Annotated in this window: 36 protein-coding genes and 2 tRNA genes (1 of these 38 cut by a window edge); 19 read left to right on the forward strand and 19 right to left on the reverse strand. The window is 57.6% G+C overall.

The features are described 5' to 3' along the window. Positions 1–331 carry the 5' end (the start) of a type I glyceraldehyde-3-phosphate dehydrogenase gene (gap, locus tag QM649_RS05970; RefSeq protein ID WP_415198108.1) on the reverse strand. It extends 674 nt beyond the left edge of the window, so the window shows 331 of its 1,005 coding nt (coding positions 1–331); it begins with the start codon at positions 329–331; its stop codon lies beyond the left edge, outside the window. 257 nt (positions 332–588) lie between these two features. Here gap and QM649_RS05975 point away from each other — a divergent pair, with 257 nt between their 5' ends. Beyond that, complete coding sequence (locus QM649_RS05975; RefSeq protein ID WP_415198109.1) at positions 589–1,434, forward strand: AAA family ATPase; 846 nt, start codon at positions 589–591, stop codon at positions 1,432–1,434. A gap of 51 nt (positions 1,435–1,485) precedes the next feature. On the opposite strand, the gene QM649_RS05980 is transcribed toward QM649_RS05975, so the two are convergent. Beyond that, the gene (locus tag QM649_RS05980; protein WP_415198110.1) at positions 1,486–2,601 is read right to left on the reverse strand and encodes a hypothetical protein; all 1,116 of its coding nucleotides are present in this window, start codon (positions 2,599–2,601) and stop codon (positions 1,486–1,488) included. A gap of 104 nt (positions 2,602–2,705) precedes the next feature. Continuing rightward, positions 2,706–4,091, reverse strand: a complete 1,386-nt coding sequence (locus tag QM649_RS05985; RefSeq protein ID WP_415198111.1) for a nicotinate phosphoribosyltransferase — start codon at positions 4,089–4,091, stop codon at positions 2,706–2,708. 62 nt (positions 4,092–4,153) lie between these two features. Between QM649_RS05985 and QM649_RS05990 the strand changes: the two genes are divergently transcribed. Genes QM649_RS05990 through QM649_RS06005 form a run of 4 tightly spaced genes read left to right on the forward strand, consistent with a single transcriptional unit; the run spans position 4,154 to position 6,994 of the window. Beyond that, positions 4,154–4,954 (forward strand): ATP-binding cassette domain-containing protein, encoded by an 801-nt coding sequence (locus QM649_RS05990; RefSeq protein WP_415198112.1) that lies wholly within the window; start codon positions 4,154–4,156, stop codon positions 4,952–4,954. Then, positions 4,951–5,583, forward strand: a complete 633-nt coding sequence (locus tag QM649_RS05995) for an ABC transporter permease (protein ID WP_415198113.1) — start codon at positions 4,951–4,953, stop codon at positions 5,581–5,583. Before QM649_RS05990 ends, QM649_RS05995 begins: the two co-directional genes overlap by 4 nt. Next, positions 5,580–6,461: a glycine betaine ABC transporter substrate-binding protein gene (locus tag QM649_RS06000; RefSeq protein WP_415198114.1), complete on the forward strand. Its 882-nt coding sequence runs from the start codon at positions 5,580–5,582 to the stop codon at positions 6,459–6,461. Before QM649_RS05995 ends, QM649_RS06000 begins: the two co-directional genes overlap by 4 nt. 2 nt (positions 6,462–6,463) lie before the next feature. Then, positions 6,464–6,994, forward strand: coding sequence for a DinB family protein (locus QM649_RS06005; RefSeq protein WP_415198115.1), 531 nt, complete (start codon positions 6,464–6,466; stop codon positions 6,992–6,994). A 40-nt stretch (positions 6,995–7,034) separates the two neighbouring features. Here the strand turns inward: QM649_RS06005 and QM649_RS06010 are convergent, their stop codons facing one another. Then, positions 7,035–9,302 carry a sodium-translocating pyrophosphatase gene (locus QM649_RS06010; protein WP_415198116.1) on the reverse strand — a complete coding sequence of 756 codons (2,268 nt, stop codon included), beginning with the start codon at positions 9,300–9,302 and terminating at the stop codon, positions 7,035–7,037. Positions 9,303–9,622: 320 nt separating this feature from the next. Between QM649_RS06010 and QM649_RS06015 the strand changes: the two genes are divergently transcribed. Further along, complete coding sequence (locus tag QM649_RS06015; protein WP_415198117.1) at positions 9,623–11,815, forward strand: thiamine pyrophosphate-dependent enzyme; 2,193 nt, start codon at positions 9,623–9,625, stop codon at positions 11,813–11,815. A gap of 9 nt (positions 11,816–11,824) precedes the next feature. On the opposite strand, the gene QM649_RS06020 is transcribed toward QM649_RS06015, so the two are convergent. The 7 genes from QM649_RS06020 to QM649_RS06050 all read right to left on the reverse strand — a co-directional run bounded on the left by QM649_RS06020 (position 11,825) and on the right by QM649_RS06050 (position 20,257). Further along, the gene (locus QM649_RS06020; RefSeq protein WP_415198118.1) at positions 11,825–11,986 is read right to left on the reverse strand and encodes a hypothetical protein; all 162 of its coding nucleotides are present in this window, start codon (positions 11,984–11,986) and stop codon (positions 11,825–11,827) included. A gap of 145 nt (positions 11,987–12,131) precedes the next feature. Then, positions 12,132–13,889, reverse strand: coding sequence for an ABC transporter ATP-binding protein (locus QM649_RS06025; RefSeq protein WP_415198119.1), 1,758 nt, complete (start codon positions 13,887–13,889; stop codon positions 12,132–12,134). Between the two features lie 22 nt (positions 13,890–13,911). After that, a complete protein-coding gene (locus QM649_RS06030; protein WP_415198120.1) occupies positions 13,912–16,230 on the reverse strand; it encodes an LptF/LptG family permease in 2,319 nt (772 codons plus the stop codon). A gap of 50 nt (positions 16,231–16,280) precedes the next feature. After that, positions 16,281–17,051 (reverse strand): response regulator transcription factor, encoded by a 771-nt coding sequence (locus QM649_RS06035; protein WP_415198121.1) that lies wholly within the window; start codon positions 17,049–17,051, stop codon positions 16,281–16,283. Beyond that, a complete protein-coding gene (locus QM649_RS06040) occupies positions 17,048–17,992 on the reverse strand; it encodes a sensor histidine kinase (protein ID WP_415198122.1) in 945 nt (314 codons plus the stop codon). The genes QM649_RS06035 and QM649_RS06040 overlap by 4 nt, the downstream gene beginning before the upstream one ends. Before the next feature lie 92 nt (positions 17,993–18,084). Continuing rightward, the gene (locus tag QM649_RS06045) at positions 18,085–19,014 is read right to left on the reverse strand and encodes an acyl-CoA desaturase (RefSeq protein WP_415198123.1); all 930 of its coding nucleotides are present in this window, start codon (positions 19,012–19,014) and stop codon (positions 18,085–18,087) included. A gap of 142 nt (positions 19,015–19,156) precedes the next feature. Beyond that, on the reverse strand, positions 19,157–20,257 hold the full coding sequence (locus tag QM649_RS06050; protein WP_415198124.1) for a GGDEF domain-containing protein: 1,101 nt from the start codon (positions 20,255–20,257) through the stop codon (positions 19,157–19,159). Between the two features lie 587 nt (positions 20,258–20,844). Between QM649_RS06050 and QM649_RS06055 the strand changes: the two genes are divergently transcribed. The 4 genes from QM649_RS06055 to QM649_RS06070 all read left to right on the forward strand — a co-directional run bounded on the left by QM649_RS06055 (position 20,845) and on the right by QM649_RS06070 (position 24,739). Beyond that, positions 20,845–21,072 (forward strand): hypothetical protein, encoded by a 228-nt coding sequence (locus QM649_RS06055; protein WP_050059088.1) that lies wholly within the window; start codon positions 20,845–20,847, stop codon positions 21,070–21,072. Positions 21,073–21,543: 471 nt separating this feature from the next. Next, positions 21,544–21,879 (forward strand): PadR family transcriptional regulator, encoded by a 336-nt coding sequence (locus QM649_RS06060; protein ID WP_415198125.1) that lies wholly within the window; start codon positions 21,544–21,546, stop codon positions 21,877–21,879. Between the two features lie 164 nt (positions 21,880–22,043). Further along, complete coding sequence (locus QM649_RS06065) at positions 22,044–24,395, forward strand: ABC transporter permease (protein ID WP_415198126.1); 2,352 nt, start codon at positions 22,044–22,046, stop codon at positions 24,393–24,395. Positions 24,396–24,651: 256 nt separating this feature from the next. Continuing rightward, a tRNA-Leu gene (locus QM649_RS06070) sits at positions 24,652–24,739 on the forward strand. Between the two features lie 156 nt (positions 24,740–24,895). Here the strand turns inward: QM649_RS06070 and QM649_RS06075 are convergent. Continuing rightward, positions 24,896–26,257: a glycoside hydrolase family 27 protein gene (locus QM649_RS06075; RefSeq protein WP_415198127.1), complete on the reverse strand. Its 1,362-nt coding sequence runs from the start codon at positions 26,255–26,257 to the stop codon at positions 24,896–24,898. A 196-nt stretch (positions 26,258–26,453) separates the two neighbouring features. Continuing rightward, the gene (locus tag QM649_RS06080) at positions 26,454–28,082 is read right to left on the reverse strand and encodes a tetratricopeptide repeat protein (RefSeq protein WP_415198128.1); all 1,629 of its coding nucleotides are present in this window, start codon (positions 28,080–28,082) and stop codon (positions 26,454–26,456) included. Positions 28,083–28,115: 33 nt separating this feature from the next. On the opposite strand from QM649_RS06080, the gene QM649_RS06085 reads away from it, so the two are divergent. Further along, entirely contained in the window at positions 28,116–29,096 is a 981-nt protein-coding gene (locus QM649_RS06085; RefSeq protein ID WP_415198129.1) for a tetratricopeptide repeat protein, read from the forward strand. Between the two features lie 59 nt (positions 29,097–29,155). Here QM649_RS06085 and QM649_RS06090 read toward each other — a convergent pair whose 3' ends face one another. Beyond that, the gene (locus QM649_RS06090; RefSeq protein ID WP_415198130.1) at positions 29,156–32,782 is read right to left on the reverse strand and encodes a carboxypeptidase-like regulatory domain-containing protein; all 3,627 of its coding nucleotides are present in this window, start codon (positions 32,780–32,782) and stop codon (positions 29,156–29,158) included. An 889-nt stretch (positions 32,783–33,671) separates the two neighbouring features. Here QM649_RS06090 and QM649_RS06095 point away from each other — a divergent pair. Continuing rightward, complete coding sequence (locus QM649_RS06095; RefSeq protein WP_415198131.1) at positions 33,672–34,337, forward strand: Crp/Fnr family transcriptional regulator; 666 nt, start codon at positions 33,672–33,674, stop codon at positions 34,335–34,337. An 88-nt stretch (positions 34,338–34,425) separates the two neighbouring features. Here QM649_RS06095 and QM649_RS06100 read toward each other — a convergent pair whose 3' ends face one another. Then, the gene (locus QM649_RS06100) at positions 34,426–35,706 is read right to left on the reverse strand and encodes an arsenic transporter (RefSeq protein ID WP_415198132.1); all 1,281 of its coding nucleotides are present in this window, start codon (positions 35,704–35,706) and stop codon (positions 34,426–34,428) included. Between the two features lie 320 nt (positions 35,707–36,026). Here QM649_RS06100 and QM649_RS06105 point away from each other — a divergent pair. Then, positions 36,027–36,102: transfer RNA gene (locus QM649_RS06105), tRNA-Glu, on the forward strand. A gap of 567 nt (positions 36,103–36,669) precedes the next feature. Beyond that, positions 36,670–37,317 (forward strand): XRE family transcriptional regulator, encoded by a 648-nt coding sequence (locus QM649_RS06110; RefSeq protein WP_415198133.1) that lies wholly within the window; start codon positions 36,670–36,672, stop codon positions 37,315–37,317. A gap of 8 nt (positions 37,318–37,325) precedes the next feature. Here QM649_RS06110 and QM649_RS06115 read toward each other — a convergent pair whose 3' ends face one another. The 3 genes from QM649_RS06115 to QM649_RS06125 form a co-directional block, all read right to left on the reverse strand. Continuing rightward, positions 37,326–37,889: a hypothetical protein gene (locus QM649_RS06115; protein ID WP_415198134.1), complete on the reverse strand. Its 564-nt coding sequence runs from the start codon at positions 37,887–37,889 to the stop codon at positions 37,326–37,328. Beyond that, positions 37,886–38,653 (reverse strand): hypothetical protein, encoded by a 768-nt coding sequence (locus QM649_RS06120; RefSeq protein ID WP_415198135.1) that lies wholly within the window; start codon positions 38,651–38,653, stop codon positions 37,886–37,888. Before QM649_RS06120 ends, QM649_RS06115 begins: the two co-directional genes overlap by 4 nt. Positions 38,654–39,542: 889 nt before the next feature. Further along, positions 39,543–39,980: a YidH family protein gene (locus QM649_RS06125; RefSeq protein WP_415198136.1), complete on the reverse strand. Its 438-nt coding sequence runs from the start codon at positions 39,978–39,980 to the stop codon at positions 39,543–39,545. A 414-nt stretch (positions 39,981–40,394) separates the two neighbouring features. Here QM649_RS06125 and hfq point away from each other — a divergent pair, with 414 nt between their 5' ends. From hfq to QM649_RS06150, 5 genes are all read left to right on the forward strand, one after another. Then, positions 40,395–40,706: an RNA chaperone Hfq gene (hfq, locus tag QM649_RS06130; RefSeq protein ID WP_415198137.1), complete on the forward strand. Its 312-nt coding sequence runs from the start codon at positions 40,395–40,397 to the stop codon at positions 40,704–40,706. A 517-nt stretch (positions 40,707–41,223) separates the two neighbouring features. Continuing rightward, positions 41,224–42,780, forward strand: a complete 1,557-nt coding sequence (locus QM649_RS06135) for an ATPase domain-containing protein (protein WP_415198138.1) — start codon at positions 41,224–41,226, stop codon at positions 42,778–42,780. A 190-nt stretch (positions 42,781–42,970) separates the two neighbouring features. Further along, positions 42,971–43,948, forward strand: coding sequence for a sensor histidine kinase (locus QM649_RS06140; protein ID WP_415198139.1), 978 nt, complete (start codon positions 42,971–42,973; stop codon positions 43,946–43,948). Between the two features lie 167 nt (positions 43,949–44,115). Continuing rightward, the gene (locus QM649_RS06145) at positions 44,116–44,625 is read left to right on the forward strand and encodes a DUF1003 domain-containing protein (RefSeq protein ID WP_415198140.1); all 510 of its coding nucleotides are present in this window, start codon (positions 44,116–44,118) and stop codon (positions 44,623–44,625) included. Between the two features lie 143 nt (positions 44,626–44,768). Then, positions 44,769–46,127, forward strand: coding sequence for an MATE family efflux transporter (locus tag QM649_RS06150; RefSeq protein WP_415198141.1), 1,359 nt, complete (start codon positions 44,769–44,771; stop codon positions 46,125–46,127). A gap of 71 nt (positions 46,128–46,198) precedes the next feature. On the opposite strand, the gene QM649_RS06155 is transcribed toward QM649_RS06150, so the two are convergent. Continuing rightward, a complete protein-coding gene (locus QM649_RS06155; protein WP_415198142.1) occupies positions 46,199–46,357 on the reverse strand; it encodes a DUF3309 domain-containing protein in 159 nt (52 codons plus the stop codon). Positions 46,358–47,256 lie beyond the last annotated feature (899 nt).

Raw genomic sequence — 47,256 nt, forward strand, 5'->3', positions numbered from 1 at the left:
GGAGGTGCGCCTTGGCCTTGGTGCCGTCGGTGAAGATGCCGGTCGACTCGACGACGATTTCGGCGCCGGTCGAGGTCCAGTCAAGCTTGGCAGGGTCGCGCTCGGCGAAGACCTTGATGGTCTTGCCGTCGACGGTGATCGAGTCGGCTGTCGAGGTGATCTCGTTCTTGAGGTTGCCGAGGATGGAATCGTACTTCAGCAGGTGCGCGAGCGTCGCGGGGCTGGTGAGGTCGTTGACTGCGACGATTTCGATGTCGGGGTTGCCCAGGGAGGCGCGGAACACGTTGCGCCCGATGCGGCCGAAGCCGTTGATTCCAACCTTAACTGCCATGGAAACGGATCTCCTTGCGTGATGATTGCGATTGACGGTGAAACGAAAGCAGTTTGGACTGGCAGCGATGGGAAATCGCTGTAGTCTCTCAAGTCCCGATGCTAGCATCGCAGCCCATCGGCTGCATAAGAAATCGCTATAGGGCGGCGATATAGCCCATATGCGCGGAGAGCGTTGCCGAGCTAGGCACCGGAGCGTTGCAGCTGCGGCAAGTCTGTGTTAAACCCTGAGTTATGCGCGAATGGATGCGCGAGAAAATGAGAAGACGTTCCAAGCGTGGACCGAACAATTCCGAGTCCACAGGCAAGATCGGACAGGAGATCCCTGCGAACCAGCCGGCGCCCTTGCGCCCGTCCTACGAGTCGCCCGCCACAGTGCCGGCAGCTCAGGCGGAAGACTGGACAGATGAGCCGGAGACTCCTGAAGCGGCGCTGGCCATTGAGCCCGCCGAAGAGGTGACGCCCGAGTCTGCTGAAGAAGTTCCTTCCGAGGCGCTGGGCGATCCCGTCACTGAAGCGACAGGCAAGCTCGTCGTGGAAACACAGCCGGAATCGCCATCGATTCCTCCGCCGGAGCCGCAGGCTGCCGCGCAGCATACAGGCCAGGCAAAAGCGCCGAAGGGCTTCGTCGTGCTGACGATCGGCCTTCCCGGGTCCGGTAAGACAACATGGTTCAAGCGCCGTGGCGTGACGCCACTGTCCTCGGACATGCTGCGCAATATCCTGTTCGACGACATCACCGAGCAGCGCTACCAGGGGCTGGTGTTTTCTACGCTGCGCTCGCTGCTGCGGGCCAGGCTGATCGCGAAGATGCCCTGGAACTACGTGGATGCGACGAACCTGTCGCCCCATGAGCGCCGGCAGTGGATCAAGATGGCGAAGAGCTTTGGCTATGACGTGCAGGCCGTGTTCTTCGATGTTCCGCTCGAGATCTGCATGGAGCGCAACAGCCGCCGTGAGCGCGTGGTGAGCGACGAGGTCATGAAAAAGATGGCCGAGCGCCTCCGTCCGCCCTCTTTCAAGGAAGGCTTCTCGAAGATTGTCGTGGTTCGCGTGAAGAGCCCGGCTGCGCCGGAAGCTCCTTCGGAGCCGCTACAGGCGTAATCGAACGACACAATCTGAAAACAGCCGGGTGAAAGCCCGGCTGTTTTCATTTCAGGCGACTCTGCCGATGCGGGGTGTTTCGACGGGTCGCCCGGTATTCCATGCCGCGAGCGCCGGGCGGGCGTCATGCAGCCGGGCAAGCAGAATCTGCTCCAGGATCAGCGTGGAGCAGCAGACCGTGTAGGGGATTAACTCGCCGAAGACACGGGTTTCCACCAGGATGCCGTAGACGAACATAAAGAGCGTCCAGACTGGAAGAATCCACAGCCATGCGCGGAGCCGGGCGTCGGTGATCCGGCGATGCATGACGATAACAAAGAGCAGCATGTAGGCGGAAGCCGAGAGCAGCTGTGGCCATGCCTGCGGCAGTACAAGGGACTTCACGTTCCAATTGAGGCGCGGATAGAACTCGGAAGCATTGTGCGCAAAATGGTGGCGCACCAAGTATTGCCAGCCGATCCAGAAAAGGCTGAGCGGTAGCACCACCGCGAGCGAGCGCGGAGCGAAGAGCTTTCGCCAGCGGATCGGGCCGTTCGCGCCGGGGCGCAACTCGACAGCTTCGTTGATAAGAAAAAGCGGGAGCAGGAGCAGCGTCGTTTCGCGGTTGATGGTCGCTACGAGAAAGAGTCCGACGAACCACCCTACAGGCCTGCGGAAGTAGAGCAGATAAAGTCCTGCGGAGAAAAACGCGAGGCTGGGTAGATCGTAGATGAAGCGAAAATTCTGCACCGTGTGCATGACGTACGTCGCGGCGCAGGCGACCAGAAACAGCGGATAGACGAGCGGCGTGAGCAGTCCGTGGCGGGAGCTAGCCCGGTAGATCCGCGTCGTGAAATAGCCGGCCAGAAGCAGACAGATCACGTTGATGATGGCCTGCAGGATAACCTCCGGAGCGACAGGCCGTGGAAACCAGAAGCTCGAAACGCGGAAGAGATGCCCCCAGGCACGCAGCACCACGCTCGTGTGAGACAGGCGCATGGGTAGCATCATAAGCAACCTGCCCTGAAAGGGCATGCGCTCGTGCCCTTGTTCATAGAGCGCGGTGTTGATGTAGGGATGCGTGAGCCAGAAATAGCACCAGGCAAACTGGATCGTCGCCAACAGATAGACAGCGCCGAGGAGGATACGCTTACGCGAAATGAGAATAGACGCGACCAGGGCCGGCATCGGGTGGATTGCTCCTTTTCACCGGATGCCGTGCGACGCGGGCCTGACGTCTTCTCCGATCTGACGCGTTGGATGGGCGCAGGGCGGAAGGAGGTTGCAGTGGCTTATGCGATGACCGGAGCGTGGGACACGCCCGCAAGTCCGAAGACTCTCTGATAGCGTTCGACCTCGGCGGCGGGTCCCATCGCTTTTTCGAAGTTGTCCGAGAGCTTGACCGCCGGATGTCCCGCAGCATCGTTCAGCTTGCAGACTAAGCTGATGGGGTCGAAGCCTTCCGTCCCCTGGGGGTTGCAGTCGCGGAAATCATTCGTCAGCAGTGTGCCCCATCCGGCGCTGAAGCGGATACGCCGCTCGGGCAGCCACTTGCTCTGATCCTCAAAGTCGGCCGCGGTGCGGAAGTCGGCCGGTGTGGCGCCGCTCAGGATGCGTCCGGAGAAATACGCGTGAAGGCCGAGGATCTGGTCTACATCGAGGGCGTCCGATGCGATGAAAAGCTTCTGGCGTGGGTCGCGCCCACGAGACTCGAGCCACGCAATAAATTCGTCGCCGGCTGTGTAGGGATCCTTGCTGTCGGCACGCTGGCCGGTCCAGTCCGCAACCCAGTCCGGAGCGCCCTTGAGGAATTGCGTGGTGCCGAAGGTGTCCGGCAGAAGGATAAGCAGTTCCTTGTGGTAGGTCTGCTGCCAGAGATCGAGAAGGCGATATTGGGATGCCTTCAGCGCTTCGTCGCTGCCTGCCATCGCAGCCATGGCCATGGGCAATTCGTGGGCGTTGGTACCAATCGCTTCGAGATCGTGCTTGTACGCAAGGTACGTGTTCGATGTGCCGGTGAAGTGCGTGCCGAGAACATCGCTCATGGCACGGACAACATATTCCTGCCAGAGGAAGCTGTGACGGCGGCGGGTGCCGAAATCGGAGACACGCAGGCCGGGCACGCCGCGCAGTCGGGCCATCTTTTCCCAGAGTCGCGTCTTGGCGCGCGCGTAGAGAATGTCGAGATCGAGTTCGCTGAGCGGCTTGAGGCTGGCGCGGGTCTTGAGCTCGCTCACGATGGAGAGGATATAAATTTCCCACATCGTGGTTTGCACCCAGGGGCCGTGAAAGGTCAGGTGGAACTGGCCGTCGACGACAGAGAGCTCGTAATCAGAGAGGTGGAAGTCGTTCTCGAGCCACGCGAGAAACGCAGGCTCGAACATCCCCTGGCGCCCGTAAAAGGTGTTGCCTGCGAGCCAGATTAATTCCGACTTGCGGAAGCGGAGCTTGCGCACCTGATCGAGCTGCGCGCGCAGCTCTTCGGGCTCAATGACCTCGGCGAGGTGGACATGCCGCGTGCGATTGATCAGCGAAAACGAGGTATCGACGGCAGGGAAATGCTTCCAGATGAATTGCAGCATCAGAAGCTTGTAGAAATCCGTGTCGAGCAGGGAGCGGGTGATCGGATCGAGCTCCCAGTTGTGATTGTGCGCGCGCCGGGCGAGATTGATGATCACGGTATATTCACTTTACTGCAACGGCCATCTTAAGCTGGTTCTGCAGCGGGCATGAGCGTGCGATGAGTGCAGCCATTGAGTTTCGGGATGTGACGTTGACGGTATCCGGTGGCCGGGTGCTGCTCGATGGCGTCTCGTTCGCTCTCGAGGAAGGGACGACCACGGCGCTGCTCGGACGCAGCGGTTGCGGCAAGACAACGCTGCTGCGTACAGTGAACGGCATGGCTCGGCCTGCCTCCGGCCAGGTGAGAGTCTTCGGCGAGGACGTGCAGGCGGCGGACCTGATCGCGCTGCGGCGCGGCATCGGTTATGTGATCCAGGAAGCGGGGCTCTTTCCACACTTCACCGTGGAGCGGAATGTCGGCGTGGTTCTCGAATGCGAGGGCCGTCCGCATCACGAGCGCAGAGAGCGGAGCCACGCGATGCTGAAGGCCGTCGGCCTTGATCCTGAGACCTATGCGAAGCGGCGTCCGCGTGAGCTCTCCGGCGGCCAACGGCAACGTGTGGGATTGGCGCGGGCGCTCGCAGCAGAGCCGCGGCTTCTGCTGATGGACGAACCCTTCGGTGCGCTCGATCCACTGACGCGGGCCGAGATGCAGGAGATGCTCCGCGGACTGCTGCGCAGTGTGAAGAAGACGGTTCTGCTGGTAACGCATGATCTGGATGAAGCGCTCTACCTTGCAGACCGCATTGTGCTGCTGGCCGAAGGCCGTCTGATTGCGAATCTCACTGCGAAGGAATTCCTCGGCTCGCAGGAGCCTGCGGTGCAGGCGTATGTGCGGGCATTCCGGCGAGGCGAGCGGGAAGCGGCCGGAGCAAAGGTCCATACCTCGAATGAATTTTGCGAGGGAGGTCCCGCATGACGAGCTTCCTCGCGCAATACGGCGAAGAGATCTGGTTGTTAAGCCTCGAGCATCTTTGGTTAACGGGCGCGGCGATGCTTTTTGCAACGGCGATTGCAGTGCCGCTGGGGATATGGCTGGCGAATTCGCCGCGCTGGGCAAAGGTCGTGCTTGGCCTAGCGAATGTGCTGCAGACGATTCCGTCGCTTGCGATGTTCGGCTTTTTGTTGCCGTTGCCGTGGCTGGGCGAGCGGGCTGCACGGATCGCCATCGTCGCGCTCACTGCGTATGCGTTGTTGCCCATCGTCCGCAACACCTATGCCGGAATCCGAGGGATCGATCCCGCGACGATCGAGGTGGCGCATGCGCTGGGCCTCACACGGAGGCAGCGGCTGTTCAAGGTGGAGCTGCCGCTGGCGGCAGCGTTCATTCTGGCGGGACTGCGGACGGCGACGGTGACCTGCGTGGGCATCGCGACGATTGCCGCAGCCGTCGGCGCAGGCGGGCTGGGCGAGCTGATTTTTCGCGGCGTGGCCTCGGTCGACAACCGGCTGGTGCTGGCGGGGGCTATTCCGGCTGCGTTGCTGGCCCTGCTCGCGGATGGAGGCCTGGGGCTATTGGAGCGCTGGTTGCAGGTCGGCAAGGCATGAAGCGCGGATTTGTCGCCATTGCGGTTACGTTTCTTCTTACGTTGGCGGGCTGTTCGCCGCCGCGCCCCGACTATCCGGTAATTGGAGCGAAGAACTTCACCGAACAGGTTGTACTTGGGGAATTGCTGGCTCAGGAGATCGAAGCTAAATCTCACCTCAAGGTGGAGCGGCGTTTTTATCTCGCCGGCAGCTACATTTGCCAGCAGGCACTCGAAGCCGGGCGAATCGATGGGTATGTCGAGTACACGGGAACTGCGCTCACCGCGATCCTGAAACAGCCGGTCGCGAAAGACCCAAATGCCGTGCTGGCTACGGTGACACGGCTTTATGCGCAGCGTTACCAGGTTGAGGTCGGGCCGCCTCTGGGCTTCGAAAATACATTCGCCATGGTGATTCGCGGAGACGACGCAAAGCGGCTGGATATCTCCACGCTGAGTGAAGCCGCAAAATATACGCCGCAGTGGAAGCTCGGTGTCGGATACGAATTCGAGCAGCGGCCTGACGGACTCCCCGGGCTGAGCAAGGCCTACGGACTGCGCTTCGATGGTCCTCCGCGCACGATGGATCTGGGACTGCTCTACCGCGCGCTGAATGCGCACCAGGTGGACATGATCGCAGGGAATTCTACCGATGGTCCTATCGCCGCATTTGGACTGAAGACGCTTGCAGACGACCGATTCTATTTCCCGCCCTATCAGGCGGTGCCGCTGATCCGGCAGGAGGCACTGCGGCGATGGCCGCAGATCCAGGTTGCGCTCGATGCGCTCAAAGGAAGGATCACCGCAGAGGAGATGCAATCGATGAACGAACAGGTGGATGGCGAGCATCATGATCCGGCGATCGTGGTGTCAGAGTTCCGCAAGCAGAAAGGCCTGTAATAGTGAAAGTAATACTTCAAGAAAATCTGCCCGAGCCGTGGCTGCGGGGAACGAGAACGGATGTGCCTGCGGTAGTGCGAGGCGTTCTGCATGCACTCGACCTTGCACGGGAAGATGTTCGGCGAGCCTGTGGCGGGCTGGGTACGGAGCAGTTGCATGGCTCGCCTTTTGGACTGACGCCGATCGCCTATCACCTGCGCCACATTCCTCGGAGCCTCGATCGCCTGCTCACCTATGCAGAGGGCGAGGGCCTGAGCGATACGCAACTTGCTTTGCTCAGGGAGGAGAATCAGCCGGAAGTAGATCGCGCACTCCTGATTCGAGAATTTCAGGCAGGGATTGACTCTGCAGAAGCAAGAATTCGACAGTTTATCGGGGCCGATCTTGAAAAAGCGAGAAGTGTAGGGCGCAAGGGACTTCCGACAACGATTGGCGGCTTGCTGGTTCATCTTGCCGATCACACGCAGAGGCACGTAGGACAGATCGTAACGACCGCGAAGGTGATTCGAAACGGTGGGGCGGTTTCCGGCTGAGATCTTTCGATCTCAGCCGGAATGGGGCCTGCTCATCTGCTCACAGGAAGAGCGGTGCGAGCACAAGGGTCACTGTTGCGAGGAGTTTGATGAGCACGTGAAGTGACGGCCCGGCCGTGTCCTTGAATGGGTCACCTACGGTATCGCCCACGACCGCCGCCTTGTGCGCCTCGGAGCGTTTGCCCCCATGGGCTCCCGTCTCGATGTACTTCTTGGCGTTGTCCCATGCGCCGCCACCGTTGTTCATGAGCATGGCCAGCAGAATGCCGCTGATGGTTCCTACCATAAGGAGCGCCGCCACGGCTTCCGCGCCGCTGAGATTCACCGGATGGCCGTTGATTGCCGGGTGGTCCGCAAAGTTCGTGGGATTATATTCCGAACCGAAATAGCGGAAGATCAATCCCACGGCGAGCGGCATACCCACGGCCAGGATCCCGGGCAGCACCATCTCTTTCAGGGCCGCGGTCGTCACGATGCGGACGCAGCGGCCGTAGTCCGGGTGCGAGGTGCCCTGCATGATGCCGGGATTCTCCTTGAACTGCGCGTGGACATCCTCGATGACGGTCTGTGCGGCGCGGCCAACGGCCTTGATCGCCAGCGAGGAGAAGAGGTACGTGAGCATTGCCCCGAGGAGAGCTCCTGCGAAAACAGGAACCGAGGCGAGATTAACGTTGGAGAAGGTCCATGCGGGCGATAAGGTGCCTCCCGCCGCCGCAACCCGTTGGGCCACAATGTCGTGGATGGTGGCCAGGTAAGCGGAAAAGAGCAGGAATGCTGCGAGCGAGGCCGAGCCAATGGCGTATCCCTTGGTGAGAGCCTTGGTCGTGTTGCCGGCTGCGTCGAGCTTATCGGTCTTCTCGCGGACGGACTCCGGCTGATCGCTCATCTCGATGATGCCGCCTGCGTTGTCGGTGATGGGGCCGAAGGTGTCCATCGCGAGAATATAGGCTGCGGACGACAGCATGCCCATGGTCGCGATCGCGGTACCGTAGATGCCTTTCGCGTAGGCGTTGATCGAGGTTACGTCGGCAAGCCCGCGGACTCCGAACCAGTAGCTCAGGAGCAGCGCGGCACAGATGACGACCACCGGGATAGCCGGTGTCTCCATGCCCACGGCTATGCCCTGGATGATGTTGGTCGCCGGGCCGGTTGTCGACGCGATGGCGATGTTGCGGACGGGGCGGAAGCGCGTCTCGGTGTAATACTCCGTAATGCGGACGAAGAGGAAAGAGGTCGCGATGCCGCAGATGCCGCTGCCCAGCAGCCACCAGCGCGCGCCGAGCATGAAGTAAATCGCGGCAGCGAAGCCCGCGAGCGCGAGGAGCGTGGTGACGTAGTAGCCGCGATTGAGGGCATGCATCGGATCTTCGTCTTCGCCGCTATGCACGGTGCTGACTCCGATGATGCTGGCGACCACATTGATGGCCTGCACGATGAGTGGAAAGAGAATCCCTTTAAGCCCGAAGACTGGATAGAGCGCAGCGCCGAGGATCATAGCGCCGACGTTTTCCGCCGCTGTTGATTCAAAGATATCCGCGCCGCGACCTGCGCAGTCTCCGACGTTATCGCCGACCAGGTCGGCAATCACCGCAGGGTTGCGAGGATCATCTTCAGGGATTCCGGCCTCTACCTTGCCGACTAGATCGGCCCCTACGTCCGCAGCCTTGGTATAGATGCCGCCTCCGAGCTGTGCAAAGAGCGCGACCAGCGAGGCGCCGAAACCGAAGCCTACAAGCTGGTAGGGCGCGTGCCGGGGATCGTGAAGGCCTCCGAAGGCCAGGAAGAGAGTGCCTACGCCGAGCAGCGAGAGACCGACGACGACGAGGCCGGTGACCGCTCCGCCGTGCAGAGCGAGTTGGAGCGCCTTGCCGAGGCTGGTTCGGGCTGCGGCGGCCGTGCGGATGTTGGCGCGGATCGAAACCCACATGCCGGTTTGCCCGGAAAGCGCAGAGCAGGCGGCTCCGATCAGGAAGCTGATGACGACTCGGTTTGCGTCCGGAGCAGTGAGTGGGGAGATTCGGTAACCGATATAAAGGATGATTGCGAGACCGATGGCAATCAGGGCGATGGTGCTGTACTGGCGCTTCATGAAGGCTTCCGCGCCCTGCCGGATCGCCTCCGAGATGCGGCGCATTTCAGGTGAGCCGGAGTCAGAGCCGAGAACGGAGCGCGCGAAGAAAAAGGCGGCAATCAGCCCCAGAACTCCAAGGGAAAGGGCAATCCAGAGAAAAAGCTGGTCGTGTTCGGAAATCGGCTCTGGAGAGAGAACACCGGTCTGCCACAAGGCTACCGGGGAAAAAGATGGCATGCTTCCGCTCCCGATGACGCGTGAAATGTTGTACTGCGCAAGGCTCCACCCTGAAATAGAAACCGGTTCGTAATGGCTTCTACCCTGACAGAACGCGCATTAGAGCATGAGTGGAAAACCGCGGTCAATGTCGCTGGATATGGAAAGACAATCACTTGTGAACTTCTATAGGAGGTGGAGGCGCATCGGCGACGGTTGTTGCGTCATCTAATGGGAGCGAATCCGGCGGACTTTCCTGGAGCCTGCCCGGTGCTGTACAACCGGGGTGCCTTTCGCGTAAGAAAGAAGAGGTTATTTCTAGTTTCCGGAGAGGAGAAACGATGGCGCGTAGTACAGCCTCAGCATCAGAACGGAGCAGGACAACGCCATCGGCGACTCTCCCTACATCTCTTTCCCCAGATCAGCTCGTTTCGATTTACCGGCTGATGTATCTCTCGCGCCGCGTAGACGACCGCGAAATCCTGCTGAAGCGCCAGCAAAAGATCTTCTTTCAGATTTCGGCTGCCGGCCATGAGGCACTGCAGGTGGCTGCAGGCGTCGTTCTCAAGCCGGGCTACGACTGGTTCTTTCCGTACTATCGGGACCGCGCCCTCTGCCTGGCCCTCGGCGTAACCGCGGAGGAGCTTCTGTTACAGGCCGTAGGCGCAGCGGCAGATCCCGCCAGCGGTGGCCGGCAGATGCCTGCGCACTGGGGCAGCACCGCGCACAATATCGTGTCGCAGTCCTCCTGCACGGCCTCGCAGTGCCTCCACGCGGTCGGTTGCGCGGAAGCTGGACGGTATTTTTCCCAGCGTCCCGAGATTGCAGCCAAGCACGAGGGCGACTATCGCCAGTGGAAGGATGTGACCTTCCACGGTGATGAGGTCGTGTATATGTCGGTCGGTGAAGGCTCAACCTCTCAGGGCGAGTTCTGGGAGTCGCTGAATACCGCCTCGAATGCGAAGCTGCCGGTTATTTTCGTGGTCGAAAATAACGGCTACGCTATCTCAACGCCGGTCGAAGTCAATACGCCTGGCGGCAATATTTCGACGCTCGTCGCGAACTTTCCGAACTTTCATTTCGCCGAGATCGACGGCACTGACCCGGTTGTGTGCGTGAAGGCCTTTGAAGAAGCCGCGGCGTGGTGCCGTGCAGGAAATGGTCCTGCGTTTATCCACGGACATGTGATTCGGCCGTACTCGCATTCGCTCTCGGACGATGACAAGCTCTACCGTCCGGATAGCGAGCGCGAGTCTGACGCCCTGCGCGATCCCCTCTCGAAGACGCAGATGCTGCTGCTGCGCGAGGGCATCCTCGATGCGGAGGGCATCAACAAGCTGGAGCGGGAAGTCGACGAAGAAGTACGCCAGGCGGCAGACCGCGCCGTGCGTGCCCCGCTGCCGGAGCCCACGAAGGCCGCAATCCTGAAGCACGTCTACTCGGAAGACTACGATCCGACTTCGCCTGCTCTCCAGACCGCGCCTGCACGCACGGCCGACAGTCAGGAGCGCACCATGGCCGACCTGATCAACGCCTGCCTGCGCGACGAAATGCGCCGCGACGAGCGCATTGTGATTTTTGGCGAAGACGTGGCCGACGCTTCCCGCGAAGAATATCTCAAGCAGGGCGCGGTGAAGGGTAAGGGCGGAGTCTTCAAGCTGACTGCTGGCCTGCAGACAGAATTCGGCGGAGAACGCGTCTTCAATTCGCCGCTGGCGGAAGCCAATATTGTCGGACGCGCTCTGGGCATGGCGGCGCGCGGCATGAAGCCCGTGGTCGAGATCCAGTTCTTCGATTACATCTGGCCTGCGATGCATCAGCTGCGCAATGAGCTGCCGGTCCTGCGCTGGCGCTCCAACGGAACCTGGTCTGCGCCGGTGGTGGTTCGTGTTCCAATCGGCGGCTATCTTACCGGCGGATCGGTCTATCACTCGCAGTCGGGTGAGAGCATCTTTACGCATACGCCGGGCATGCGCGTGGTCTTTCCGTCGAACGCGTTGGACGCGAACGGCCTGCTGCGTACGGCGATTCGTTGCGACGACCCGGTGCTGTTCCTCGAACACAAGCGGCTGTATCGCGAAACCTATGGCCGCGCGGCGTATCCAGGGCCGGATTACATGATCCCCTTCGGCAAGGCAGCGAAGGTGCGCGAGGGCAAGGACCTCACAGTGGTGACCTACGGCGCAGTCGTCCCGAGAGCGCTGCAGGCTGCTCAGAAGGCGGAGCGCGAACACGGCATCCAGACTGAGATTCTCGATCTGCGCACGCTCAATCCGTACGACTGGGAGGCGATTGCCGAAAGCGTCCGCAAGACGAGCCGTGTCATCGTCGCTCACGAAGATATGCAGAGCTGGGGCTTCGGCGCGGAGATTGCAGCGCGCATCGCGGACGAGCTATTCCTCGATCTTGACGCTCCGGTAAAGCGCGTGGCCTCTATGGACACCTTTGTCGCCTACCAGCCAATCCTGGAGGATGTCATCCTGCCCCAGCCGGAAGATATTTACAAGGCGATCGTTGATCTGCGAGCGTTCTAAGCGAGACTGCTAATTCAAGCCGGCGGCGCGATGGTCGTCGCCGGGACGCACTGAGCCGGGATGGACAGGAGGTTGTACCTCCGCCGTTCCGGCTTTTTTGTGTGGGGTGAGCTTGATGAGGGTGACGAACCCGACGAGTAGCAGTACACCCACGATGAAGATGATGATCATGGTCTGCCTCCGATCCTGCTGAAGATTTGGAGGCCTTGCCGTGCGCGTGGGGTTAGCCGCAAGATGAAATATATTCCCGTCAGCAGTTACAAATTCAGCGAACTTCTGTCGTGAACCTAGCTAGAAAGCACACACGGAGAAGCGTTTAACGCGCTGCGGCGAGCTCTTCTTCCAACTGTTGTTTCTCATGCAGGCCGGCGTAATAGCCACCGAGAGCGAGCAGCTCCTCATGGGTGCCGAGCTCGGCAATGCGGCCGCCCACCAGCACGGCGATGCGGTCGGCGTTTCGCACCGTAGAAACGCGGTGCGAAATGAGAATGGTCGTGCGGCCCTGCATCCTCTGGCGCAGCTCTTCAAGAATGCGTTCTTCGGTATAGGTGTCGACGCTGGCGAGGGCATCATCGAGGACCAGGATGCGCGGGTTGCGTACCAGTGCGCGGGCAATCGCGGAACGCTGCTTCTGTCCACCAGAAAGCGTGACGCCGCGCTCTCCGACCACGGTCTCGAAGCCCCGCGGAAACTCTTCGAACTCGCTGCGAATGTGTGCGGCCTGCGCGGCGTCAAGCATCTGCTCTACCGATGCTTCGGGCGCACCGAGCAGGATGTTTTCGCGAATCGTTTCGCTGAAGAGGAAGGTCTCCTGCGGCACAAAACCGATGCTCTCTCGCAGCGTGTCGAGCGGATATTCGCGGATGGGATGTCCATCGATGAGAACGGAACCTTCCGGAGCGTCGTAGAGACGTGGAATCAGATTCACCAGTGACGACTTGCCTGCTCCGGTAGGACCAACCAGTGCGAGGCTCGAGCCTGCGGGGATTGTCAACGAGACATCCTTCAGCACGGGTCTTGCGCTGCCTTCATAGCGGAACGTCAGGTGGCGAAACTCGATTTCACCCTGGATCGAATGCTCTTCCGCCAACTCGATGCGAGCGTCGCGATCATCGATGGTAGGCTCTTCGGCAAGCAGTTCATGAATGCGAGCTACCGATGCCGTGCCGCGCTCGAAGAGATTCACGACCCAGCCGAGAGCGATGATTGGCCAGGTCAGCATCAGGGTATAGGTGGCGAATGCGGTGAAATTGCCCACGCTGATCTTGTGTGAGAGCACCTCGTGACCACCGACCAGCAGCACGATCATCATGGCCAGACCGAGCGTGAATTCAAGCGTCGGCCAGAGCATACCCATCAACTGCACAAGCCGCAGACCGCGGCGGATGTATTCACGGTTGGAGCGTTCGAAGGCCTGCTTCTGAGCCTCTTCCTGCGCAAAAGCGCGGATAAGTCGCGCGGCAGAGAAATTCTCCTGCGCCTGTGCGGAGATATCCGAGAACATAGCCTGGATGCGCTCGAAACGCTCGTGAATCTTGCGGCCCATGGCCTGCACAAGGATGGAAGCCAGCGGCAGCGGGACGAGTGCAACCAGCGTGAGCCATGGGCTGATGCGCAGCAGGAAGTAGAGCGCGCCGAGCGAGAAGAGCACGGTGTTGGCGCTGTACATAATGGCCGGCCCCAGCAGCATGCGCACGGCATTCAGGTCGTTGGTCATGCGCGCCATGATGTCGCCGGTGCGGCGCTGCTGAAAGTAGGCGGCAGGCTGCTTTTCAAGCTGGAGGAAAAGATCGTTGCGCAGGTCCAGCTCAATGTCGCGCGAGATACCGATGATGATCCAGCGCGTGAAGAAGAGGAATACGCCCTTGGAGAGGGAGATCGCGATCAACAGCCCAGCGTAGAGGACGATCTTCTGGCGGGTCACACCATGATTCAGGTCATCGATCGCCGACCCGATGACGTGTGGAAAGAGGATCCACACGGCATTCGAGAGGATTGTCACCAGGCCTCCCCACATATAGCCGCGTGAGTACCGGCGCATGTACGGGAAGAGCGGTTTAAGACGCTGAAACATGGATCAAGAACTCCTTCGCGCTCTATGTCGACGAGCGCAACAGCAGGTATCCGCCTGCCAGGGCAAAGATGACATCCGGCGACCAGGCGGCGAGCACCGCTGGCAGCAGGTTCACGTCTCCCATGGCTTCAAACATGCCGGATACCACGAAATACGCAATAGCCACGCCAATCGCGACGCCGATGCCGGCCAGAGAGCCTCGCTTGCCCATGGTGAGCGCAAACGGGACGGCGAGCACCGCCATTACGAGCGTAATAATTGGATACGCGAGCTTGCGATTCAGCTGCACCTTTAAACGCATGGTGTCGAATCCGCTCTGGCTCAGATCGTGGATATAGCGCCGCAGCTCCTCGAAGTTCATTTCCGTCGCGATACGGACTTCCTTCTTGAAGTACTGGGGCTGTTCGGTGATCTCCGGGAAGGTGTTCACGTCGAAGGTGTGGTAGGTGCTGATCTCCTCGCCACCGAAGCTGCGATCCCACCCGTGCTCAAAGACCCACTCGTGCAACCGTGGCTCCCAGTGCGCGTTGGAGGCATGGATGCGGCGGGTCAGCGAGAACGTATCCCGATTGAACTCATATACGGTTACGTTGCCGAAGGTGTTCTGATCGGCGTCGAAGTACTCGTAATAAAAGATGCGGCTGGGCTGGCCCTTCTGCTGCAGGCCGAAGATCCAGTTTTGTCCTGGATGCTCCATGGTTTGCGGCGGCTTGCCCTTGATCACATTGCGCAAGGCCTCCTGCTTCCGGTTCGCCTTGGGCAGATAAGTCTCGTCAAAGGCGAAAAGGGAAGCGGCGACGATGCCGGAGATTACGATCACCGGCAGAACAATGCGATAGAGGCTGATGCCGGAGGCCTTCATCGCCGTCAGTTCGCTCGAGCGGTTCAGGAGGCCGAAGACCACGAGCACGGCAATGAGCACGCTGAGCGGCGCGATGGTGTAAATCTGGCTCGGAGCGAGGTTCAGCAGGTATTCGCCCACGATGAGCAGGGGCGTGCGGTTCTTGATGATGTCGCCCAGCAGCTCGAGGAAGGTGAAGACCAGGAGCAGCATCACGAAGGTGATGAGCACCATGCAGAAGACGCCGATGAACTGTTTGAGCACATACTCGTCGAGGATGAGCGGGAAGTGGCCGCGCGTGCTGCGTAGCCGGACCGAAGCGGTACGGCCCTTCGTGCTGGCGTTTTCGTCCTTGGTCGAAGACTTGAACCATGAGCCGATAGAGCTAACCGCCGCCAGCGCCGCGCCGCCGGTCGACATCTGGCGCAGCAGAAATACGCCGCAGATGGCGAAAATGGCATTGGCCGCCCACGCGCCTACGACTACGGAAACCTTGCCCTGACGAGCCAGCGCCGTCCCGGTATAGGACAGGATGTAGTAGAGGAAGACCAGCACGATGCTGAGCACAAAGCCCGCGCTCTTGCCGCCGCGCTTCGACGTAATACCCAGCGGAACGCCGACCAGCATCAGGACCAGGCAGGCCGTGGGGTAGGCATAACGCTTGTGCAGCTCCAGCAGGTACCACTTTCCGCCCTTGAGCTTCGAGCGGGCGAGTAGTTCGCTGTTGGTCATAGCCAGAATCGGGGACTCGCCGCGGGTGCTGTGCGAGTCTTCCTGGGGCACGAGCTGCAGTGGGAGATCCGTCTGCGAAAACGTGGAGACGGTGTAGTGATCGGGCTGATCGGGATCGGACTGATGTTCGGTGCCGTCCCTGAGGCGCATGACCGCAGCCTCGCCCTTGTGGTCGACGACCGTGGCGCTGGCGCCCGTGGTGATCTTCGGAGACGTCGGATCAGAGAGATCGGCGAGAAAAATCTGGGTCCACTCGGCCGCGCCGGAGATGGCCCGCACATTCTCTGCATAGAGAACGTAATTCTTGAAGTCTTCGTAGAAAACACGGGGCTGAACCTCATAAGAAGCCTGCGCATTTAGCAGATCGCCTTCCAGCTTCATCGAAGCGGAGGTTGCGGCCGGGGCCAGATAGAGAGAGGTGCCCAGGCCGATCAGCCAGCCGGCGATCGAGACTGTGCTCACGACACCGACAAACCGCCAGACTCCGACGCCGGAGGCGCGCATGGCTGTGATTTCGCTGTCGGAAGCGAGACGGCTGAGGCCCAGTAGAATGCCGACCAGCACCGACATGGGGATGGTCAGCGTGAACATGTTGGGCAGCATGAGGATGAAAATCTCCCCCACGACGCCCAGCGAAGAACTGTTGCGCACTATCAGCTCAAGCAGATAGTAGATGCGCGGCATGAAAAGAACGAAGGTGAAAATCGCCCCGCCAATGAGCGCGTGGGAGAGCACTTCCTTGAGGATGTAGCGAGTGAGGATGCGCACGTAACTTCTGTCCAGTCTTCAGTGTATCGTGCGCGGGCGGGTGGTTGCGGTTATGCTCCCGCTATTTCCTCGGAAGCCTCGGTCTCCGAGGGCGACTGGAAACGGTATCCCACGCCGCGAACGGTCTGGAGATAGACCGGGCGGGTCGGCTCATCTTCGAGGTAGCGGCGCAGGCGGACGATGAAATTATCGATGGCGCGGGTGTCCGTGTCCTCGTGCAGGCGCCATACCTGCTCCAGAAGCTCTTTGCGCGAGACGATGCGGCCGCGATTCTGAATAAGGTAGCGGAGCAGGTCGGCTTCCATCAGCGTGAGGTGAGTCATCCGTCCGAGCGCATAGAGTTCCAGCGATTCGAAATCGATGATCCGGCCGTCGAAGCCGAATCTTGCCGGAACATCGGTGGGCGATGCTGACGACACGGACGGCGTTTCGGCTTTTGGCCGATGCCACTGCATGCGGCGCAGCAGGCCGTTCAGGCGAGCAAGCAGGATCGAGAGGTCGAAAGGCTTGGTGAGATAGTCATCCGCTCCGGATTCGAATCCGAGGAGGACGTCTTCCGGCCGGCCTCGGGCGGTGAGGATCATCACCGGCACAAAACTCTGGCGGGCGCGCAGTTCGGCCACGACTTCAAAACCGCTTTTGCCTGGAAGCATGGCGTCAAGCAGGACAACGTCAAAGCTGTCCTCGGCAAGCCGTTCCAGCGCACCTTCGCCGTCGCCTTCGATCGATACTTCGTAACCTTCGGCCTGGAGGTTGAAGGAGAGCCCCTGCGCAAGATGGGTTTCATCCTCAACGACAAGAATGCGGGCAGCTGTGCTCACACGCTCTCCTGCCGGTGAAGCGAAGTGACCGCTGGGGCTTCCAGAGGAGTGAGGACGCGTGGCAGCTGAATGCTGATTGTGGCCCCGAGTCCGAGGCCCGGGCTCGAGGCGAAGGCGTCGCCTCCATGCTGCCGGGCGATGGTACGGACGAGAAAGAGTCCGAGGCCGGTACCCTTGGTGCGCAGGACACTGCGGTTCGGTACGCGGTAGAAGCGTTTGAAGATGCGCTTCAAGTGAGCGGAGGGGATGCCGATGCCGGAGTCCGTGACACTCAGGATGACCCAGGCGTCGTTTTCGATGCGAAGGTGAACGCGGATGTCCACGCGGGAGGAGGAATACTTCACCGCGTTGTTCAGGACATTCAGAATGATGGTTTGCAGCTCATCGGGATTGCCGCGGACGATGACCGGAATGCTCGGATCGCCGGCTTCAAGAGTGATCGACTGCGGCACGCCGGACTCCGCCTGTGCGTGGCTGCGCGACCGGGTGATGTCGATACAGGCAGAGACGAGGCTGCGCATTTCCACCGGAACACGCATCTGCTGGGAGCGAGAGCGCTGACCGACTTCGCCGGCTTTCAGCACCTGCTCGACCGTAGCCAGGAGGCGATCGCTGTCCTCGCGCATGATCCCATAGAATTTGTTGCGCGTGTCCTCGGGCAGCTCCCGGCGCTCCAGCGTCTCGAGATAAAGCCGGATGGAGGCGATAGGTGTCTTCAGTTCGTGGGTCACGGCGTTCAGGAAGGCGTCGTGGCGCTCGTTGCGGCGGACCTCACGCACCAGGAAGATGGTGTTCAGGACGACGCCGGCAATCAGGAGCACAAAAAATGGGATACCCAGCAGCAGCGGCATGAAACGCCGCCAGTTCAGGATGATCCATGTGACGTTGAGCGTGATGGCTACGCCGACCAGGCAGGCGCCGAGCACGATAAACAACACCATGTTCCGCTTTCGTCCGCTGATCCTCATAAGCGCAAAGAAGAAGCCCGCTCGGTTGATTGTACCGGGCGGGCTGATTTGTGAGGCGGCGCTGCTCAGGCGACACCGGCCGGCTTGGGATTTGCAGGATCCCAGTTGGCAACCTTGACGTCGCGGGCAAGGCCAATCTTCTTGAGGAACAGGATGCCGTAGTAGTTAGGATCGAACTCCCACCAGGTAAGGCCGTGGCGGGCAGAAACCGGATGCGCGTGGTGGTTGTTGTGCCAGCCTTCGCCGCCCGTAAACATCGCCAGCACGAAGCTGTTGCGGGATTCATCCTTGGTTTCGAAGCGGCGCGAGCCCCAGAGGTGCGTCCACGAGTTGACCAGCCAGGTGGCGTGGAGACCCAGGGTAACGCGGAGGAAGGTTCCCACCATGACACCCGACCAGCCTGCGATCCAGTACAGCGGGAAGGCCATGACCACCAGCGAGAGCCAGTGCCACTTGCTGAGCCAGACGTGGAACTTGTCGCGGGCAAGATCCGGAGCGTAGCGCGCGAGAACCGCCGTTTCGTCATGCAGCGAGAGGCCGCACAGAATCCAGCCGATGTGAGCCCAGAAGGTGCCGTCGTGCGGGGTGTGGGGATCGCCTTCGTGATCGGAGAGCTGATGGTGGACGCGATGGGTCGCGACCCAGAAGATCGGTCCGCCCTCGAGCGCCAGCGTGGCGCCGATGGTCATGAAGTACTCCACCCACTTCGGCACCTTGTAGCCGCGATGCGTAAGCAGGCGGTGATAGCACATGCCGATGCCGATGTTCGAGGAGTAGACCCACAGCACAACCGAGCAGAGGACGGCCTTCCACGAAAGCATGAAGAGTGCAGCCACAGCTCCGATGTGAAAGAGGACCATGACGATGGTCGTCGCCCATGCAATCGAACCGCTCTGTGCTTTGCGCCCGAGTTTGATCTGCGGCTTCTTGTCCGCAGGGATGGGGCGGGAGGTGGCAGTGCGGATTTCGGATTCTTCAAGTACATCAAACGGCATGCAGGTAAGTCTCTCGCAGAAGATTGAATACGCTGATTCGACCCTAACAGCGGCGCAGTGAGAAGAGGTGTAAGAGTTTTGTAATCGCGGTACGACATTTGGGGCAGGGAACAGACGTCCTGGAGGCGATCGAGAGACTCTTCTAGTGGCGCACCACGGATAGAGAAGGCGTCCGTATGCCGGAAGCAGACTGCAGTGTCTGCTCGAATGCGATTTCCGAAAAAAGCGTCTGGCGGTTGCGTCCGTTGACTTTCGCATTCGCCAGCGCGCGCTCGGCTTCGCGCAGGATCACCAGCGGTGTCCGTCCCATGCTGTGAGAGATACCGGCGCTCGCGCTGATCGTCAGCTCGTCCCGCGCAACCAGGAAGGGCTTGCCAAAGACGGTCTGGCGCAACCGGAGCGTGAAATGAGCCGCATCTTCTGAACTGGAGGCCGGCAGCGCGAAAAGGAACTCGTCTTCTCCGCAGCGGCCCACCATGTCATAGCTGCGCAGGTGCCGCCGGAAACGCGTTGCCAGTTCCTGCAGAATCTTGTCGCCGCTGTCGTATCCGTAGTCCAGATTGACCTGCGAAAAGTGGTCGATATCGACGAGCACCAATGCGAGCGGCGAGCTCTGGCGTTGGGCGCGGTCTGTTTCGGTATGCAGCATCCGCAGCAACGACTCCCGGTTCCAGAGGCCGGTAAGGGAGTCATGCTCGGCATGAAAGCGCGCGGCGTGTTGATGATGGTCGAGCTGGCGCATGAGTTCGACAGCCTGCCGCGCGACCAGGAGACGAGAGGGAAATGCGGCTGCATGAAGTGGCAGGGGCAGGCAATCCTGCATAAAAGCATCTGCGTCAAAACTCGAGCACTTCGAATCGCCCGCCATCAGAATCGTCCAGATAGCATGAGGTCCCTTTCGTACGCGGATTTCGGCGATGAGGCCTGAAGCCGTGATATCACCCGGGGCCTTTTCATCGAGGAGAAGGATCAGCGGATGTTCCGCTTCGAGCGCCAGCCGGAGAGCATCCTGCGTGTTCGTGACCCAGCGGATATGAAACGGCCCGGTCGAAAGCGCGGGGAGAATCTCATTGGCAAGCTCACTGCTGGCGGTGACAAGCAGAAGCAGTTGCGGAGGGGACACGAGCGTGAAGGAGGCTTGCGGCACAGGCTCTTTATCGGAGAGGGTGCTGCGTGGGGTGAGCGGAGCTTCGATGTGTCCTAAATCGAGGGAGAGAGGCAGGATAAGCCGGAAAAAGTACACCGAAATAGGAATTCCGTGTCGTCCCGAGTTGACAAGCCTGATTTTAAGGATCAGTATCCTGCCGTAGCGTTTCAATCTGCCTTCGCAACACTTTCCCCAAACAGGCTTTCACGCCAGGCTCTGATCGTAAGCGAGCCTTGCCGCAGTTAAGTGATTTACCCCCAATTACTTCTGGCAAGGAGTACATCTTATGCTTCCATCGATCACCACTACCCATGCGAATCCGACGCGTTTAGCGTCGTCCCACACAACTCTTCCATCCTCAGAGGTCATCTTTTGCAGCAAATGCCTGATGGCCATCGATACCGCGGCGAAGTCAGCTGGCAAGGGCAAGCGTGCAGGCCACCGCTGCCGCAGCCGGGCTGGGGTGCGTCCGGCGATTGCCGTTCCATTTAATTGATAAATCAGAGGTTAACGGAGCTCCTGGGAAACCAGGGCCATCGGCTCTCCCTCAGCCTTGCACCTATTGATTTATGGATGAAATATCCCTATAATCATAGAGTTTGTGACTTTTCCGCGAAGTAGGTTGTACGTTGTGCGCGCGGATTATTCGTACGTCACCTTACTGTGCTGAGGAAAAATACGAGATGGCAAAGCGTCGTGGCAATCCAAATTGGGGCAAGCCGGAGCCGATCGGTCCCGTCGTTCCCACTGTGACTTCATTTGAGCAGGTCGTGAAGGAGTTCAAGCTGACTCCGGATCAGTATGTTCGTTCCACGCGTTTGCGTGAGTGGGCCCGCCGTAACCGGAATTCGAAGTACATTCCGGAAGCGTTGTTGGAAGCGTGGGGATTCGAGATCGAGTCGACGCTCTAAGAAGTCAGATTGCATTTGGGAACAGACTGCCGCCACCTTCGGGTGGCGGCTTCGTTTTGGGTCATCAAATCCATTATCTGATTGAAAAATAGCGAGATAATTCCGTTTAGATTCACAATGTCTGATAATACATATTCTGTATATTGAGTAACCCGTAAAATCCCAAAGAGCGGCTCTTGCGGCTGCAAACCATATGGTTCCCCTTCCACTAAGATCCGATATGCCGAGTCTGTTCCGATGCGCATTTTGAAAGCCGCCTAGCCCCTCGGCTTTTTTAAAGGATGCCGCAGTCGCCGGCGAATCCTTAGGCATAAGCCTGAGGCTTACCTGCCCGTTATGTACTTCAGCGTCGACTGAGCTCACCGCTGTCTCGAACGTATGGGATCACTGCGAATCTATATACTTCTCCCCTTGAACTTCTACAGGTACCTCCGTTACTCTCCTCTTGTCGAAGGATTAGGGGTAATAGGTATGACTACCGATAAACGGATTGAGCTCCCGCAAGGCACGCTAGATTTTCTGATTCTCAAAGCTGTCGCCCTCGAACCCATGCATGGCTGGGCCATCTCGGAGAGGCTCCAGCAGTTGTCGCACGATGTGATCCAGGTGCAGCAAGGATCGCTCTATCCCGCATTGCACCGCCTGGAGCGCCGGGGCTGGATTAAAGCCAACTGGGCGACGAGTGAGAATAATCGCCGGGCCAAGTATTACGAGCTGAGTGCTGCCGGACGCAAACAACTCGCCAGTGAGACTGAAGCCTGGCGCAAGCTGACCACCGCTGTCGATCACATTCTGGCGCTGGTGTAACCGATCCGATGCTGACAGACCTGATCTTCCGCCTCCGCTCCCTTCTAAGACGTCACTGTGTCGAGGACGAACTGAATGAGGAGCTCCAGTTCCATCTCGAACATGAAACCGAAAAGTAAATGGCCCGAGGCATGAGCCCGCAAGAGGCCCGGCGTGTCGCCCAGATGGCTATCGGTGGAGTGGAACAGGCACACCAGAAATGCCGCGATGCGCGCGGCACCCGCCTGATCGAAGACTTATTCCACGACCTCCGCTTTGCGGTGCGCCAGTTACGCCGCAGCTCTGGCTTTACGATCACGGCAATCGCCGTATTTGCCTTTGGAGTGGCCGCAAGCAGCACGATCTTCGCCTTTGTAGACGCAGCTTTCATCAAGCCGCTGCCGTACAGCCAGCCATCTCGCCTTGTTGCCTTATTTGAAAGTATTCCTGTCAACGATCGCGCTCATTTGTCATTTGCAGACTTCCAGGCATGGAAGGCGCAAAATCATGTTTTCAGTTCGCTCGATGTGTATCGCCCCGACCGCGTGAGCTATCGGAATCGCGCCGCGGTAGAAGAAATATCAATTGCATCTGTAAGCGACGGCTTCTTTAGAACGCTCGGAGTATCCCCTATTCTCGGTCGCGATTTCAGGCCAGGTGAAGATCTGGCGAGTGCACCACAGACCGTCTTACTCAGCTATGGGGCCTGGCAGCGCCGTTTTGCCGCAGACAGTAACATCATCGGCCGCACTGTTGAAATGGATGGCCATGCCTATGAGGTGATCGGTGTGCTTCCCTCTGGTTTCCATTTCGCTCCTGTTGAGCCGGCAGAGTTCTGGAGGACGATCCATGGGCTCTGTGTTGGAAACCGGTTCTGCTATCCGTATTACGGTGTCGCGCGTCTGAAGCCCGGCATCCTCCTTCCGGCGGCCATCGCCGACATCCGCACCGTCGCAGCGCAAATTACCCGTGACTTCCCTGCCTCGAACCGCGATCGCGGAACTATTCTCATGCCGCTGACGAGTGCAATTCTGGGCGACATCCGGCCTACCTTCTTCGCCTTGTTGGGCGGCGCGGTGCTGCTCTCCCTGATTGGGTATGTGAACATCTTCAGCCTGCTCATTGTGCGCGCTGAGGCGCGCAAGCGAGAGATCGCAGTGCGCGGCGCGCTGGGCGCTTCCCATGTACGGTTAATACGCCAATTCGCGGTGGAAGGATGTCTGTTAGCCGTTGCAGGAGGAACGCTCGGTCTTGCTCTGGATCTTCCGCTTATCCATCTGGCGGTCGGCCTGATTCCGCGCGGCATGCTGAGTTCCCTACCATGCCTGGCAGATCTCCATCTCGGGTGGCATGTGGTCTTTGTCGTACTCGGAGCAACGGTGGCTGCGGCTGCGTTATTCACGCTTGCTCCCACAGCGCAACTCGGCTTTTCCGCGATGCGAAATGGGCTTTCGGAAGGCGGCCGCGGGGCCGCAGATCGAAGCTGGAAAAGAGTCGGCGCTGGCCTCGTCGTGATTGAGTTAGCGGTCACAGTCATCATGCTGAGCAGCGCGGGACTGCTGGCGAAGAGCTTCTATCGACTATTGCATGGCGATTTAGGACTAAGCCCGGATCATCTCGCCGTTCTCCATATCGAGCGCACTGGTGATCCAAGTAACGCGCAACAAGTCGCACTCGAACAGGAAGTGGTGAATCGGGTAGCTCAGTTGCCGGGAGTTATTTCCGTCGGTACATCCGGCGCGCTTGCTGTCGGAAGCGATGAAGCCTTCAAAGCGGCCTTCGCGCATTTCCACGTGTTCGGGCGTGTCTACTCCGGCCCAGGGGATGAAGCACTTGATGGAGTCGCAGGTTCAGGGTATTTCGAAACCATACACGCGCGCCTGCTTCGAGGACGTTCCTTTACCAAGGCAATTGTTGGTGTGATTGATGACCTCAAGGATGGCCCGCTGGACATGGCGCCAGTCGCTGCGATCTATAGCCCATTTGAGCAGGTTCCGAGAAACAGCTTCTACATCACTGCGCGCACGGTATCCTCGCCAGGCTCGAGCCTTCATGCGATAGAGGCGGTCGTACGTCAGGTAGATCCTGAAGATGGCCTGGACACGATGGAGGATAGAATTAATGACTCACAGTCGGCCTATCTGCACCGCTCAGCCATGTCGTTGGTTTCATGCTTCGCAGTGCTGGCGCTAGTTCTGGGAACAGTCGGCCTCTACGGCGTAGTTTCGTATTCCGTGGGACGGCGCACGCGGGAAATCGGGTTACGCATTGCGTTGGGGGCTCAACGCGCATCCGTTTATTGGCTCATTGTTCGAGAGGCATCAAGGCTCGCCTGCATGGGGCTTGCAGGTGGGCTGGCGGGATCAATCGCTGCAGGCATTCTTATGAGAGATGTGCTTTACAGCGTTCCGCCATGGGACTTGGAGACGTTGTCTGGAGTGATGGTGATTCTCGTGATGGCTACCCGGCTTGCCAGCTTTCTCCCCGCCCACCGCGCGGCCTCGATTCATCCGACGGAATCATTGAGAGCTGAGTGATTTTAGTGTGCCGGGCTTTTCAGGCTCGCGTGAGTTTATGACGGCCAATCGGAAGTGTCCTCCGGCGCGGGCAATGCTTCCCTTTCGTTTGTGATGAAAGAGTGCGACTGGTCTGTAACGTCCTCCTGCTGCGCTCGCGCTGCGTTCCAGTGCTCAGTCGACCCCTCAAAGCCATGTCTGTCTGCCAGTAATTTAGGGCATGTTGGCCTCGCATCATCTCTTATGCCATACTCTTCAAGACGCTACTCTTCTCCAAGCCGGGATGGCGGAACTGGCAGACGCAGCGGACTCAAAATCCGCCGACCCTTGCGGTCGTGGGGGTTCGACCCCCCCTCCCGGCACCAACTGACCTCACAACAATCGGTAAATCCACAGCCCCTCGCGTTACGGAGAGACGAAAGCCAAGCGCAGGTTCTCCTACCTTCTTAGGAAGCTACCATTCAAAAGAGAGTCAGCGGCCGAAAGGAATTGATGAGCTATTCCGTGTCCTGCTTAGTTGCTCAGCTCTTATCGCTTATCCGCAGGAGCAATGTTGCATGCGAAGGGAGTTCGGCTGAGTACGCCCCGTTGGTGAAGTTGACGGTTGCGTGCTTCCAGAGATCTCGGGCTTTCTTTACCGGCCCGTGCAAACCGAGATCCTGCGGCGAAATCGTAGCTTTGGCCGATGTTGCTCCAAGATTCACCACGCCGACTGCCACATCGCCATTTGTAAGCGGCTTTACCCATATTTCCAGATCGCCCTTTCTTACAGGCGATGACTGCTTCCCTAGTGCGTCCTGATTCACTGCGATCACTTCCCTGTTCATTAAAATCGACTTCGTTACGTCGGTCATATTGCGCAGGTCATTCCCTGCCAGCAGTGGCGCGGCAGTCAGAGCCCACAGGCTCATGTGCGTGCGATATTCGTCTTCACTCATGTGGCCGTTGCCGATTTCCAGCATGTCAGGATCGTTCCAGTGGCCGGGGCCGGCGTACGACGCTGTAGGCACCTGTTTTTCAATATTGCCGATCATGCTCGACCACTCATCGCGAATGTCTCCGGTTGTTCTCCAGAGATTTCCGGCTACATCCGGGCCCCATGTTTCTACATGCCCAAGGCCGTATTCACACAGGCTGAAGATGATCGGGCGGCCCGTGGCATGAAGCGCTGCGCCCATTTTTTGATAGACAGGCTGCAGATCTTTCTCCTGGTAAATATTCGACGCACTGCACCAGTCGTACTTGAGGTAATCGATTCCCCATGCAGCGAAGGTCCTTGCATCCTGCTCTTCATGCCCATAGCTGCCGGGATAGCCAGCGCATGTCCGCGGACCGGGCGAAGAGTAGATGCCGAGCTTTAGCCCTTTCGAATGGACATAATCCGCAAGGGCCTTCATGTCCGGGAATTTGTGGTTGGATTGCAGGTTGCCTTGCGCATCGCGGACACCCTCCCAGGTGTCATCGATGTTGATGTAGATATAGCCGGCATCGCGCATACCACTGCTGACCATGGCGTCTGCCATCGTGCGAACGGTGGCATCATCCACTTTGCGAGCAAACAGATTCCAGCTGTTCCATCCCATCGGCGGCGTCTTCGCCAAAGCATTCTGTGGGACTGGCTGGATGGGCGGTGGAGTGATGTAGGCGACCGTTGGCAGATCATCGTTCGGGCCTGCCGCAGTGCCGTGGAAAGGACGGGAGCTGCCTGTGCTGTTGAGTTCTCCGTTTACCAGATCAGCCTCGAGGAAGGGACGATCGCGATGCCGTGGTCCGTAAAGGATCACATGATTGCCGCTCGCAGTTCCCTGCACAGGAAATGAAGTACCGGCCGACTTGAAAGTGCCTGAGACCTTTCCATCATCCTGCTTGAGTTCCAGGAGCATTTTGGTCTGTTCGCCGTTATCGAGCGGCTGCCCTGACGAAATCCACTTTCCCGTGAAGTTGTCGTGCTGCCCACAACCAGAGAGAAGAAGTCCGAAGACGAGTGCTGGTAATGACACGCCTCTACATGCGAAAAGCCCTGGTCTCTTCAAGCTTGTTTTCATTCGTCGCTCCTTGGTGTTTCATTCGTTTCCGCTTCTAATCGGTGTCGGAAAGAGGTTGCGGTCGTGCCTCTATCACGCGCATGGCGTCGTGATACTGGTCTTCTCTTTGCGTGCGCAGATCGGCAAACTTCCTGGCTTGCTCCTGCCGCTGTGGATCGTTGGTCTGGCTGTACAGGCGCAGCAGCGTGTAATTCGCGAGATAGTTTTCAGGATCCAGTTCCAGGGCGCGGCGAAGCGGAACGAGTGCCTCCTGATAGCGCTTCAACCAGAAGTAATCCGTGCCCAGTTCCGCCATTACTTCCGGCTGGTCGGAATGCAGACTGTCTGCACGCTTCAATTCCTCGATCGCCTCGTCATACCTGCCCTCCTCTGTCAACGCACGGCCCATGTAGTAGCACGCCGATAGCGATGTCTTAGGAAATGCTTCCGCTCTCTTTAACCAGATCGACGCCTGTTCAGGATGATTGCTGTCGAGCAGCGCAATACCCTGCGCCAGGAATCCGGCTGGATCATTTGGACGCAGATCTCTGTAGCGTTGCAAGTAAGGCAGTGCATCTGTACCGGTCGCCAGTGTGCCCATTGTGAGGAGGAAATCAGGGTTATCCGGAGCGAGCCGCACCGCATCCGCCATGGAGGACTGAGCTTCCCGCAGCAGTCTCATCTGCAGGCAGACATAGCCGTACTGGTATGCCAGCGTCGCGTTCTTCGGCGCGATGGCGCGCGCGTGTGCGAGATAGCCGAGGGCACCCTGCTTGTCTCCCTGCGCGAGCGCGATACGGGCAAGATCGACAAGCGGATCGACAGCAGCAGAATCCATCTGATACGCCCGTTCGAGAGTCGCTCTCGCCTGTTGGCTCTTCCCTTCTGCTTCCTCTGCCAGTCCAAGCGTGCGGAGGGCCGAAGCCGAGAGTGGATGGCGCGCGTCGATTGCCGAAAGCAACTGATCGAGAAGCTCAGGACGATGTGCGGCCCGCAGCGCCGGCAGCACAAGCATCACATCGCCCTCCTCAAGATCGGTGCTCGCACTCATGGCGGACGCAGCCTTTTCGCCAGCCTGCACGTTGCTCATGTTGAACTCATCTGCGCAGGCAATAGCCAGCACACGTGGCCTTGCCTGGTCTTCAGGCCTCAGCTTCTTCAAGTATTCGAGCGAGACTCCGAACTGATGTCGCCACATCGCCGCGGTTGCAGCGCCGTACATCGATTCCGCGTCGGAAGGATCGAGTTTCAGAATTTGGACATAAGCCCGAAATGCATCGTCCGCATTGGCAGGACTATGATCCGCGTCTTCCATGTCGAGGCGTGCGAGGTTTTGCCAAGCGCTGAGAAGTTTGGGATCGTCTGTGACGGCCTGGTGAAAGTCCTTCCTGGCTGCATCACGGTGATTGCTTTGGGCGTCGACGACGCCGAGCAGCGTCTCAAGCCCGCCATCTCTGGGATATTGCTTCATGGCGGATGCCAGTAAGGTACGGGCTCCTGCGAGATCATTGCTCTCGATCTGCGCCTGAATTGCCTGTGCCGTGCCCTGATAGTCAGGCTTCGGATGTCCAGCCTGGTGCGCGAGAGCCCACGGCGCACTCAATAAAAGCGCCAGCGAAGCGTAACGGTGCCGGTTGCGCTTTATTTCTTTAACCGGGCTGGATAGTATTCTCGGTGCGGGCAACGAAGTCTCTCCCCGCGGGATTAAACTTGCCCCATGAGCACACGGGGCTATCGAGCAACAGCCATAGTGGTATGCGCAGCGCTGCTGCTGGGCTTCCGTTGTGAAGCGCAGTCCGCCCCAGAAACGCCACCCCATGTGTTGCCAAACCCGGATGATGCCGGACTCGATTCGGTGCGAAAAACGGAACTGCAGCGGGCGCTCGATACCCATGACTTCGTACGCGCTGAGGGTATTCTTCTGCCTCAGATAGAGCACGCCGCGCTGCCTGCCGAGAAGTATCGGCTGCTCCTTACAATAGCCAGTGTCTATTCGCTCAATCACGATGATCTGAATGCCGCGATCGCGTGGAAGAAGGCCGAAGCGATATCGCCTTTGCCCGAGCCGCTGCAGTTCTCGCTCGCCATGGCGTATATCGGAATGGGCAGACGCGACTGGGCTGCGACGCAATTGCAAGAGCTTGCGGACACCCATTCCAAAAACGCGATGTACCCGTACTGGCTGGGGCGGCTGGATTACGACCGGCAGGCATACAGTGCGGCGATCAGTCACTTCCAGCACGCCATTCAACTCGATCCCTCGATGGCCCGGGCTTATGACAACCTCGGTCTTTGCCAGTCTTACCTTGGCGACAGTGCACATGCGATCGAGAATTTCAAAAAAGCCATTACGCTCGACAGCCATGCAACGCATCCCTCTCCCTGGCCCTACATCAACCTCGCTGCGGCATTGCAGACAACAGGCGATCTGACCGGGGCCGAGACGAATCTTCAAGAGGCCATCCATCTCGACACAAACTTCGCCCCGACGCACTTTCAACTGGGAAATGTCCTCGACAGCATGGACAGGCCGCAAGCTGCAGTCGATGAGTACCTAAAGGCTGCGAAGCTCGATCCTCACTATGCAGAACCTCACTTCGCCCTGGCGCGCTTGTATCGCCGGATGGGAAAAGATGAACTCGCGCGGCAGGAGGTTGCGATCTATACACAGCTGCACGGCAAGTCGGCGCCGCAATAAGGGCGGAGATGCGGCATTGTCTTGATAGCGATAGCCGCATCTCCGCATAGCCTTGAGTCTCAGAACTCAATACGGCCAGCAAACTGAATCGTGCGAGGATTGCTGACCGTACCATTCCATGTACCGAATGAGTTGCCGGTTGCTGCTACGTCTGTCACAAACGGAAGCGACGGGCCATTGCCTGTTGAGACAAAGTAGTGGTTGTTGAAGGCATTGAAGAAGTTCGCCATGAACTTAAAGTTCACTCGCTCTCCAATCTTCGTGTTCTTGGTGAAAGCGATGTCCGTATCCTGGAATGCAGACCCGTAGACATTGGATACAGCACTGCCGAAGCCTGTGTAGCCGAACTGGGTAAAGTTCGATTCAAATGCGGCTGCGTTGAGGTACTTCCCGTCCTTGTACGGGTTATAACCATTTCTTCCGTGGATGTACGGATCCGCGGAAGGAATAACGCCGGGGATGCACGACTGACGGAACTCCTGCACCAGGCTGCTGGTGGTGCAGGAAGAGGACGAGAACCAGAGCGGTGTTCCGTACTCGTAATGGTAGAGAGGACTCACCTGCCATCCGCCCACCAGGACATTCAGAGGCCCACCGGTACTAAGGAAGTGCTTGTTTTTCCCGAACGGAAGGTCATACACCACAGAAATCTGCGCAGTGATCGGCACATTATCCGGTGCCAATGCATAGTCACGGGTTTGCGTGTTGTACGGCGAGAAGTCACCGTTATTGCCGAGTCCCGACGAGTTCTCAGACTGTGTGGAGTCCGTGGCATTCGTCATCAGCTTCGAATAAGTAAACGACCCCAGCACGAAGAGCCCGTTCTTGGCCTGATGATCCACTTCGATCTGCAGGGAGTGGTAAGAAGAGGTTGCGTGTCCTTCGTTCAGGCCCTGCAGCGTGCCGCAATATTGCGGATACGGCAAGATGGCCTGCGCGAGGGTCGGCGTGCATCCCGTCATCTGTGTCTGCCAGCCGACGTACGGAACGCTAACGCCGTGCGCGGCGAAGACTGCAGGGCCATTCGTGGCGTTGTAGCTGGTTGCCAGGTCTGAACCGATCGAGCTGATCGACTGATTATTCGGGTTGAGGATGTTGATCGGATCTAACAACGAAGGGAGATGCGTCCCCTGCGTGCCGACATAGGAGACGCGTGTGCTGAAGCTCTTGGGAAGCTGCCGCTCCACTGTCAGATTCCACTGTGAGGAGTATGGCCGGTCGTTGCCATCGAGCGGACGATAGAGCGATGGTGTCTGCCCATTGTCAAAGCTCGAAGAGATGTTCTCGGTCTGACCTACCTGTGAGGCACTCAACCCGCTGGTGAGATAGAGTGCCGGAGTCTTCAGGTTCCCTACCGAAGACTCGTTCAGAGTGACGCTCTTGTTGAAGCCGTCCAGCCCCATGCCGCCGCCCCAGTTGGGGTAAAAGGCCTGTCCAAAGTAGATGCCGTAACCTGCGCGAACCACTGTCTTGTCATTCAGCGTGTAAGCAAAGCCTGCGCGCGGAGCGAAGCCCTTTTTAAATGGGATTTCAGGATACGGTTTGCCGTAGCTTGCATCGCCGTAACCATCTCCGGCGAATGCCAGGCGGCCCAGCAACTCGGTCCCGTTTGCCGTAACCGCCCCGGGGTTTGCACCGGTTGGGTCGATGAAGGAGAGGTGGTTGAACTTCTCACGGAAGGGCTGGATGTAATCCCAGCGGAGACTGTAATCGATGGTGAGCTTTGGCATGGCGCGCCAGCTATCACCGACGTGAATGGCCCATGCATCTTGGCGGGGATACTCCGCCAGGATGTTGTAGTAATTCACATTGGCGCTCGATGCGGCACCAAGGTAGAACGAAGCCGCCGCATCACCAGGGCAGGAAGCAGCAGCCGAGCAGCCTTGATTACCGGTGGTATCCGGCTCAAAGGTGAATGTGCCGCCCTGGTTTGTGCCAAGGTGAATGGACGTTCCCGCCAGTCTCCATTCAAAGCCTGCGTTTAGGGTGTGCGTACCCATGATGCGGGTAAAGACGTCGTTGAAGGCCCAAGTGCCGCGCGTTGTTTTTGCCTGGCCAGGATCGGGCAGGTCGTTATTGCCAAGCTGTGTGTACCCGCCGCCGAAAGTCATTTCGGGGAGATACGCTGTGTTCGCAACTCCGGGTACCGTCGGCAGATCGGCATGGCCGTTCAACGCGTAGTAGGACTCGTTGCGATTCAGGTATCCGACCGTCGCGTGATTCGTCATGTTGCCGGAGAAGTTGTGCTCCCAGTTGAAGCGCTGAATGTTCGCATTCTCAGGATCCGCCGGGGCTGCCGTGGAAATGGCAACAGGGAGATTCGTCTGAGTGTTCGTTCCCGTTCGCTGCCACCAGGTCGTCCAGTAGAAGTGATCTCTGGAACCGAGGTTGACGTCGACGCGGCCGAAATATACGTTTTCGCTTGCGGTAAGCGAGCCCTGTCCAGCCTTCGGAATGAAGTAGTTGTTCAGCTCTCCGCCGTTGGTGGGTGTCGGCAATGCAGCCATCCATGCAGACGCCACAGGGTCTTCGTATGCGGGGTTGATCTGGTTTGTGACACCGCCGTAGGCGATGGCCTGCCCGGCGTCCGTCCCGTACTTTGTCGGATCGTCAGGATAGTAGAGTTGGCTACCGGCAGCGCTGAAGTTGCCTGCCCTGTCCGCTAATGAGGGGATAGACAGTGTCGAGGAATTGGCGCCGCCCGCCTCCTTGAAGCCCTCATAGTTGAAGTAGAAATATCCCTTCGTATGTGAGGACTGCCCGTGCATTCCGGGGATGAGAATCGGACCTCCGAGATTCGCACCAAAGTCATTTTCTTTGTCTTCCGGCTTGGCTGTGCTCACCGGCAAGCCCCACTGGCGCGCGTTCAGTGCATCGTTACGCAGGTATTCGTACGCAGCTCCGTGGAACTGATCGCCGCCCGAGCGGGTGGAGATGATCAGCTGGCCTGACGTGGTGTTGCCGTACTGGGCGTCATAGTTCGCAGTCAGCACATGAACTTCACTGGTGATGTCGGGCGACATGCCGAAGTCGGTCTCAAGACTGACCATGCCGCTCTGGTTCATGTAGCCTTCCATCGCGGTTGCACCGTCGACCACGGCTTCGTCACCACTCACAAGACCGCCATTGATACGGGTGTTATAGGCGTTGCCGCTGGCCCCTGTGCTTACGCCGGGCAGCATATCGGCAACGGTGACGGACGACCTGGGCGCACCGGACACGGTAAGCGGAAAATCCTGCAGGGTCTCGGGCGCGATGCCGCCTCCGATCGTCGGATCGACATAGTTGATCTGCGAGGCTTGCGCGGTTACCGTGACCTCCTGCTGCACGTTGCCCACTTCCATCCGGACATTCACGCGTCCCTGCTGGGTAGCGGCAAGCTCGATCCCCGTTTGGGTCACCGATTTGAAGCCGCTTGCGGTGGCTTGTAGCTGGTAAATGCCAGGCGATATGTTGGTGAAGGTGAAAAGGCCGTCCTGGCCGCTGGTGATCGCGATCTTGAAATGTGTGCTCACATTCGTGAGCGTGAGGGAGACACCTGCAATCGCAGATCCGCTCGGATCTGTCACCGCGCCCGTCAGCGAGGCATTCGTATCCTGTGCAAATGCCGGGATGCTTCTGCCTGCGCAGATGATGGATAAGAGCACTAGCCCCCATAGGAGCACGAGACGACAGCTATTTCGCACGTTACCAGCCTCCTGTGAAAACGGATACAGTCAAGCACGTACAGCGTCAGTTCGACCGCGTAGTCTTTTCTGGTTCAGACCTGTGAACGGCCGGTTCAATTTCCGGCGAGGATGCTAAGGCTGGAGTCAACGGCTTGTCAAACGTTTGCTCTCATGGCCGTTATCCACGGAATACCGAGTTCGCTGGGACTCCCTGTTTTCTGGAAGCGGATACTTCAAGGGCAATCGTCCAGCGCGTTTGTCGCGTGGAATCGTTCGGCCTACTAAGGTCGTGAGTGTGGACTTATCTCTTGTGGTGGGAGAGGCACTCGAGCTGTGGAAAACCTGCACCAAGACAAGTCGTGAGTGACTCATGGGGAGAGTAATTCCTGCTCGACTTAGTTTCCTGATATCTTCCGCGATATCATCGCAGCCGGTGAAAGCGCGATTGTGTGTGCCGCCGCTTCAACGCGGATAAAAAATCCTCAGATATCATCCCCTGCCAATCGCAATTATGTTACCCGCGTAACTATCATAAACTCTATCTCCATCAGAATAAACAAGTAATAGCAAAGAACCGCAGAAGCTCCATTACCAGTTATGAGATAGATGTCTGATTTGATGCCGCGAGATATATCTCCGGCGATATCAGATGGTGGAAAGACGGTGGGAGAAGAGCAGCAAATCCTTGATCCAGATAGAAAAAACAGCATTTCTCATCGACATACCACTTGCGAAAGAATCAAACATGGGTACTATTGGACATGGCTTCGGTATGGACCTTAGTTACCTAACGCGGCTTACCAAATGCCACTCCCCCATGACTTCTGTTGTTGCCAGAGATAGGTCGGCTTAGGACCTTCACTCTGGAAATCAATCACCAATCACCCGCAAGCGAGCAGGAGCGAACATGAAGTGGCCAACATACATGCAGGCAGAACCGCACCGGACATCATTTTACCCTGAAGATGCGGAATCTGTACCCGCGTTTGTGCCGATACTTACCCAGGGAGTTGAAGGTATCGGTAACCTACCCTCTCCAGTTACCGTGGCATCCGGAACTGAACTTATCCAGCAGGGCCGCACGGTTGCATCCGTATATCTGGTGCGCCGTGGCCTCGTAAAGCTTGTCTACCTGAGCGAAAGCGGTGAAGAGATTACGCTCGGCCTACGGTCGGTGGGCTGGTGGGGCGGCGCTGTTGCCGCAATGCTGGACTCGTTCAGCGCCTGCTCTGTCCAGGCAGTTGGCGAATGTGAAGTGATCCGGATCTCCGGCAGGGATTTTCGCGAGCGGCTCAAGAGCAATCCTTCGATGATGGGGCATTTTCTCAAGGCACTGTGCAACGAGAATGCCTCGCAGACGGAAGCGCAGGCGCGTGTCATGTCCGGCACGGCAGCCGAGCGTCTGACAATCTTCATGCGTGAGCGGCAGAAGAAGAATCCCCGTTGGCAAACGATCGATCCACTGCCCATGCTGAAGCAGATGGAATTGGCGCAGCTTCTCTCCATTACCCCTGAGCACCTGAGCAGATTGCTTAGCCGCATGCGCTCAGAGCAGCGTAAGCAGCCCGCGTAAATCCTCTCACTCCAGTGAGACGATCTGCGCGGCTGCTTCCCTGCCCTCACGTTGTAATACTTCCACTGCTGGAGAGCTCCCGTTGCAATCAGGCACCAAATACCCATTGGGTAAGGAATAATCCGAGTACTGCAGCCAGAAGAGCCGCCGGCATCGCGATGAGTCCGACTTTCAGGAAGTCGATCGCCTTAACGTGAAGCCCTTCGCGACGCAGTGCCAATAGCCAGAGAATTGTAGCCAGCGATCCGGTGACAGAGAGATTCGGCCCTAGGTCGACGCCGATGAGCACAACATGCGTGAAGAGTGAAGGGATATGCGACCGGGCGATAATTGCGCCGGCAGCCAATCCCAGAGGCAGGTTGTTGACCAGGTTATTTGCGGTCGCAACGACAAGGCTCGCAATCAGTGCGCCAGATATGGAGCCCATGGCAATAATCCGGTGAAGGCCCGCTTCTAGAGTGCCCAGCACCCCGGTGGTTTCAACCGCGTTTACCAGGACAAACAGCGCTGCTACCAGCGCCAGCGTTGCCCAACTGATCTCCCGCAGCAGTGGCAACGGGTTCATCCGGCGCTGTATGCAGACCGCTGACGTGATCACGATGGCCGCAAGGCAGGTTGGCAAGCCCAGGTCCATCTTCAAGGCTGAGGCCCCGAGCAGTACGCAGACCACAACCGCGATTCCCACAAGCACGGACTTGCCATAGCGATCGAGAGCGACTGTCTCCTCTGCCTCCTCTTCGTCAATGCGGCCGCTCAGCTCTTTCCGGTACCACACGCGTAAAACGACGAAGGTCGTTGCGATGGAAAGCAGGGATGGAATGAGGAATGCCTTCAACCAACTGCCCAGGGGCGGCATCGCGGTGTGAAAAACAACAAGATTTGCTGGATTCGAGATGGGCAGGACGAACGATGCGGCATTCGCGATCATGGCGCAGGCGAAGAGGTAAGGCAGCGGATCGACTTTGGAGCGCCGCACTGCTGTAAGGATGGCCGGGGTAAGCACAACCGCGGTTGCATCGTTGGACATACAGGCGGTCACAGCAATTCCGACTGCGTATGTTAGTGCGAACAAGCGGCCGCGGGAGCCTCGCGAGGCGTGTGAAGCCGTGGCTGCGACCCAGTCGAAGACTCCGTTCTCCCGCGCCAGCTCGGAGAGCAGCATCATCCCGATCAGAAAGAGGTACACGTCCGATCCCTCTGAAATGGCGTGGATAGCCAGACGCAGAGGCACCAACCGAAGCGCGACAAGCAGGCACGCCCCCGCGCTTACCCAGTACACCTCGGGGATGCCCCGTGGCCGCCAGAGCATCAGCAGAATGCTGAGTGCAACGATGGTGATCAGAAGTGGCTCGGCAATCACAAAGGGCATGGTCTATAGATGCCCCAATGCGACAGTGTTCACGATCGGAAACCGCTCGGTGGGCGCTGCTCTTCCTGTATCCAATGCGTCCTCAAATTGAATGCGAGTGGCTCCCGTGGAAAGCAGTGATTTCGTAGCCGACGGCTTTCCGGCTGCCGGGGGGATACTGCTTGGGCAAAAACGGAATGATGCGGGAGAAAGGATGCTCAAAGCCTGCATACTGTCGAAAGCATATGCGAAGCAGCATCCGCTTTTGACACATTCACGCGTGACTGATACATTCAAAAAGAGTTGAGCGCTAAGGAACGAGGCGCTCCCGCTTCTATCAAGTCCCCGTCGTCCAGTGGCCTAGGACACCGCCCTTTCACGGCGGTAACACGGGTTCGAATCCCGTCGGGGACGCCAATAGAATAAATAATTTAGAACTTGACATGCGGGATTGTGCTCACTTTTAGGCAAGAGTCAAGCAAAGTCATTTCAGGAGCTTGCCCTAAGATGACTCCGCGCTGCCCGATGTGCAGCAATTCAACCAAGCAAATCCATTACGTAGGTCGTGGTATTTAAAGCCAAACAGTCTTGGACGCGCTCGCAGCGTAGTAAATCTGGCCTCTTCTACCTCCTTCATTTACTGATTCCTGTATTAGCTTCCGTTCGTTAGCCTCTTCGAGCTAGTTGGCGTTGCGCTCCCCTGCACGTTGAGATTCGAAGTCCATCAGCCGTTCTCGTGCTGCGCCCTCTCCGAACGTGCCCCATCGCATGCGTGTCGCCTCGATACGCTGGCTTTTTCGTCCGTGAGCGCAATCGTCAATATGCAAGACCATATGGCATTCGGTTCGGAGAGCCATCAGTTATTCTTGATTCACGTTTGACTGGGTTCCTGGGGGCAAATTGGGCAATATTGGAGACAAACTTTTAGCTCTTCGTCAAGGTTGGGGCCTTTCGCTTAGAGAGGTGAAAGAGCGAAGCGCCCGGTTGGCCGAGGAGTGGGGGAATGACGCCTACCAGATTTCCGGCAGCTGGCTGGCGAGACTGGAGCGTGGCCGGCACGAAATGACGGTGCCCAAATTGATTTCTCTCGCCACGATCTATAGCGAATCCCCAGAACGCCTTCTTCGCGACGCTCACCCTGATCCGAAACGCCTCTCCAGCGACTCACGCTTTTTACCGAATATGACTGTGCTCGTGAGCGGTGGTCAACTCGACGCTCAAGCGCACCAGATGCTTCCCGATGGAATGGAGGCTTCCCCTATTCCCGAGGCGACAACGCTGCTTCCAGCCGATGGCACATTGAGTTCAAACCATCATCGCCGCGCCATCATAGGGAAACGGGATCTTTCGTTATCTCCGGCGATAAAGCCTGGCTCGATTGTGAGTGTGGATACACGATCCAAAGCGATTGCCGGCCGACAGAGCTGGAATCACGAGTTCGATAGGCCGATCTACCTTCTCTTGACCCACGATGGCTACGTGTGTGGCTGGTGTGACCTGGATGAATCTGGCACCTGGCTGACCCTGGTGACTCATGCCTTGTCGAAGCAACCGTTTCAACGATGGCGCTACCGTAAGGATGTCGAGGTGGTCGGTCGCGTTGTAGCCGTGGCTATCCGGCTTGTGAGCTAATCCAACGACTAAAGTGCACGTTGCAGCTCGGAGAGCATAGGGCGTGGAAGTCGCGCTGCCTCACAGAAATGAAGCAAACGCTCAGCCATGAGGCAATACGCAGCGGCAGTGTTTTCCGCGTAGTTTCCGAACCAGCTTTCCAGGTTTGCCGCCCGCTCAGCTGCCCGCAGCCTATTCACGTGCCATTCAATCTCTCGTCCGATCATTCGTAGCTCCTCGGCTTCAGAGCTGGCTACCGGATGCCATTCGTGGACATAAGCTGCCATCGCGATCATCACTTTACTGTTGTGATCCAAAAGCTCCAGGCCCTTCATCCCTCCCACCATCCGCCAGACCTCTTCCGGGGGCAAGGTCTGTTCATCGTCCAAAACAGATGAAGCGTCTCGATTGGAAGTGTGTTTGGCCAGCAGTTCGAGAGCCGAGTGATCCGTTTCCGCCAACTGCGCTATCAGATTCTGCCAGGGTGTCTGTGATCTCCGCCGCGAGCTGGCAATCCCACGAAACATGAGGACGCCGAGAATGGCAGCAAACACAAAAACGGCGATAAGGAAGAACATCATCTGACCATTCATCGACGAGCTCTTTTCTCGATAACGGACAAGTCTCTATCCGCAATCTCTCGGATTCTACGTAGTTGGGAATCTAGCTCCCCGTTTCCGGTCATGGACACCGGGACATTCATCCACAGTATGAAAATCCAAAAAGTCAGGCAGACAAGGTAGGCCGCCATTCTGATGTGGGAGAGCACGACATAGGCATGATCTCCGTGGCTCAATCCGAAGTAGGTATGAGCTGTCTCGATGATCACCTCGACAAACGAATACAGCCCAAAACCCTCGGAAATACGCGCGGCGTGCGTTCTCAGTGGCAAGCCAGTCTTGAGGGATAGAAATATCATTCCCGCGAGAAGCTCACTCATGAGGACCGAGGTAAAGAAATTCCCTTCGATCATGACGCGCTGGATGGCCAGGCTGGTGCTGGGGGCTGCCAGCAGTGTCAGTACCCCTGCGCTCAAGATGCTTGCTGCTACCCAGTAGGTGAGGTCTCTCCTGACATCTGTTGCCCACCGACCGCCCGGACGAAATACATGGTACGCAATTTCGAAGACGACAGCCGCCTGCAGGACTGCGTCAACAACCGCGAGGGACCAGTACGAGTAGAAATAGTCCGCTTTCGTTCCATGCCGTTGAATCTCGAAAAGCGCAATGGTCCTGATGAGAGCTGACCCGACGAACGCGGTGAAGAGCGGGAAATGGCGCGCCCGGCGCCGGATGAACAATACAGCGAAGAGGAGGGTATGACCGGCAAATCCGGCAGCCCAGAACAGGAGATCCATGCTGATGAGTTGCGTCGCGAATTCTCCTATTCCGAGAGCCAGATGACAAAACGATAGTTCGATTTTATGCCGGCAGGAGGATGGACCGAATGATTTCCACAATATTGGGCGAAGTCGGTTCTGGGTCTGTCCCCGTCACTCCCTGAGAGGTAGAGCTCTGAGTTGGCGCTGAAGAAGATGCAGTCGAAGTGCTTGTTGTGGACGCACGCACTACAGGGCTGGCGAGCAAGCCCAGAACGAGAACAGCAGCAAATGCTTTTGCACTTAGTTTGAACATGGTAAGTCTCCTGATCAGCGCTAATTGCGCTGCGCAGAGACTAGAAAGGTGGGCCGACTATTCCGATCGTTTCTCGCGAACGTTACTTATACGTCATAAATATGTTTTCTCCTTGCATCAGCACCTTCTATGTGAAAATTAGCCTGAATCAGCAGAAAAGAGTGATAACTGTCCAGGGAAGTAGATGTGGGTTACGGATAAGCGACAAAATGAAGAGAAATCTGGATATCAGCTATATGCCGTGAGCGAACTCAGATCCGCGACCAAGCGAATACAACTCCCGCAATCCCGAGCGGAGCCAGGATCTGACGTACGGCATCACGCAATCGAGGAGGGAGCTTCGGACGCTCGAGTGCAATACATCTTGAGGTGTCCGTGTGGTCGACGCCTGAATGGCTTGGCGGAGACCGGTTTCGGGATCCGACTTTTACTAGGGGCGCTTTGCATCGGAAGGATGAATTGCACGATGGCTTGGCCACGCTCAACCGGTGCAAGCATTGTGCCGGATGCGTTCAAGAGCGATTTCAGTGCGAGAATCGCACGTCGGTGGTATCTGCGCATCGCAGCATCATCGGGTGGGGTGGAGCCACGTGTCTTTGGTGAGAGACATCTTCAAGGCGAAGTCGAACTCTGAAGATTAGCTCTACCCGTAGTGACTTTGATCGGAACTCGCACGCAACTCAACCGAGCATCAACAGATATATCGCTATTCCCACACCGAATGCGGCCAACAAGAGAGAGAGCCGTTGCCGGATGGGAAACGCCTGGCGTCCACCTCCCACTCTTCAGCGCATGGATCGTTTTCACGTGGTAGACGGTAGCTGCAACATTGACGACGATCCCAAGCGCCACAAGGGCCACGCCAGATCGTATGGATATGCCTGTGCTGTGGACAGCGCTTCCCGAGACGAGGCGGAACTGCCTGAGGAATAGGCCGAAACGGGAGACAGCAAAACCGATACCCATCAAGGCAAGCCCTGTACGAATCCATGCTAAAAAGGTTCGTTCGGCCGCGAAATAGATTCGAGGGTCGTCATAGGGTTCTGCCATTCAAACACGCTCCATCTCAAGACGGCGGGGCCGAAGCGTTTGCGGGCAACGTCTCAAAGGGTGCGCTTCGGGGCCATCCAGATTCGTCACAGGCTTTTCACCTTTGCCTCATTGCCGTGCCGGAGCGTTGCCAATACGAAACAGTTGACCTTGTTGCGCTCAATTTCAAGAATTAATCCGTGGATTCACCTTGTGCGTAATGTCCCTTATACGACCCCTCACATGCTGATTGCACGATAAGCATCCGGTTCACTTTAGCTACCTCCGCACGAATACGTTGGCAGCAGTCTCCATCGATCTGACGGTGCCTCAAGGAGCAAACTCAAACCCTCAATGTGAAGTTCACATGCGCGAAGTCTTAGAGGACGCACTTCCTTAAGACTAGCCGGAGGTAATCAAAGAGGAAGAGCAGCTATGGACAGCAGGCCAGTACAAAATATTCAAGACACGTTTCTCAACACGGTCCGCAAAGATAAGACTCCGATCACAATCTACCTGGTCAGCGGCGTAAAACTGACCGGAAAAATTCGCTCTTTTGACAAGTATTCCTTGTTGCTGGAAAACAACAGTCAAGAGCAACTCATCTTCAAGCATGCGATCTCGACCGTGTCCAGTAGCCGGCCCACCATGCTTGTCCATCGCGGCCCCGGTTCCACCATTTTTGAAGATCAGGCTCCAACGCCGGCACCGGCCATGGTCGCTGCCAGTCGCGCCTCAGGCGCCTAATTCTCCCGTCAGTGGCTTGAAGAAGTCAACGAGAGGCCATTTCGATGGCCTCTTTTCTTTTCGTGTTCCAGGTTGCAATATATTGCGCTTCAAACACCCCTGCATCATTGCGCAAGTGGACCTGTAGGTTCCGTCAGAATTGCACCGATCGGGGTGTCTGCGCGTGGGGCGTCATCCTGGCGGAATGGTCATCCTGATTGCGATTCCCGTATATCCATAAACGAGAGTCATGCGGGCTCCCGTCCCCTGCCCTGCGACTGAGGCTTGACCGAATCCGCAGACCGATGCAATCTCTCCTGCGACAAGGGTGCACGAGCACCCGAGTCCAGGAAGTTGCCGTAGCGATTTCCGAGGTTGGTCGCAAACCGAGAAAGCATTTTTCATGCCAAGACGGATCCTGAGCGCCGCCTGCCATTTGAGGTAAAATCGATATCCAAAATTGAGTTAAGCGCAACGCTTTGTTATCCTTGCGCCCGATTTTCGGCATCTCATAATCAAAGATTGTGAGGAGAAACGCATGACGGAACGACTGCGCCCAGAGCGAACTCATTCCTCGCGGTACAGTGCATCAGAAAGCGTAGGTCCAAGAGAAATAAGGCTTTCGACCGGCGTCGAGGGTCTGGACAACATCCTGTCCGGAGGTCTTCCGCAAGGACACCTCTACCTTTTGGAAGGCGACCCGGGAACAGGAAAGACGACCCTTGCGTTGCAGTTTTTGCGGCAAGGCGAAGCAACCGGCGAGAGAGGGATGTATGTGACTTTGTCGGAGTCGAAACGAGAGTTGAAACAGGTTGCGGCGTCCCATGGCTGGTCTATTGATCCAATCACCATCTACGAGACCATTCCGTCGGAGGAGGACCTTGGCGTCGATGCTCAATACACGGTTTTCCACCCTTCCGACGTAGAACTTGCGGACACCATGACCGCCATACTCAAGCAGGTGGCTGAGGTAGACCCGCAGCGCGTTGTATTCGACTCTCTCTCCGAATTCCGCATGCTGGCGCGAGATCCTTTGAAGTACCGGCGCCAAATACTGGCGCTGAAACGATACTTCGCTGATCGCAATTGCACCGTCCTGTTACTGGACGACCGGACCGCGGAAGGCAATGTGAACGACCTGCAGCTTCAAAGCATCGCCCACGGTGTGATCAAGATGCAGAGCCTGGAGCGTGATTTTGGAGTGAAGCGGCGCCGGATTGAGATCCACAAACTTCGTGGCTCCTCATTTCGCGAAGGCTTTCACGACTACATCATAAAAACCGGCGGGATCGAGATCTATCCACGGCTGGTTGCCTCTGAACACAAGCCCGGTTTTGAGAGAAAACACGTCCCGAGTGGGTTGAAGGAATTGGATGACCTCTTTCGTGGAGGCATCGACACAGGAACGAGCACCTTACTCATCGGTCCGGCCGGTTGTGGCAAGTCAACCATCGCACTCCGGTATGCGGTATCCTCTGCCCGCCGCGGCGAGAAGGCGATCATCCTGACGTTCGACGAATCCATCGCGACACTGATTGAACGAGCTCGGGGGTTGGACATGGATCCAACCGAGTTTTTGCAGGAAGGCAGCCTCGAGATTCAGCAGGTCGACCCGGCAGAGCTTTCCCCTGGTGAGTTTGTCGCCAGAATTCGCAGGCTCGTTGATGAGCAGGACTTGCGGCTTGTTGTGATCGATAGTTTGAATGGCTTTCTCAACGCAATGCCGCACGAACGGTTCCTCGCCATGCAGTTGCACGAGCTGTTGGCTTATCTCGGGCAACAGGGGATCGCAACTCTCTTCACACTGGCGCAGCACGGCTTCGTGGGGACTACCGAAACGCCGGTAGACGTCAGCTACTTAGCAGACACAGTTTTGCTGTTCCGATATTTCGAACGTGCCGGAGCCATTCGTCAGGCATTGTCCGTTGTAAAGAAGCGGAGCGGACCGCATGAGCGCACAATTCGAGAGCTCATTTTTGGCGAGGGAACAATAAAAGTAGGGCCTCCGTTAGCAGAATTCGAAGGCGTTCTTTCGGGAAGCCCCACATTCACAGGGCCAACAGCGAGGGAGGGTTCGTCTGAAACAAGACAGTAACACGTACTCTGTTGAGGCGCGGACCATCATCATGGCGCCCACAGGGCGCGATGCGCAATTGATTGCGGCGCTTCTCGAGAGATCAGCCCGGCCATGCAAGATTGTGACTTCCGTATCTGAGCTCTGTGACGAAATCCGGATAGGTGCGGGTGCTGCCATCGTGACTGAGGAGTCTCTCCGAGGAGACGCTATGCAGAAACTGGAGCCAGTACTGCAAGAGCAACCTTCGTGGTCTGACTTCCCTATCATCCTGCTCGTCTCCGGCGGGCGGGTCACAGCGGAAAGTGAGCGTCTTCGCCATTTGCGAATACCGATTGGCAACGTACTTCTTCTGGAGCGGCCTCTTCGCCCTGAAACGCTCCTTGGCACTCTCGAGGTCGCGCTCCGGGGGAGACATCGGCAGTATCAAGTCCGGGATCAGATTGAACAGGTAATTCAGGCACAGAATGCGCTGCGACGCTCAGAGAAGCTGGCAGTCACCGGTCGATTGGCTGCGAGCATTGCGCATGAGATAAACAATCCATTGGAATCGGTTACGAATTTACTTTTTCTGCTGCGCTCCGAATCGAGCCCGGAGAAAGTAAGAAAATATCTTGATCAGGCTGAACAGGAACTCGCTCGCGTTACGGAAATAACGAAACATACACTTCGTTACTACCGCGAACCGAATAAGCCGGTCGAAGTAGACGTAGAGACACTCCTCGATTCGGTTCTCGCCTTATATCACTCGCGCCTCCAGGCAGCTCACGTAGCAGTGCAAAAGGAGGTTCGTTTCGTTCCCGCTTTCGCCATTACAAATCCCGGCGAATTGCGGCAGGTTGTCGCAAATCTTATCGGGAACGCTCTCGATGCCATGCGGAAAGGTGGAACTCTCAGGCTAAGAATCAGGCGGGAAAGCGCAATTAGAATTCAGAAGCCAAGCTTGCTCGTCACTATCGCCGATACTGGGTCAGGCATCAATCAGGATTTACTTCCAACCATCTTTGAACCCTTCGTAACCACGAAAGGTGAGACTGGGACCGGCCTGGGTTTATGGGTACTGCAGGAGCTTGCAGAAAAGAATGGATGGTCTGTTCGCGTTCGCAGTTCGACAAGTCCTAAACACCGTGGGACAGTGTTTTCTGTTCTCATCCCGCTGCAGACTTCTCGTATCAACCTTGTGGCTTAGTTAGATGGAAGAGCAGTCCTCATTGTCCCGATAAGGGTGCCAGCGCACGATCGTGACGCATGACAGACTCGTTTCCTCTGCTCTCAATACTCGTCAAGATTCTTCGTTGTCATGCGTTCTGGAACAAAGCGATAGCCGATCGGCTGTTAGGTAGGTTTTGACGCACTATGCCTCTACCTGAACACATTCAAGAGCACCTGGAAACGATTGCCCGCCACGAGAAAAGCTTCCTGGAGAGCAGATCGTTTGGCGAAAACATAGCCGATCGCATTGCTTCTTTTGCGGGCACTCTCGGATTTGTGGTCCTTCATCTCATCATCTTCGGAGTTTGGATCGTATGGAACTCGGTGTCGATTTTTCGGACTCACATTGATCCCTTCCCTTTCCCTCTGCTCGATACGGTGGTCGCGTTAGAGGCCATCCTTCTGGCCAGCTTCATTCTGACGAGACAGACCAGCCTGGCCAAGCGTTCCGATGAACGAGAGCATCTCATGCTTCAGATTCTTCTCCTCACGGAGAAGGAAGTGTCGGCACTTGTGAAAATGAATCGTCTTTTGGCCGAACGAGTTGGGATCAAGGAGATCGCAGAAGACCAAAAGCTGGAAGAGCTCGAGCAACCGACTCCGATTGATGAAGTCGCTCAGTCGATTCAAGAGCGCATTCATCCCGAACTATAGGTCAACCTGGCCCTGTCTCTCCCTTTACGCATACTGCTACGGAAAGTAGCGCAATATCGACGTAGCCTCAATCAAGCAGGCGCGAGGGCTGCCTGACTGGACTCTGTGATGAGGATAAGAGATTCTCGCGTAGGATGGAGACGATGGAAGAGGATGCATCCGAAGTTCGCACTGGACGCATGTCCTATTGGTATCGCCGCCTCTTGCTGCTCGCAGTACCACTCATTCTTTCAAACCTTACCCAGCCGCTGCTCTCAACCGTGGATGCGATTCTATCCGGTCATCTTCCTGGCCCAGCGGCGCTCGGCGGTGTAGCGCTCGCGGGCACCTTCTTCAACACGATCTACTGGACATTCGGCTTTCTCCGCATGGCGACGACTGGACTTGTCGCCCAAGCGCACGGAGCGGGTGAGCATGATCGACTATTACATCACTTCGGTCGTGCATTCGTTACTGCACTGCTCATCGGTACGGCGATACTACTGGTTCGAAAACCACTCATCTCGATCTCGCTTGGCCTGCTCGGCGCCGGGCCAGAGGTCCATGCCAACGCCCAAATCTACTGTGGAATCCGTATCTGGTCTGCTCCTGCTGCGTTGATAAATTACACGGTCCTGGGTTATCTGCTGGGCACGCAGAGGGCACGTACCGCTCTCGTCCTGCAGGCGTTTATCAACCTCGTCAACGTCGGATTTGCGCTTTTTCTCGTCCTCTATCTTCACTGGGGTGTTGCCGGCATTGCTACCGCCACGTTCTTCGCCGAATGGTCAGGATGCCTACTTGGCCTTGGCATCCTCGCCACCAGTGGGATTCACTTCCTACGCTTTCGTATTCGAGAACTTACCAATCGCCACACGCTTCTACATCTCTTCAGCCTGAACCGTGACATCTTTCTCAGAACACTCGGCCTGGTAGCTGCCTATGCCTGGTTCACTCGCACCGGCGCCCGTACTGGAGATGCGGTGCTGGCAGCCAACGCTGTCCTGCTGAACTTCCAGATGATTGCTGCGTATGGCCTGGATGGCTTTGCAAATGCCGCAGAAGCTCTCGTTGGGGAAAGCGTAGGTGCAAGACGGCAAGGCGATTATCGCTCGATTCTCAGAGCTGTAGCCTTCTCGGCATTAATCGTTGCTGCAATCATTTCGCTTGTCTACTGCGTATTCGGCGTACAGATCATCGCACTCTTCACCAATCAGCAAACGATCCGCGCTCTCGCATCGCAGTTCCTTCCGTGGGTCATTCTCCTTCCCATCGTTTCTGTCTGGAGCTTCCTCTTGGATGGAATCTTCATCGGTGCCACCCGCGGCGCGGACCTTCGCGACAGCATGTTCATATCCTTCCTGGGCTTCCTCGGCCTCTCACTCCTGCTCGGTCATGCCTTTGGCAACCATGGCTTGTGGGCGGCAATGCTTGCCTTCATGACGTTGCGAGGTGTCACGTTGGCTGTCCGCCTACCAAGACTCGAGAAGGAAGCTTTTGCCCTCGTCCACGCGAGCATTTGATCCGTTCACAGATATGGTGAAAGGCTTCGGCCAAATTTATCCGAAGCCCATTCCTGGGATTGTCAGCATCCCTAGATTCTTGTACGGCCTCTTCCAAATAAGAGAAAAAGAAGCACGATAATAAGGATGATGTCCAGGCCACCGCCCCCGTAGTAGCCAACGCCAGGGCCCACATAGTAGCCGCCACCACCCACCGCCAGAATGAGTACGATCAAAATTACAATCAGCATGGATTCTTATCTCCTCTGCGCCTCTGCGAATTTTTTAGTAGATGAATGAGTTAAAAGGCCTCAGCCGTTGAGGTCGTGAATAGCCTGCCCTGCAGCTTGACCGAGGCTCCCCGCCGCTTCTCTTGCTTTGCCGGCTATGCGATCGATGGAACCTTCGCTGGCCAGATCCGGATCACCGCTGAGTCTACCTATGCCCTCTTTCAAGGCACCGGAGAATCCTTGTCCTTTGCCCGCGACCCGTTGCTGAGTGCCCCATCCAAATGTCTTACGGGCCGCCCCTTCGACGGCATCTGAAGCTGTTGCATATTGGGGCTCCGACTTTAGCACGTAAACAATCGCTGCACCCAGACCGATTCCTGCTACTAACCATGGAAAAGCTCTCATATGACACCTCAGGGATTGAGATGCAGGGTAAACAGCCGCAACAAACCTTACTCCAGATTTAGTCTTCGAGTGATTTGCCTTGGGCGTCAGTACCCCAACGAGTGACGGGGTTCTGCTCGTGCTGGCCTGTGAAAATCCGGCGAGCTTGTCGCGCCCATAGCCAACACGTAAGACCCAAGGTCAGAAAAACAGACTGCGACGCCCTTGCGGTCTGCCATATATAGCCGAAGACAATAACACCGATGACTGCTCGGCTAGGGACAAGAAGAACCAAGATTTAGCTTTCGAATCCCCTCCGGGCCCCCGATAGGATAAATAAACAATCGGCATTTCGGCTGTATGGCCGATCGGGTTCTCGTCTCCAATCACAGCGCCGCGTTTAGCGTTTCCTTATGCGTGTGCAGGATCACGGTCGAGCGGATTGTCTTGATGCCCTTAATCGCGTGCATCCGCTCCCAGACGAGTTTCTTGTACTCATCTAGATCCTTCACCAGCACGCGGCGCTGTGATTGGAG

The organism is Silvibacterium sp. (assembly GCF_047605705.1).
Lineage (GTDB): Bacteria > Acidobacteriota > Terriglobia > Terriglobales > Acidobacteriaceae > Silvibacterium.

Coding starts and splice junctions, on each gene's coding strand:
- QM649_RS05975 (WP_415198109.1), top strand. CDS start 589: ATGAGAAGACGTTCCAAGCGTGGACCGAACAATTCCGAGTCCACAGGC.
- QM649_RS05980 (WP_415198110.1), bottom strand. CDS start 2,601: ATGCCGGCCCTGGTCGCGTCTATTCTCATTTCGCGTAAGCGTATCCTC.
- QM649_RS05990 (WP_415198112.1), top strand. CDS start 4,154: ATGAGTGCAGCCATTGAGTTTCGGGATGTGACGTTGACGGTATCCGGT.
- QM649_RS05995 (WP_415198113.1), top strand. CDS start 4,951: ATGACGAGCTTCCTCGCGCAATACGGCGAAGAGATCTGGTTGTTAAGC.
- QM649_RS06000 (WP_415198114.1), top strand. CDS start 5,580: ATGAAGCGCGGATTTGTCGCCATTGCGGTTACGTTTCTTCTTACGTTG.
- QM649_RS06010 (WP_415198116.1), bottom strand. CDS start 9,302: ATGCCATCTTTTTCCCCGGTAGCCTTGTGGCAGACCGGTGTTCTCTCT.
- QM649_RS06015 (WP_415198117.1), top strand. CDS start 9,623: ATGGCGCGTAGTACAGCCTCAGCATCAGAACGGAGCAGGACAACGCCA.
- QM649_RS06020 (WP_415198118.1), bottom strand. CDS start 11,986: ATGATCATCATCTTCATCGTGGGTGTACTGCTACTCGTCGGGTTCGTC.
- QM649_RS06025 (WP_415198119.1), bottom strand. CDS start 13,889: ATGTTTCAGCGTCTTAAACCGCTCTTCCCGTACATGCGCCGGTACTCA.
- QM649_RS06040 (WP_415198122.1), bottom strand. CDS start 17,992: ATGGTGTTGTTTATCGTGCTCGGCGCCTGCCTGGTCGGCGTAGCCATC.
- QM649_RS06045 (WP_415198123.1), bottom strand. CDS start 19,014: ATGCCGTTTGATGTACTTGAAGAATCCGAAATCCGCACTGCCACCTCC.
- QM649_RS06055 (WP_050059088.1), top strand. CDS start 20,845: ATGGCAAAGCGTCGTGGCAATCCAAATTGGGGCAAGCCGGAGCCGATC.
- QM649_RS06060 (WP_415198125.1), top strand. CDS start 21,544: ATGACTACCGATAAACGGATTGAGCTCCCGCAAGGCACGCTAGATTTT.
- QM649_RS06065 (WP_415198126.1), top strand. CDS start 22,044: ATGGCTATCGGTGGAGTGGAACAGGCACACCAGAAATGCCGCGATGCG.
- QM649_RS06075 (WP_415198127.1), bottom strand. CDS start 26,257: ATGCTCCTGGAACTCAAGCAGGATGATGGAAAGGTCTCAGGCACTTTC.
- QM649_RS06085 (WP_415198129.1), top strand. CDS start 28,116: ATGAGCACACGGGGCTATCGAGCAACAGCCATAGTGGTATGCGCAGCG.
- QM649_RS06095 (WP_415198131.1), top strand. CDS start 33,672: ATGAAGTGGCCAACATACATGCAGGCAGAACCGCACCGGACATCATTT.
- QM649_RS06100 (WP_415198132.1), bottom strand. CDS start 35,706: ATGCCCTTTGTGATTGCCGAGCCACTTCTGATCACCATCGTTGCACTC.
- QM649_RS06115 (WP_415198134.1), bottom strand. CDS start 37,889: ATGAATGGTCAGATGATGTTCTTCCTTATCGCCGTTTTTGTGTTTGCT.
- QM649_RS06120 (WP_415198135.1), bottom strand. CDS start 38,653: ATGGATCTCCTGTTCTGGGCTGCCGGATTTGCCGGTCATACCCTCCTC.
- QM649_RS06125 (WP_415198136.1), bottom strand. CDS start 39,980: ATGGCAGAACCCTATGACGACCCTCGAATCTATTTCGCGGCCGAACGA.
- hfq (WP_415198137.1), top strand. CDS start 40,395: ATGGACAGCAGGCCAGTACAAAATATTCAAGACACGTTTCTCAACACG.
- QM649_RS06135 (WP_415198138.1), top strand. CDS start 41,224: ATGACGGAACGACTGCGCCCAGAGCGAACTCATTCCTCGCGGTACAGT.
- QM649_RS06140 (WP_415198139.1), top strand. CDS start 42,971: ATGCAGAAACTGGAGCCAGTACTGCAAGAGCAACCTTCGTGGTCTGAC.
- QM649_RS06145 (WP_415198140.1), top strand. CDS start 44,116: ATGCCTCTACCTGAACACATTCAAGAGCACCTGGAAACGATTGCCCGC.
- QM649_RS06150 (WP_415198141.1), top strand. CDS start 44,769: ATGGAAGAGGATGCATCCGAAGTTCGCACTGGACGCATGTCCTATTGG.
- QM649_RS06155 (WP_415198142.1), bottom strand. CDS start 46,357: ATGCTGATTGTAATTTTGATCGTACTCATTCTGGCGGTGGGTGGTGGC.